Source organism: Eleftheria terrae, from assembly GCF_030419005.1.
GTDB classification, from domain to species: domain Bacteria; phylum Pseudomonadota; class Gammaproteobacteria; order Burkholderiales; family Burkholderiaceae_C; genus Caldimonas; species Caldimonas terrae.
This window is the reverse complement of record NZ_CP106951.1, coordinates 3,461,075-3,514,716: the sequence shown is the minus strand read 5'-3', so window position 1 is coordinate 3,514,716 and position 53,642 is coordinate 3,461,075. Positions and strand designations below refer to the sequence as shown.

General features: G+C 69.3%; 57 protein-coding genes (2 of these 57 running past the window's edge). 22 read left to right on the top strand and 35 right to left on the bottom strand.

The features are described 5' to 3' along the window. The 6 genes from N7L95_RS15565 to N7L95_RS15540 all read right to left on the bottom strand — a co-directional run. On the bottom strand, window positions 1-459 hold the beginning of the coding sequence (locus tag N7L95_RS15565; RefSeq protein ID WP_301256161.1) for a 3-deoxy-7-phosphoheptulonate synthase. It extends 660 nt beyond the left edge of the window; only the first 459 of its 1,119 coding nucleotides appear in the window; it begins with the start codon at window positions 457-459; its stop codon lies off the left edge, out of view. Window positions 460-710: 251 nt separating this feature from the next. Next, window positions 711-1,217 (bottom strand): hypothetical protein, encoded by a 507-nt coding sequence (locus N7L95_RS15560; RefSeq protein WP_301256160.1) that lies wholly within the window; start codon window positions 1,215-1,217, stop codon window positions 711-713. 153 nt (window positions 1,218-1,370) lie between these two features. Then, window positions 1,371-2,834 (bottom strand): metalloprotease TldD, encoded by a 1,464-nt coding sequence (tldD, locus tag N7L95_RS15555; RefSeq protein WP_301256159.1) that lies wholly within the window; start codon window positions 2,832-2,834, stop codon window positions 1,371-1,373. A 119-nt stretch (window positions 2,835-2,953) separates the two neighbouring features. After that, window positions 2,954-3,736 carry a helical backbone metal receptor gene (locus N7L95_RS15550; RefSeq protein ID WP_301256158.1) on the bottom strand — a complete coding sequence of 261 codons (783 nt, stop codon included), beginning with the start codon at window positions 3,734-3,736 and terminating at the stop codon, window positions 2,954-2,956. Between the two features lie 30 nt (window positions 3,737-3,766). Next, complete coding sequence (locus N7L95_RS15545) at window positions 3,767-4,978, bottom strand: zinc ribbon domain-containing protein (protein ID WP_301256157.1); 1,212 nt, start codon at window positions 4,976-4,978, stop codon at window positions 3,767-3,769. Between the two features lie 56 nt (window positions 4,979-5,034). After that, window positions 5,035-6,318, bottom strand: coding sequence for a zinc ribbon domain-containing protein (locus N7L95_RS15540; RefSeq protein ID WP_301256156.1), 1,284 nt, complete (start codon window positions 6,316-6,318; stop codon window positions 5,035-5,037). Between the two features lie 358 nt (window positions 6,319-6,676). Between N7L95_RS15540 and rbp the strand changes: the two genes are divergently transcribed. Beyond that, a complete protein-coding gene (gene rbp / locus N7L95_RS15535; RefSeq protein WP_301256155.1) occupies window positions 6,677-7,102 on the top strand; it encodes an RNA-binding regulator in 426 nt (141 codons plus the stop codon). A 158-nt stretch (window positions 7,103-7,260) separates the two neighbouring features. On the opposite strand, the gene fumC is transcribed toward rbp, so the two are convergent. The 6 genes from fumC to N7L95_RS15505 all read right to left on the bottom strand — a co-directional run bounded on the left by fumC (window position 7,261) and on the right by N7L95_RS15505 (window position 12,652). Further along, window positions 7,261-8,661 carry a class II fumarate hydratase gene (gene fumC, locus N7L95_RS15530; RefSeq protein ID WP_301256154.1) on the bottom strand — a complete coding sequence of 467 codons (1,401 nt, stop codon included), beginning with the start codon at window positions 8,659-8,661 and terminating at the stop codon, window positions 7,261-7,263. Between the two features lie 135 nt (window positions 8,662-8,796). Then, window positions 8,797-9,378, bottom strand: coding sequence for a DinB family protein (locus N7L95_RS15525; protein ID WP_301256153.1), 582 nt, complete (start codon window positions 9,376-9,378; stop codon window positions 8,797-8,799). A gap of 238 nt (window positions 9,379-9,616) precedes the next feature. Continuing rightward, window positions 9,617-10,393 carry an SDR family oxidoreductase gene (locus tag N7L95_RS15520; protein WP_301256152.1) on the bottom strand — a complete coding sequence of 259 codons (777 nt, stop codon included), beginning with the start codon at window positions 10,391-10,393 and terminating at the stop codon, window positions 9,617-9,619. 22 nt (window positions 10,394-10,415) lie between these two features. Next, complete coding sequence (gene lptC / locus N7L95_RS15515; protein ID WP_301256151.1) at window positions 10,416-11,084, bottom strand: LPS export ABC transporter periplasmic protein LptC; 669 nt, start codon at window positions 11,082-11,084, stop codon at window positions 10,416-10,418. Beyond that, window positions 11,081-11,659 (bottom strand): KdsC family phosphatase, encoded by a 579-nt coding sequence (locus tag N7L95_RS15510; RefSeq protein WP_301256150.1) that lies wholly within the window; start codon window positions 11,657-11,659, stop codon window positions 11,081-11,083. The genes lptC and N7L95_RS15510 overlap by 4 nt, the downstream gene beginning before the upstream one ends. 3 nt (window positions 11,660-11,662) lie before the next feature. Further along, a complete protein-coding gene (locus N7L95_RS15505) occupies window positions 11,663-12,652 on the bottom strand; it encodes a KpsF/GutQ family sugar-phosphate isomerase (protein ID WP_435870103.1) in 990 nt (329 codons plus the stop codon). Between the two features lie 119 nt (window positions 12,653-12,771). Here N7L95_RS15505 and N7L95_RS15500 point away from each other — a divergent pair, with 119 nt between their 5' ends. Beyond that, window positions 12,772-14,769, top strand: a complete 1,998-nt coding sequence (locus N7L95_RS15500) for a monovalent cation:proton antiporter family protein (protein ID WP_301256148.1) — start codon at window positions 12,772-12,774, stop codon at window positions 14,767-14,769. A 113-nt stretch (window positions 14,770-14,882) separates the two neighbouring features. Then, window positions 14,883-15,422 carry an adenine phosphoribosyltransferase gene (locus N7L95_RS15495; RefSeq protein WP_301256147.1) on the top strand — a complete coding sequence of 180 codons (540 nt, stop codon included), beginning with the start codon at window positions 14,883-14,885 and terminating at the stop codon, window positions 15,420-15,422. A 92-nt stretch (window positions 15,423-15,514) separates the two neighbouring features. On the opposite strand, the gene N7L95_RS15490 is transcribed toward N7L95_RS15495, so the two are convergent. The 6 genes from N7L95_RS15490 to rpmH form a co-directional block, all read right to left on the bottom strand. After that, complete coding sequence (locus tag N7L95_RS15490; protein WP_301256146.1) at window positions 15,515-15,982, bottom strand: cyclic nucleotide-binding domain-containing protein; 468 nt, start codon at window positions 15,980-15,982, stop codon at window positions 15,515-15,517. Between the two features lie 161 nt (window positions 15,983-16,143). Continuing rightward, the gene (gene mnmE, locus N7L95_RS15485; RefSeq protein WP_301256145.1) at window positions 16,144-17,532 is read right to left on the bottom strand and encodes a tRNA uridine-5-carboxymethylaminomethyl(34) synthesis GTPase MnmE; all 1,389 of its coding nucleotides are present in this window, start codon (window positions 17,530-17,532) and stop codon (window positions 16,144-16,146) included. A 105-nt stretch (window positions 17,533-17,637) separates the two neighbouring features. Next, entirely contained in the window at window positions 17,638-19,314 is a 1,677-nt protein-coding gene (yidC, locus tag N7L95_RS15480; protein ID WP_301256144.1) for a membrane protein insertase YidC, read from the bottom strand. Then, window positions 19,311-19,610, bottom strand: coding sequence for a membrane protein insertion efficiency factor YidD (yidD, locus tag N7L95_RS15475; protein ID WP_301256143.1), 300 nt, complete (start codon window positions 19,608-19,610; stop codon window positions 19,311-19,313). Before yidD ends, yidC begins: the two co-directional genes overlap by 4 nt. Window positions 19,611-19,646: 36 nt before the next feature. Further along, window positions 19,647-20,153: a ribonuclease P protein component gene (locus tag N7L95_RS15470; RefSeq protein WP_301256142.1), complete on the bottom strand. Its 507-nt coding sequence runs from the start codon at window positions 20,151-20,153 to the stop codon at window positions 19,647-19,649. A 60-nt stretch (window positions 20,154-20,213) separates the two neighbouring features. After that, on the bottom strand, window positions 20,214-20,348 hold the full coding sequence (gene rpmH, locus N7L95_RS15465) for a 50S ribosomal protein L34 (RefSeq protein ID WP_047197195.1): 135 nt from the start codon (window positions 20,346-20,348) through the stop codon (window positions 20,214-20,216). 425 nt (window positions 20,349-20,773) lie between these two features. Here rpmH and dnaA point away from each other — a divergent pair, with 425 nt between their 5' ends. The 3 genes from dnaA to gyrB all read left to right on the top strand — a co-directional run bounded on the left by dnaA (window position 20,774) and on the right by gyrB (window position 26,792). Continuing rightward, window positions 20,774-22,219, top strand: a complete 1,446-nt coding sequence (dnaA, locus tag N7L95_RS15460; protein ID WP_301256141.1) for a chromosomal replication initiator protein DnaA — start codon at window positions 20,774-20,776, stop codon at window positions 22,217-22,219. An 810-nt stretch (window positions 22,220-23,029) separates the two neighbouring features. Next, window positions 23,030-24,136, top strand: coding sequence for a DNA polymerase III subunit beta (gene dnaN / locus N7L95_RS15455; RefSeq protein ID WP_301256140.1), 1,107 nt, complete (start codon window positions 23,030-23,032; stop codon window positions 24,134-24,136). Window positions 24,137-24,263: 127 nt separating this feature from the next. Then, on the top strand, window positions 24,264-26,792 hold the full coding sequence (gene gyrB, locus N7L95_RS15450; RefSeq protein WP_301256139.1) for a DNA topoisomerase (ATP-hydrolyzing) subunit B: 2,529 nt from the start codon (window positions 24,264-24,266) through the stop codon (window positions 26,790-26,792). Window positions 26,793-27,417: 625 nt separating this feature from the next. On the opposite strand, the gene N7L95_RS15445 is transcribed toward gyrB, so the two are convergent. Continuing rightward, window positions 27,418-27,996, bottom strand: a complete 579-nt coding sequence (locus tag N7L95_RS15445; RefSeq protein WP_301256138.1) for a thioredoxin domain-containing protein — start codon at window positions 27,994-27,996, stop codon at window positions 27,418-27,420. 146 nt (window positions 27,997-28,142) lie between these two features. Here N7L95_RS15445 and N7L95_RS15440 point away from each other — a divergent pair, with 146 nt between their 5' ends. Next, complete coding sequence (locus N7L95_RS15440; RefSeq protein ID WP_301256137.1) at window positions 28,143-29,543, top strand: GGDEF domain-containing protein; 1,401 nt, start codon at window positions 28,143-28,145, stop codon at window positions 29,541-29,543. A gap of 133 nt (window positions 29,544-29,676) precedes the next feature. Next, window positions 29,677-30,258 (top strand): glutathione S-transferase family protein, encoded by a 582-nt coding sequence (locus N7L95_RS15435; RefSeq protein ID WP_301256136.1) that lies wholly within the window; start codon window positions 29,677-29,679, stop codon window positions 30,256-30,258. Between the two features lie 66 nt (window positions 30,259-30,324). On the opposite strand, the gene N7L95_RS15430 is transcribed toward N7L95_RS15435, so the two are convergent. Beyond that, window positions 30,325-30,678, bottom strand: coding sequence for a nucleotide pyrophosphohydrolase (locus tag N7L95_RS15430; protein ID WP_301256135.1), 354 nt, complete (start codon window positions 30,676-30,678; stop codon window positions 30,325-30,327). A gap of 43 nt (window positions 30,679-30,721) precedes the next feature. Between N7L95_RS15430 and N7L95_RS15425 the strand changes: the two genes are divergently transcribed. The 4 genes from N7L95_RS15425 to N7L95_RS15410 all read left to right on the top strand — a co-directional run bounded on the left by N7L95_RS15425 (window position 30,722) and on the right by N7L95_RS15410 (window position 33,895). Next, entirely contained in the window at window positions 30,722-31,384 is a 663-nt protein-coding gene (locus N7L95_RS15425; RefSeq protein WP_301256134.1) for an alpha/beta hydrolase, read from the top strand. 14 nt (window positions 31,385-31,398) lie between these two features. Then, a complete protein-coding gene (locus N7L95_RS15420) occupies window positions 31,399-31,707 on the top strand; it encodes a hypothetical protein (protein WP_301256133.1) in 309 nt (102 codons plus the stop codon). Window positions 31,708-31,956: 249 nt separating this feature from the next. Further along, window positions 31,957-33,009 carry an acyl-CoA desaturase gene (locus tag N7L95_RS15415; RefSeq protein ID WP_301256132.1) on the top strand — a complete coding sequence of 351 codons (1,053 nt, stop codon included), beginning with the start codon at window positions 31,957-31,959 and terminating at the stop codon, window positions 33,007-33,009. After that, window positions 32,948-33,895: a YihY/virulence factor BrkB family protein gene (locus N7L95_RS15410; protein ID WP_301256131.1), complete on the top strand. Its 948-nt coding sequence runs from the start codon at window positions 32,948-32,950 to the stop codon at window positions 33,893-33,895. The genes N7L95_RS15415 and N7L95_RS15410 overlap by 62 nt, the downstream gene beginning before the upstream one ends. A 36-nt stretch (window positions 33,896-33,931) precedes the next feature. On the opposite strand, the gene N7L95_RS15405 is transcribed toward N7L95_RS15410, so the two are convergent. Beyond that, complete coding sequence (locus N7L95_RS15405; RefSeq protein WP_301256130.1) at window positions 33,932-35,449, bottom strand: ATP-binding response regulator; 1,518 nt, start codon at window positions 35,447-35,449, stop codon at window positions 33,932-33,934. Between the two features lie 8 nt (window positions 35,450-35,457). After that, window positions 35,458-36,981: an ATPase domain-containing protein gene (locus tag N7L95_RS15400; protein WP_301256129.1), complete on the bottom strand. Its 1,524-nt coding sequence runs from the start codon at window positions 36,979-36,981 to the stop codon at window positions 35,458-35,460. 259 nt (window positions 36,982-37,240) lie between these two features. Here N7L95_RS15400 and N7L95_RS15395 point away from each other — a divergent pair, with 259 nt between their 5' ends. From N7L95_RS15395 to N7L95_RS15375, 5 genes are all read left to right on the top strand, one after another. Continuing rightward, window positions 37,241-37,459: a hypothetical protein gene (locus tag N7L95_RS15395; RefSeq protein ID WP_301256128.1), complete on the top strand. Its 219-nt coding sequence runs from the start codon at window positions 37,241-37,243 to the stop codon at window positions 37,457-37,459. 55 nt (window positions 37,460-37,514) lie between these two features. Beyond that, a complete protein-coding gene (locus N7L95_RS15390) occupies window positions 37,515-37,679 on the top strand; it encodes a DUF3606 domain-containing protein (RefSeq protein WP_301256127.1) in 165 nt (54 codons plus the stop codon). 234 nt (window positions 37,680-37,913) lie between these two features. Beyond that, window positions 37,914-38,699 (top strand): EI24 domain-containing protein, encoded by a 786-nt coding sequence (locus N7L95_RS15385; RefSeq protein ID WP_301256126.1) that lies wholly within the window; start codon window positions 37,914-37,916, stop codon window positions 38,697-38,699. A 207-nt stretch (window positions 38,700-38,906) separates the two neighbouring features. Next, window positions 38,907-40,061: an MGDG synthase family glycosyltransferase gene (locus tag N7L95_RS15380; protein ID WP_301256125.1), complete on the top strand. Its 1,155-nt coding sequence runs from the start codon at window positions 38,907-38,909 to the stop codon at window positions 40,059-40,061. A 1-nt stretch (window position 40,062) separates the two neighbouring features. Next, window positions 40,063-40,671: a fused DSP-PTPase phosphatase/NAD kinase-like protein gene (locus N7L95_RS15375; RefSeq protein ID WP_301256124.1), complete on the top strand. Its 609-nt coding sequence runs from the start codon at window positions 40,063-40,065 to the stop codon at window positions 40,669-40,671. Between the two features lie 164 nt (window positions 40,672-40,835). On the opposite strand, the gene N7L95_RS15370 is transcribed toward N7L95_RS15375, so the two are convergent. The 9 genes from N7L95_RS15370 to N7L95_RS15330 all read right to left on the bottom strand — a co-directional run bounded on the left by N7L95_RS15370 (window position 40,836) and on the right by N7L95_RS15330 (window position 47,896). Continuing rightward, the gene (locus tag N7L95_RS15370) at window positions 40,836-41,489 is read right to left on the bottom strand and encodes a response regulator transcription factor (protein WP_301256123.1); all 654 of its coding nucleotides are present in this window, start codon (window positions 41,487-41,489) and stop codon (window positions 40,836-40,838) included. After that, window positions 41,486-42,721: a sensor histidine kinase gene (locus N7L95_RS15365; RefSeq protein WP_301256122.1), complete on the bottom strand. Its 1,236-nt coding sequence runs from the start codon at window positions 42,719-42,721 to the stop codon at window positions 41,486-41,488. Before N7L95_RS15365 ends, N7L95_RS15370 begins: the two co-directional genes overlap by 4 nt. A gap of 236 nt (window positions 42,722-42,957) precedes the next feature. Further along, window positions 42,958-43,491 carry an HD domain-containing protein gene (locus N7L95_RS15360; RefSeq protein ID WP_301256121.1) on the bottom strand — a complete coding sequence of 178 codons (534 nt, stop codon included), beginning with the start codon at window positions 43,489-43,491 and terminating at the stop codon, window positions 42,958-42,960. 145 nt (window positions 43,492-43,636) lie between these two features. Next, on the bottom strand, window positions 43,637-44,023 hold the full coding sequence (locus N7L95_RS15355) for a hypothetical protein (RefSeq protein WP_301256120.1): 387 nt from the start codon (window positions 44,021-44,023) through the stop codon (window positions 43,637-43,639). Further along, window positions 44,020-44,505: a hypothetical protein gene (locus N7L95_RS15350; protein ID WP_301256119.1), complete on the bottom strand. Its 486-nt coding sequence runs from the start codon at window positions 44,503-44,505 to the stop codon at window positions 44,020-44,022. Before N7L95_RS15350 ends, N7L95_RS15355 begins: the two co-directional genes overlap by 4 nt. Then, a complete protein-coding gene (locus N7L95_RS15345) occupies window positions 44,502-45,113 on the bottom strand; it encodes a hypothetical protein (protein WP_301256118.1) in 612 nt (203 codons plus the stop codon). The genes N7L95_RS15350 and N7L95_RS15345 overlap by 4 nt, the downstream gene beginning before the upstream one ends. Before the next feature lie 297 nt (window positions 45,114-45,410). Next, on the bottom strand, window positions 45,411-46,181 hold the full coding sequence (locus N7L95_RS15340; protein ID WP_301256117.1) for a UdgX family uracil-DNA binding protein: 771 nt from the start codon (window positions 46,179-46,181) through the stop codon (window positions 45,411-45,413). A 55-nt stretch (window positions 46,182-46,236) separates the two neighbouring features. Next, window positions 46,237-47,142 (bottom strand): glycosyltransferase family 2 protein, encoded by a 906-nt coding sequence (locus N7L95_RS15335; protein WP_301256116.1) that lies wholly within the window; start codon window positions 47,140-47,142, stop codon window positions 46,237-46,239. Beyond that, window positions 47,132-47,896 (bottom strand): PIG-L deacetylase family protein, encoded by a 765-nt coding sequence (locus tag N7L95_RS15330; RefSeq protein ID WP_301256115.1) that lies wholly within the window; start codon window positions 47,894-47,896, stop codon window positions 47,132-47,134. Before N7L95_RS15330 ends, N7L95_RS15335 begins: the two co-directional genes overlap by 11 nt. Window positions 47,897-48,040: 144 nt before the next feature. On the opposite strand from N7L95_RS15330, the gene N7L95_RS15325 reads away from it, so the two are divergent. Continuing rightward, a complete protein-coding gene (locus N7L95_RS15325) occupies window positions 48,041-48,553 on the top strand; it encodes a metallophosphoesterase family protein (RefSeq protein ID WP_301256114.1) in 513 nt (170 codons plus the stop codon). Between the two features lie 3 nt (window positions 48,554-48,556). Here the strand turns inward: N7L95_RS15325 and N7L95_RS15320 are convergent, their stop codons facing one another. Both N7L95_RS15320 and queE read right to left on the bottom strand, forming a co-directional pair. Next, entirely contained in the window at window positions 48,557-48,919 is a 363-nt protein-coding gene (locus N7L95_RS15320) for a 6-pyruvoyl trahydropterin synthase family protein (protein ID WP_301256113.1), read from the bottom strand. 5 nt (window positions 48,920-48,924) lie between these two features. Next, on the bottom strand, window positions 48,925-49,557 hold the full coding sequence (gene queE / locus N7L95_RS15315) for a 7-carboxy-7-deazaguanine synthase (protein ID WP_301256112.1): 633 nt from the start codon (window positions 49,555-49,557) through the stop codon (window positions 48,925-48,927). A gap of 292 nt (window positions 49,558-49,849) precedes the next feature. On the opposite strand from queE, the gene N7L95_RS15310 reads away from it, so the two are divergent. Then, window positions 49,850-50,131, top strand: a complete 282-nt coding sequence (locus N7L95_RS15310; RefSeq protein WP_301256111.1) for a DUF427 domain-containing protein — start codon at window positions 49,850-49,852, stop codon at window positions 50,129-50,131. Between the two features lie 10 nt (window positions 50,132-50,141). Here the strand turns inward: N7L95_RS15310 and N7L95_RS15305 are convergent, their stop codons facing one another. Further along, a complete protein-coding gene (locus tag N7L95_RS15305) occupies window positions 50,142-50,765 on the bottom strand; it encodes a 5-oxoprolinase subunit B family protein (RefSeq protein ID WP_301256110.1) in 624 nt (207 codons plus the stop codon). 266 nt (window positions 50,766-51,031) lie between these two features. Between N7L95_RS15305 and N7L95_RS15300 the strand changes: the two genes are divergently transcribed. Further along, on the top strand, window positions 51,032-52,051 hold the full coding sequence (locus N7L95_RS15300) for an SDR family oxidoreductase (protein WP_301256109.1): 1,020 nt from the start codon (window positions 51,032-51,034) through the stop codon (window positions 52,049-52,051). 78 nt (window positions 52,052-52,129) lie between these two features. On the opposite strand, the gene N7L95_RS15295 is transcribed toward N7L95_RS15300, so the two are convergent. Continuing rightward, window positions 52,130-52,618, bottom strand: coding sequence for a hemerythrin domain-containing protein (locus tag N7L95_RS15295; protein WP_301256108.1), 489 nt, complete (start codon window positions 52,616-52,618; stop codon window positions 52,130-52,132). A 71-nt stretch (window positions 52,619-52,689) separates the two neighbouring features. Here N7L95_RS15295 and N7L95_RS15290 point away from each other — a divergent pair, with 71 nt between their 5' ends. Then, complete coding sequence (locus N7L95_RS15290; RefSeq protein WP_301256107.1) at window positions 52,690-53,529, top strand: hypothetical protein; 840 nt, start codon at window positions 52,690-52,692, stop codon at window positions 53,527-53,529. Between the two features lie 80 nt (window positions 53,530-53,609). Beyond that, window positions 53,610-53,642, top strand: the beginning of a protein-coding gene (locus N7L95_RS15285) for a MaoC family dehydratase (protein WP_301256106.1). Its footprint extends 450 nt past the window's final position; 33 of the gene's 483 nt are visible here — the first part of the coding sequence; it begins with the start codon at window positions 53,610-53,612; its stop codon lies beyond the right edge, outside the window.

The following is a 53,642-nucleotide window of genomic DNA, read 5'->3' as shown; positions in this document are numbered from 1 at the left end:
GCGGTTGATGTCGATCAGCAACTGCCGGGCGATACGCAGACCCTCGTCGATGCGGTAGCTCTCGTCCAGGTACGGATCGTTGATCAGGCCCTTCCAGCCGACCGTGGTGCGGGGCTTCTCGAAGTAGACCCGCATCACGATTTCGAGGGTGTGGGCGTACTTCTCGCGCATCGGCAACAGGCGCCGGGCATATTCGACCGCGGCGACAGGATCATGGATGGAGCAGGGACCGATGATCACGAGCAGCCGGTCGTCCTGGTGCGCCATGATCTTGCGGATGCGCTGGCGCGTTTCACCCACCAGGGTTTCGACTTGGGTACCACGGATGGGGAAAAACCGGATCAGATGTTCCGGGGGCGGCAGCGGCGTCACGTCCTTGATCCTTTCGTCATCGGTCTGCGAGGTCTTGTCGACTGGCGCATACCAACCCTCGACGGCGCTGGTGGACTGGGCGTTCATGGGTCGTGTTCTCCTGGTTTGAGCGGGCTGCGAGGGCGGACGGGCGAAAAAAAACCGCCGGGGGGCCCCGGCGGTTTTCTGGATTCGGTTTGCTCGTCTTCAGTTACGCGCTTGCCTCTCCTCCGCCGGTGCGGTGCGAGAACCAAAAGTAAAAGAAGGCGTAAGCGCGAGACATGGGCGGTAATGTAGCACGCGATGTCGAAAGGCCGTCAAGCCCTTCCGTCGGGGGACTGCCGGATCTTTGCGGCAGCTCAGATCAGGATGTCCGGCTCTATCGGCGGCAATCCGGGCGATGCCGCCCCGCCAGGCGACGCCGGCCGCAGACCCCGCGTGATGGCTGCCCACCAACCGGGCTTGCGGCTCGGTGGATCCAAGGCCGGGTCGGGCTGGCGCAATACTTCGAGCTCGCCCAGCATCCGGGTCGCTACGTCGATGAAATCGCGACGGAACTCGAGGTCGTCGCTGTTGCGCTCGGTCGCCTCGATCCAGACGTCCAGCAGCCACTGCACCTCGGTGAAGGTCACCGCATAGTGCCGCAGCGTTTCGGGAATGACCTGCTGCCCACCGAGCAGCACCGAGCGCTCGGCCTCCAGCCGCTGCCGCATGTCCTGCTGCAGCTTGGCCCGCACCGGTCCGGTGGCCGTGCGCACCTGGCGCACGAACTTCATCAGGTCGGAGTTGATACGCTCCGCGCGCTCGATCACGGCCGGGTCGGGCGGGATGCGAGGCGGAAGAGGCGGCGGGGTATCGTCAGACATCGGCAATCCACGTGCCGCGATGACGCGTGGTCGCGCCAGCGTAGCCGGTCGCGCACCCGCTCGCAAGCAGGTGCGCGAGCGAGCGGCGGCCGACGTGAGAAAGCTCTCACTCCCGGCCCGGCACCGTTGGCGCCAGGCCCAAGCTCTCGCGGGTCAGGCGGTGCCGCCGACGGTGAGGCCGTCGATGCGCAGGGTCGGCTGGCCCACCCCGACCGGCACGCTCTGCCCTTCCTTGCCGCAGGTGCCCACACCCGTGTCCAACTGCAGGTCGTTGCCGATCATGCTGACCCGTGTGAGCGCATCGGGACCGTTGCCGATGATGGTGGCCCCCTTCACCGGATACTGGATGCGGCCGTTCTCGACCCAGTAGGCCTCGCTGGCCGAGAAGACGAACTTGCCACTGGTGATGTCGACCTGGCCGCCGCCGAAGTTGGTGGCGTACAGGCCCTTCTTGATGCTTGCGACGATCTCATCGCGCGTCTTGTCCCCGGCAAGCATGTAGGTGTTCGTCATGCGGGGCATCGGGATGTGGGCGTAGCTCTCGCGCCGGCCGTTACCGGTGGGCTTCACCTTCATCAGACGGGCGTTCATCGCGTCCTGGATGTAGCCGCGCAGGATGCCGTCCTCGATCAACACATTGCGCTGCGAGGCATTGCCTTCGTCGTCCACGTTCAAGGAGCCACGGCGGTCCGGCAGCGTGCCGTCATCCAGCACGGTCACGCCTTTGGCTGCCACCCGCTGGCCCATGCGGCCGGAAAAAGCGCTCGAACCCTTGCGGTTGAAGTCGCCTTCGAGACCATGGCCGACCGCCTCGTGCAGCAGCACGCCGGGCCAGCCGGGGCCGAGCACCACCGTCATCTCGCCAGCCGGGGCCGGCCGGCTCTCGAGGTTCGTCAAGGCCGCATTGACCGCATCGTCCACATAGGACTCGATCACCGAATCATGGAAATAGCCAAGGCCGAAGCGCCCCCCGCCACCGCCGGAGCCGACCTCGCGACGGCCGTTCTGTTCGGCGATCACGGTGACCGACAAGCGCACCAGCGGGCGAACATCGGCGGCCAGGGTGCCGTCGGCGCGCGCCACCATCACCACATCGTATTCGCCCATCAAGCCGGCCATGACCTGCACGATGCGCGGATCGCGGGCCCGGGCCAGTTTCTCCACGCGCTCGAGCAGGGCCACCTTCTGCGTGCTGTCCAAGGTGGCAATCGGATCCATCGGACCATACAGCGTGCGGCTGCCAGCGACCTGCGCCGGGCCCCCCACCTTGACCCGCCGGCTCTGCCCGCTCGCGGCAATGGTACGCACCGTGCGGGCGGCATCCAGCAGCGCGTCGAGCGAAATGTCGTCGGAGTAGGCAAAGGCGGTCTTCTCGCCCGCCACGGCCCGCACACCAACGCCCTGGTCGATGCCGAAGCTGCCCGATTTGACGATGCCCTCTTCCAGGCTCCAGCCCTCGCTGCGGGTGTACTGGAAGTAGAGGTCGGCATCGTCGATGCGGTGCTCGCCGATCACGCGCAGGGCCTGCGCGAGTTTGGCCTCGTCGAGGCCAAAGGGGTCCAGCAGCAGCGACTTCGCAATCGCCAGTCGTTCGAGGGTGGGTTCGCGCGAGATCATCGAATCATTGTAGGGCGCTGATCCTGGCGCGTGCACGCCGCGCCGACACCCCGCTCTGCGCAGGGGAGACAGCCGGTCGCTGCGGCAGGGCCCAGGCAGCATCCGGCCGGTATGCCCCCTCAGCCGGCTGGCTCGCGTGCCAAACGCTGGAGGTAGCGCACGCCTTCGATGGCGCGGCTGCCATACCAGCTGAGCATTTCGCCATCGACCAGTCGCACCGCGGCTCGCCGGCCTTCGGCGGCGAGCCGGGCCTTCACCTCTTCGACATGGGCGGGCCCGAAGCGATAGGGTTCGCTGCTCAACAACACCTCGTCCACGCTGCCCAGCCAGTCGTCCCGCCAATCAAAGGCCGGATAGCGGGCAGCGCCGCTCGGCCCGCCGTCCAGCGCGGGCAGCGTCTGCCAGCCGAGCAAGGCCAGCATGCGCGACACATAGGTGTCGCGCGCGACGGTCATCCAAGGCTCCCGCCAGATGCAATACAAGACATTCCGGGGCGGCAGGGGGACCACCGTGTCCAGCGCCTGCTGCAACGCAGCGCACAGGGCTTCGGCCCGAGAGCGCACCTCGGGCAGCTCACCGAAGATGTCGGCCATCTGCCGGTACAGCGCAAAATTGTCCTGCGGGCCGCAGGGATGCGTGACGATCACGTTGGGCACGAAGGCGCGCAGGGCGTCCACCGTCGGGCGCTCGTTCTCGTCGACATTGACCACCACATGGCTGGGCGCCAGGCGGCGCAACTTGGCGAGGTTGACGTCCTTGGTCCCGCCCACCTTGGGTACCGCGGCGAGGCCGTCACGAGGATGGATGCAGAAACCGGTGCGAGCCACCAGCCAGGGGATCAGGCCGAGGTCGGCCAGCAACTCGGTGACCGAGGGCACCAGGGACGCAATGCGCAGGCTCATCGGCTCAGCCGGCCACGGCCGGAGGGTCGCTCATTCGCGCGGCGGCTGCGGTGCGCCACAGACGCCGCAGAAGCGGTCTTCACGCTGCACCGGGTGGCCACACACCGCGCAGGCGGGCGGCTGCAGGTCATCGAGCAGCAGATCGACGTCCACGCCCCGGGCAGCGCCCCGTTCCGTGGCCAGCGGCGAACGCGCCATGGTGATGGTGGTGTCCAGCCCGCTGGGTTGAGGCGGCGGCGCCAGGATGCCGCGCCCCACCACCGGACGGGCCGGGGAGGAAACCGGGGGCGGCGGCGGCTCCTGCGCATCGGTCTTGCGGAAGGCAGCCGGCTGCTCGTAGGCCAAGGCCGCATCCACGTGCGACAGGTAGACCGCACAAGCGCCCCGCAAATAGACCAGGCTGGGCAGCACCAGGCTGACCGCAAACACCACCCCGCCGCCGATCAGGGCCGCCACGGCATAGGGGCTGCTCACCGGCACGCCGGCACTGGCCAGGCTGCGCAGGCCCAGGCCGAACAGCCCGGCCATCATCTGGTTGAGGGCCGCATCCTCGCCCAGCACCATGCCGGCCAGCCGGGCCACCGCATGGCCGCCGGTCTTGACGACAAAACCGACCATGCCGCCCACCAACCAGGTCAGGACACCGACGACCAGCATCATCACCACCACGCCGAGCAAGCGCTCCCGCGCAATGATCAGCAGCCGGCTGGCGCACTGAAGGGTGCTGGCACCGTCCCAGACGGCCGGCGCCGCGAGCGGCATGATGATGGTGGGCAGCGCCAGCAGCGCGATGCCACAGATCACCACGGCCACGGGCATCACCAGGGTGAACGCCAAGGGCCCGAACAGCGGCGTCTTGCAGACCACCAGCACCACCGAGATGGCCAGCGCACCGAGGCCGTAGCCGAGGGCCGCCAGCACCAGGACGCCCAGCAACCGGTGAGCGGTGCTCATCGCCGCTTTCAGCGCTTCCCCCGCGGAGCGGCGAGGGCGCCCCTTGGCGTCATCCATGATGACGATGCCGGCCGCATTGCCGCCGTAGAAGGCGGCCGCCAGGGCCAGCAAGCCGTACAGCAGGCTGGGCAATGTCTGTCCACGGGCGTCGGCCTGCTGGGTCATCGCCAGCAGCAACCCCGAGATCGAGAACGTCGCCAGCAACAGCCCGAGGGCCGGACCGTTCCGGACAGCGTCCAGGCAATTCAACAAGGCGTCTGCGGAACGGATCTTCTGGCTGATGGACATGGCTTCAGGTCAAGGCCGCCCCCGGCGCTTCAAGGCAAGGCCGGGGGCGGTAACACTCAACGGAACTGGCTCCGCTCCTGGTGGCGCCGCTCCTGCTCAAGAAACTCGACACAGCGGGGATGACGGGCATTGCCCGGCTTCTGGCATTCGCTCTTGAGGCAGCTGAACAGCGCGATGAAGACCCGTCCCCCACAGACTTCCTGCGGCACGGCCGGCTCGGCCGGCGGCGGGGGCGCGGCCGCAGCGCGAGCGGCGGCCTGCTTGGCTTGCTCGGCCTTGAGCGCAGCCTGGCGAGCCGCCTCGGTGCGCGCCTTGGCCTCGGCCTCGGCTTTGGCTTTGGCGCGCGCTTCGGCACGGGCCTTCGCCTTGGCTTCGGCTTCCGCCTTCTTCGCGTCGTCCGCCGGCTTGGCCGTCGCTTCGACCGGTGGCGCTGGCGGCGTGGCCGCAGGGGCCCCGGACAGGCCGGCCAAGGGATTGCCGGAAGCAAGGGGTGCCGATGCTTCCGCCACTGGCGGCAAGGCCTCGCTGGCCGCGACCTCCGGCACCACCACCGCTTCCGAAGCCGCCGCCTGGGCCTGCGGCTCGGCCTGTGGCGGCGCGGGCTCGGCCACCGCAGGCGGGGCGGACGCCACGGGCGGTGGCGCGGCGACCGTTGCCTCGGGCGGCGCCACCGGTTCCGGTGCCTTGGGGCTCTTCACCAACAGCCAGATCGCCGCGCCCACCAGCAACACCGCCAACGTCAGGTACAGCGCCGCCGCCGGCATCTTGCTCCGGGCGGCGGGTGCTGCCTTGGCCGACGCCTCCGGGGCCGGTGCCGGGGCCGGTTCGGTCGGCTGGAAAGCGGGCGGGGGCGCGTCGCCCGTCGAGGCAACAGCGGCCACCGGTGTCGGCGAGGCAGCCGCCGGTTCACTGATAGAGGGCGGTACCGACGCCGTCACGGGCGCCGGTTCGGCAGCCGGGCGGGGTGCCTGGGCCAGGGGAGCCGCCTCGGGCAGGCCGGCGAAGGGGTCGTCCGGCAGCGGGTCGACTGCAGGCGCGGCCGGCATGCCCGGCGCGGGCGCGGTCGGGGCGCCAAGACCGAGCAGCTCATCGATCGACGGCGCCGGCGGTGCCGCGGCCGCCGCCTCCAAGGCGCTGCCGCAAACCCGGCATTGCCGTGCAGCGGCGTCATTCGGCGTTCCGCAGGCCGGACACGGCTTCAGTGCAGCGGCGGCCGGCGCTTCCGGTGCAGCCGCCGGCGCGGCGCCCGCAACGACACCGGCCAGCGACGCGCCACATCCACGGCAGAAGCGGGCCTTGTCGCGGTTGTCGGTACCGCACTTCGGGCAAGTCAAACTCATCTGGTCCTCCTGAAGCACCCGCGCGGCCGAGCAAACATTGCATGCGCCGGGAGGGCGCGTGTCGTCTTGATTCTTGGGGCCGCATTGGTGCGGCAAGACGGGCGGGGCGATGATAACGAGGGGCCCCTCATTCACCAACTACCGCGGCAGCCAGTGGTTTGGGGCAAAAAGGGAGATTTTGCCGCGAGAAAACAGACGACAGCTGCAGCGTACACAACACTTTTTCACACATCATGCGCCCCAACCCCTCTTCCTCCCACATAATGGGTTCCTGTTCTGGATGCGGCGCCTGGATCTGAGTGGTTCATGATGGGTAGAAGCTCCAAGTGACTGACTGTGTATTGAAAGGAGCTCTCTCATGGGCAACAAGCTTTATGTAGGCAACCTCGCCTATTCCATCCGTGACGAAGATCTGAACGAGGCCTTCTCCCAATTCGGGGCCGTCAGCTCTGCCAAGGTCATGATGGACCGTGACACCGGCCGCTCCAAAGGTTTCGGTTTCGTCGAAATGGGCTCCGATGCCGAAGCTCAATCCGCTATCAACGGCATGAACGGCCAAGCACTGGCAGGTCGCGCCATTGTCGTCAATGAAGCCCGTCCCCGTGAAGAGCGTCCGGGCGGCTTCGGCGGCCCGCGTGGCGGCGGCGGCGGTGGTGGCGGCTTCGGCGGCGGCCGTCGTGAAGGCGGCTTCGGCGGTGGCGGCGGCGGTGGTGGCCGCGGCGGCTTCGGCGGCGGTGGCGGCGGCGGCCGTGGTGGCTTCGGCGGTGGCCGTGGCGGCTACTAAGCCCTGACCCCCCTTCTCAACCCTGGCTTGCCAGGGTTCTGAATGAAGAAAAGCGACGTGGTGCAAGCCGCGTCGCTTTTTTCATGGGCGGTTGTCGGCGACCGGGGTCCGCTGGCGCACGCCGTGGTGCGGCGCACGCCAGCTGCCGGGACGACGGTTCAGCCCGGTCGCGTCATCTCCAGCGGATTGATCCACCGATCGTAGTCTTCGGCAGCGATCTGCCCGGTAGCGAGTGCAGCCTCGCGCAAGGTCAGGCCCTCGTGGTGCGCCCGCTTGGCAATCTGCGCGGCGAGGTCGTACCCGATATGGCGATTGAGGGCGGTCACTAGCATCAGGTTGCGCTCGAGGTGCTCGTCAATCACCGCCTCATTCGGCCCCAGGCCCTGTGCACAGTAGGCATCGAAGGCATGGCAGGCGTCGGCCAGCAAGTCGATGCTCTCCAGCACGTTGTGCACCATCACTGGCTTGTAGACATTCAGCTGGAAGTTGCCCTGTGAGCCGGCGAAGGCCACCGCGGCATCGTTGCCGAACACCTGGACGCAGACCATCGTCAGTGCCTCGCACTGGGTCGGGTTGACCTTGCCCGGCATGATGGACGAGCCCGGTTCGTTCTCGGGAATGCGCAGTTCACCGATGCCGGCTCGCGGGCCGCTGGCCAGCCAGCGGACGTCGTTTGCCAGCTTCATCAGGCCACCGGCGAGCGTACGCAGGGCCGCCGAGGCCTGCACCAGTGCGTCATGGGCCGACAAGGCAAAGAACTTGTCGACGGCAGACTGGAACGACCGGCCCGTGAGTTCCGACAAGCGTTCCGCCACCCGGTCACCGAACAGGGGGTGCGCGTTCAGGCCCGTGCCGACGGCCGTGCCGCCGATGGCCAGCTCCTGCAGCCCGGGCAAGGCAGCGCGGACGGCAGCCAGACCGAAGTCAAGCTGGGCAACCCAGGCACCGATTTCCTGCCCGAGGGTGATGGGGGTCGCGTCCTGCAGGTGGGTCCGCCCGGTCTTCACCAGGTGGCGGTATTCGTGCGCCTTGGCAGCCAGCGTGTTGCGCAGCGCCGCCACCGCGGGGAACACCCGCTGGTGCAGCTGCTCGACCGTTGCTACATACATCGCGGTCGGGAACGTGTCGTTGGACGACTGGCCGCGGTTCACATGGTCGTTGGGGTGCACCGGCTTCTTGCTGCCAAGCACGCCACCGGCCAGCTCGATGGCGCGGTTGGCGATCACCTCGTTGGCGTTCATGTTCGACTGCGTGCCCGAGCCGGTCTGGAAGACCACCAGCGGAAAGTGATCGTCGAGGCGGCCATCGATGACTTCGTCAGCCGCCCGGATGATGAGCTGGGCCAGGTCTTCCGGGAGTTCACCCAGCTCGGCATTGGCTTGGGCGGCGGCCTTCTTCAGCAGGCCCAGGGCACGGATCATCGGACGTTGCCACTTGAAGCGGGCGACACCAATCGGGAAGTGGTGGATGGACCGCTGGGTTTGTGCACCCCAATAGCGGTCGGCAAGCACCTCGACGGGACCCATCGAGTCGGTTTCGATGCGAGTGGCAAGAGACATCGGCGCTCCTCCGGTGAAGCAGCTGCTTTTTGTGGTTCATCGCGCCCGGCGATGCCGACGCACGTCCAGCGCCACCCGAAGGCGGCAGCCCGACACGATAGCGCCGATCGAGGGCTTGCGGCGTTCAAAGGTGCGTCAGCGCTTCCACAACCCCGCCTCGTCCCACCCCAGGGCTGTCAGGTCATCGGCGCGTAGCGACCGATCGCTGGCGCAGAAAAACTCGTCAAGCTGCGGAGGGGCGACATCCGTCCCGGCCAGCATGGCATGCACCTGGCCACGATGATGGATCTGGTGCTGGAACAGATGGGCCAGCAGCCGGTCCATGCGCTCCGGGCAGATGCCAGCCGACCGCGGCACATCGACCATCAGCCGCAGGCGCGCGTCATCGAGTGCCTCGCACACGGCCAGCAGGCGCTGGTCGACCGCTTCCTGGGCCTGGGCCAGCCCAGGGCATCGGTCAAACGGCTCGGCCGGCTCGAAGAAGGCAGCGGCGGACTCGTTCGGCACACGGCCCTGCAGCGCCCGCTCCATCGCATCCACGTAGTACCAGTCCACCGTCAGGATGTGGTTCAGGGTAGCCTTGATCGACGGGAAGAAACTCGTGCGCCTGGCCGTGAAGGCCACTGCATCGAGCTCCACGCAGGCCTGCAGCAGGCGGTGGTTGGCCCAGCGGTTGTTGCGGGCCCAGGCGCAGAGGAAAAAGCTGAGGTCCGACATCGCGATCGCCTCCCGGCATCTTGCGAAAAGACCATTCTGCACAGAAAGGAGCCCGGCCGGCACGCTGGAAGGCGAGCCCGCCCTGCCCTGCCCTGCCCTGCCCTGCTATGCACCGCCAGGGCCCGGTCCTGATCCAGCCGGGGGATCGCGGCGTTGCCGACCGGCCCGGGTGCAGCGGAACCGCCCGGTATTCAGGCGTCGCCGCGCCGGACCTGTCGGGGCAGCGGCCCGCTGTATGTCACTCGCCCTGACGGCGCTTGCGGCCGCGGCCAGCCACCGCGCGGTCGAACAGCCAGTTGGGCACGATACGCATCAGCTTCGTCAGCAGGCCCATCTGCCACGGGATGACCCGGTAGCTGGCGCCCGATGCGATGACGCGAAAGGCACGGTCGGCGAAGGTCTCCGCGCTCATCAGGAAGGGCATGGAATAGCGGTTCCCGCGCGTCAGCGGCGTGTCGATGTAGCCTGGCGCGACAGTCACGACGCGCACCCCGGACGGCCTGAGTTCGCCCCTCAGGCTCTCGCAGTAGCTGACCACGGCGGCCTTGCTGGCGCAGTAGGCGCCATGGCCCGGCAGGCCACGGATGGCCGCCACGCTGGCGATGCCCACCAAGACGCCCGAGCCGCGTGCGCGCATGGGGTCGATGAAGGGATGGAAGGTGGCTGCCATGCCGAGGTTGTTGGTCTCGAAAGTCTGCCGCATGACTTCGAGGTCGGCATATTGCGAGGTGTCGATGCCGACGCTGATGCCGGCATTGGCAATCACCACATCCGGCACGCCCTGCCGCTCGATGCAGGCACGGCCGGCGGCGACGATGCTGTCGACCTGGCGCACGTCCGCCCCGTAGACGGCCCAGCGCCCCGGGTCGAAGCCCTGTGCCGCGCACCAGGCCTCGATCTCGGCCGCACGCCGGGCCACCAGGGCCAGCCGCCAGCCAGCGGCGTAGTAGCGCGCCGCCAGGGCCTGACCGATGCCGCTGGAGGCACCGGTGATGTAGACGAGGGCTTGGTTCATGAGACCACCTGAAGATAGACCGTCAGCGCTGCGGCGGCAACATGCCACGCACCGCGCCCTTCAATTCGAGCAGCTGCTCCCGATGCGAGTAGCGCAGTGAAGCGCCCCGCACCTCCATCTCGCCCTGGCGCAGCGTGACCGGCAGGTGGGACTCGACGCGCTCTTCCTCGGTGAAGATGTGCAGGAACTCGCCGCTGAACTCGAGGCGCCGGTTGGCCGCCTCGTCCTGGGGCCCGGCCGCCTCCCGCACCACATGGGCGCTGCCCATCAGGCGAATTTCGGTGCCCTCGGCGTTCGACAAGGCACGCCGGGCGGTGGCCAGCGTGACACGGCCCTGCTCGTCGACCGAACGCATGCGGACCTCGTCGATCTCCAACGTGTCGGTGTCGGGATAGTGGCGCAGCTCGCGCCCTTCCAGCAAGGTGCGCGGCCGGCCCGAGGCGGTGAAGTGCTGCACCGAGAAGCGGTTCATCTGGTAGTCCGGCTCGTGCCTGGCGGGCAGTTCGGCCTGCGGACCTTCGGGCACCGGTGTGTGCTTGACCAGCCAGTAGGTGCCGGCCGCCAGCAGCGCCAGCAGCAGCAGTGGCAGGTAGCTCCACAGTTGGTCCAGCCAGCGCAGGCCCGGCTGTGCCCGCACCGTTCCCCGCGGTGCTGCCGGTGCCAGCACCACCCGCCTGCGCGCCTCACTCATGCGCTGCGTCCGTCGTCCAGGGTCTGGAGGTGGCTGTGCAACAGGCTGGCATAGCGGCCCTGGGCACACAGCAGCAAGTCGCAGAACTCACGGGCTGCGCCGTGGCCACCCTCGGCCTGCGTCACGTAGTGCGCCGCAGCCCTTGCCTCGACATGCGCGCCGGCCGGCGCGCAGGCGAACGCGGCACGCACCATGAGCGGCAGGTCCGGCCAGTCGTCGCCGATCACCGCCAACTGCGACCAGTCGAGCTGCAGCTGACCAAGCAGCTGCTCGGTCACGGCCAGCTTGTCATGCACGCCGTAGCAGGCATGTTGCAGGCCGAGATCGGCCACCCGCCGGCGCACCGCCGGCGAGTCGCGGCCGGTCACCACCACCGGCGTAATGCCGGCACGAGCCAGCAGCTTCAGGCCGTGGCCGTCCAGCGTATTGAAGGCCTTGAAGAGCTCGCCGCTCTCGCCGATGTAGATGCGGGCATCGGTCAAGACGCCGTCGACGTCGAACACCGCGGCACGCACGCCCTGCGCCGGCAGCAGCAGCTCGGGCGCAAAGTTCAGATGGGGCTCCAGGGGACGCATGCGTCAGATCACCTTCGCACGCATCAGGTCGTTGAAGTTCAGCGCACCGACCAGCTGCCCGGCCGCATCGACCACCAGCACCGAGGTGATGCGAGCCTCCTCCATCAGGTCGGCCGCCTCGACGGCCAGCGCATCGTCGCGCACCTGCCGCGGGTTGCGGGTCATCACGTCGGCCGCGGTCAGCATGCGCAGGTCGCGGCCGCGCTCGATCTGGCGGCGCAGGTCACCGTCGGTGAAGATGCCCTGCACGCGGCCCTGCTCGTCCACCACCGCGGTGGCGCCAAGGCCCTTGGCCGACATCTCGCGCATCATCTCGGTGAAAGGCGTGGTGTGCAGCACCTGGGGCACCGCCGCCCCGCTGCGCATGACGTCACGCACATGGGTCAACAGCTTGCGGCCCAGCGCACCGCCCGGGTGGGAGCGGGCGAAGTCCTCCTCCTTGAAGCCACGAGCGTCCAGCAGGGCCACCGCCAGCGCGTCGCCCAGCGCCATCTGCACCGTCGTGCTGGCCGTGGGTGCCAGGTTCAGCGGGCAGGCTTCCTTGGCCACCGAGGTGTCGAGCACCACCTCGGCATGCCGGGCCAGGGTGGACTCCGCCCGGCCGGTGAGCGCCAGCAGCGGGATGGACAGCCGCTTGAGCACCGGCAGGATGGCGGTCAGCTCGTCGCTCTCGCCGGAATTGGAGATGGCCAGGACCAGGTCGTGCGCCGTGATCATGCCCAGGTCGCCATGGCTGGCCTCCGCCGGATGCACGAACATCGCCGGCGTGCCGGTGGACGCCAGGGTGGCAGCGATCTTGCGGCCGACATGGCCGCTCTTGCCCATGCCCATGACCACCACGCGGCCCTCGCACTGCAGCACCAGTTCCACCGCCCGGGCGAAGGCGTCGCCCAGCCGGTTCTTCAGGCCAAGCAGTGCGGCCGCCTCGATGTCCAGCGTCTCGCGCGCCAGCGCCACCGCATGGGCAGGATCGAAACCGATCTTCGATTTCAGGTGAGTAATGCGTTCTGACACGGCTGGCACGGGGTCGTTTACGATCCATGGATTCTAGGCTTCGGCCGTGTTCCCCTGCTGCCGGTCTGTCCGGTCCCGTCCTGCCCGCCTGCCTGTCGATGGCTTCCACCCTCGAACTCGTCCTTCTCTACCTCCTGGCCGCCGTCATTGGTGTGGTCGTCTGCCGCAGCTTCAAGCTGCCTCCCATGCTGGGCTACCTGGCGGTCGGCATCATCATCGGGCCCAACGCGCTCGCGCTGGCCCGCGACAGCGCCGGCATGCAGTACCTGGGCGAATTCGGCGTGGTGTTCCTGATGTTCGCCATCGGGCTCGAGTTCAATCTGCCCAAGCTCAAGAGCATGCGCAAGATGGTGTTCGGCCTGGGGCTGAGCGAGGTGGTGCTCACCGTATTGGCCATCGTCGCCGGCAATGCCGCGCTGGCCTGGGTCTTCGCCGGCCTCGGTCAGCGCTGGGCGCTGCCGTGGCAAACGGCGCTGGCGCTGGGCGGTGCGCTGGCCATGTCCTCCACCGCGATCGTCGTCAAGCTGATGGCCGAACGGCTGGAGCTGGAAAGCGAGCACGGCCGCCGGGTCATGGGCGTGTTGTTGTTCCAGGATCTGGCCGTGGTGCCACTGCTGGTGTTGATCCCCGCGCTCGGCTCCTCGGCCGAGCAACTGGCCCAGGCGCTCGTGTGGGCCAGCCTGAAGGCGGCCGCCTTGCTGACCTTGCTGCTGGTGGGCGGCCAACGGGCGATGCGCTGGTGGCTCACCCTGGTGGCGCGGCGCAAGAGCGAGGAGCTGTTCATCCTCAACCTGCTGCTGGTGACACTGGGCCTGGCCTGGCTCACCGAGCACGCCGGCCTGTCGCTGGCGCTGGGCGCCTTCCTGGCCGGCATGTTGATCGCCGAGACCGAATATAAGCACCAGGTGGAAACCGACATCCGGCCCTTCCACGACGTGCTGCTCGGGCTGTTCTTCATCACCATCGGCATGCGGCTGGACTGGCGCCTGGTGCTGGATCAGTGGCCACTCGTGCTGCTGCTGGTGTCCGCGCCGGTGCTGTTCAAGTTCGTGCTGGTGGCGGCGCTGGCGAAGGCCTTCGGCTCGCCCACCGGGGTGGCCCTGCGCACCGGCCTCTACCTGGCGCAGGCCGGCGAGTTCGGCCTGGTGCTGCTGAACCTGGCCACCGACCAGGGCCTGATCGATCCGGCACTGCGCAGCGCGGTGCTGGCCTCGATGGTGCTGTCCATGCTGGCGACGCCGTTCATCGTGCAGTACAGCAACCGCATCGTGATGCGGCTGTCGGCCAACGACTGGTTGATGCAGTCCGTGGCCATGACCAGCATCGCCAAACGGGCGATCAACACCGCCCAGCACGTCATCATCTGCGGCTACGGGCGCAGTGGCCAGAACCTGGCCCGCATGCTGGAGGCCGAGCACATCCCCTACATGGCCCTGGACCTGGACCCCGACCGGGTGCGCCAGGCCGCGGCGGCCGGCCAGAGCGTGGTGTTCGGCGATGCAGCCCGGCTACAGAGCCTGATGGCGGCCGGCCTGGCCCGCGCCAGCCTGGTGGTGGTGAGCTATCACGACACGCCCTCCGCGCTGAAGATCCTGCAGCTCGTGCAGGAGCACGCGCCGAAGGTGCCGGTGGTGGTGCGGACCATCGACGATGCCGACCTGGAGAAACTGCGCGCCGCGGGCGCCGCCGAGGTGGTGCCGGAGGCCATCGAAGGCTCGCTGATGCTCGCCTCGCACGCGCTGGCGCTGGTCGGGGTGCCGATGCGGCGGGTCATCCGCGTGGTTCAGGACCAGCGCGACGCCCGCTACAGCCTGCTGCGCGGCTACTTCCACGGCGCCGACGACGACAGTGCGGATGACGTGGCCCACGAGCGGCTGCAGTCGGTCACCCTGCCGGCTGGTTCTTCGTTGTGCGGGCGCCCGCTGCTGCACGCGGCACTGCATGCGGTGGGCGTGACCGTCTTGTCGGTGCGCCGCGTGCACGGCGGCGTGGTACGGCCGCATGACGAACTGCTGCTGGCGGCCGGCGACACGCTCGTCTTGTGCGGCCGGCCGGAGCCCCTCGCGCTGGCCGAGCAGAAATTGCTCGCCGGCTAGCGGCAGCAGTGGCAGTCATGGCAGATGCCCTCGGCGGCCAGCCGGCAACGCGCGACAATCGTGCATCCGGCGCCCACCCAGCGGCGCCTGCCTTTTCCTGCCCGAGTGCTGCCATGGACGACCGCGCCTACATCAAGAGCCACATCCGCACCGTGCCCGACTGGCCCGAGGCCGGCGTGCAGTTCCGCGACATCACCCCGCTGCTGCAGAACCCGAAAGTGTTCCGCGTGTTGATCGACCAGTTCGTGCACCGGTATTTCGACACGCGGCCCGACGTGATCGCGGGCCTCGACGCCCGCGGCTTCATCATCGGCTCGGTGCTGGCCTATGAGCTGAATGTCGGCTTCGTGCCGATCCGCAAGAAGGGCAAGCTGCCGTTCACCACCGTCGAGGAAACCTACGAGCTGGAATATGGCTCCGCCACCGTGGAGCTGCACACCGACGCGGTGAAACCCGGCGACAAGGTGGTGCTGATCGACGACCTGATCGCCACCGGCGGCACCATGATGGCCGGCAAGCGCTTGCTGGAGCGCCAGGGCGCCACCGTGATCGAAGGCGCGGCCATCGTCGACCTGCCCGAGCTGAAGGGGTCGGACCGGTTGCGGGCGGCGGGGCTGCCGCTGTTCACGCTGGTGTCGTTCGACGGCGCCTGAGCCGGCCGCAGCCACGGCGGCGCCGGCGCACGTCCACGCAAAAAGGCCACCCCGTGGGTGGCCCGGCATGGCGGCAAGTGGATGGCCGCCGCTCAGCTCATCGGCATCTGGCGGGTCAGCGCGGCCTGCATGCGCACGGTCATCACGGCGCCGGCGGCACGCAGCACTTCCAGCGCGATGACCGGCACCCGCACGGCCAGCTCTTCGAAGCGCGGCAGGCGCAGCGCCCAGATCAGGCCCGGCGTCATGGCCTCCACGTTGGCGCTGCGCGGTGCGTCGGCAAACAGGCTGGGCTCACCGAAGATGGCTCCCGGCCGCAGGATGGCCACCTTGCTGGCGCCCGGCGCGCCGCCACTCACATACACCTGCATCGAGCCCTGGGCCAGGAAGTACATGGTCCGGTCACGGTCGCCTTGGCGGATGACCTGGTCGCCAGTGCGCGTTTCGTGGCGGGTGAGGTACTGCGAGACCGTGCGCCACTGCTGCGCGTCGAGGCGGGCGCGGAAGGCGTCCTCGGTGTTGAGGGAGTGGATCGCGGTGACCAACTCGTCGAAATTCATCTGGGATCCCCCTAAGTGCTTGCGTGCCAGGCGGCGAGCCGCAACAGGGCCGGCGCGTCGTTGTATGTAGAAGTCGGGCGATTATCGACCGCACACCCCGGCCGTCACAATGCCGTCCCCGGCCGACCCCCCTCAAGCGGGCGTCCGCAAATACCAGGCGGTCACTTGCCGATACAGAATCGGCTGAAGATCTCGCCCAGCAGGTCGTCCGCACTGAACTGCCCGGTGATCTCGCCGAGCGCGTTGTGGGCCAGGCGCAATTCCTCGGCCAACAGGTCCAGTGCCTGGTCGGCACTGGCGGCGTGGGCAGCGGCCAGCTCCAGGTGGGTGGCGGCCCGCTTCAACGCCTGCACATGCCGCTCACGGGCGATGAACACCCCTTCCGGCTGAGCGTGCCAGCCGGCCAGCTCCAGCAGCAAGGCGCGCAGGTCGTCGAGGCCATTCCCGGTCTTGGCCGACAGGGCCACATGGCGTTCGCCAGGCTGCAGGGGGGCCGCAATGCCGGCATCCAGCTTGTTGTACACATGCACCAGCCGCGCGGCCGCTGGCAGGCGCGCGGCAATCTCGGCCTCGCCGGCGTCGTAGTCGGGCTGGCCCAGGCGGGTCAGGTCGTGCAGGAACAGCACCGCGTCCGCGCCGGCGATCTCGGCCCAGGTGCGGGCGATGCCAATGCGCTCCACCTCGTCGGTGGCGGCGTCGTCCGAACGCAGGCCGGCGGTGTCGATCACGTGCAGCGGCACGCCAGCGATCTGGATGGTCTCGCTCACCTTGTCGCGCGTCGTACCGGGGATGGGCGTCACGATGGCCAGCTCGGCTCCGGCCAGCGCATTGAGCAGGGAACTCTTGCCGACATTCGGCTGCCCGGCCAGCACCACCTTGATGCCTTCACGCAGCAAGGCGCCCTGGCGGGCCCGCTCCAGCACCGCCGCCACCGCCTCGGCCAGGCGGCGCAGCTGGCCGCGCGCATCGGCTTTTTCGAGGAAGTCGATCTCCTCCTCTGGAAAGTCGAGCGTCGCCTCGACCAGCATGCGCAACCGGATCATCTGTTCCCGCAAGTCGTGCACCTGCTGCGAGAACAGCCCGCTGAGCGATCGGCTGGCCGAACGCGCGGCGGCCTCGGTGCTGGCATCGATCAGGTCGGCCACGGCCTCAGCCTGCGCCAGGTCGAGCTTGTCGTTCAGGAAGGCGCGCTCGGTGAACTCGCCGGGTTCGGCCAGCCGCAGGGACGGCAGCCGCTCACGGGCCACTTCGAGGCAGCGGGCCAGCAGCAGCTGCAGCACCACCGGCCCGCCGTGCGCCTGGAGCTCCAGCACGTCTTCGCCGGTGTAGGAGTGGGGCGCCGGGAAATACAGCGCCAGGCCGTGGTCGATCGGCTGGCCCTGGCCGTCCTTGAACGGCAGGTAGCTCGCATGGCGCGGCTTGAGCGGCTGGCCCAGCAGGTCCTTGACCAAGGGTTCGATCTGCCGGCCCGAGATGCGGACGATGCCTACCGCGCCGCGTCCGGGCGCGGTGGCGATGGCGACGATGGGGTCGTGATGGCGGCTCAGCATGGCAATGGCATTGTGAAGCAGGCGTCCGCCATGGAACGCCTGGAAAGGAAAACGCCCCGCGCCTTGCGGCAGCGGGGCGTTGCAGACGGCCTCAGCCGCGCCGGCTTACTTGTTCACGCCCAGGCGCCTGTTGATGAACCACTGCTGGGCGATGGACAGGATGTTGTTCGTCAGCCAGTACAGCACCAGGCCGGCCGGGAAGAAGAAGAACATCACCGAGAACACCAGCGGCATGATCCACATCATGCGGGCTTGCATGGGGTCCGGCGGCGTCGGGTTGAGCCAGGTCTGCAGCAGGGTCGAGGCCGTCATCAGCAGCGGCAGCACGAAGTAGGGGTCGCGCACCGACAGGTCGGTGATCCACAGCACCCAGGGCGCGTTGCGCATCTCGACCGAGGACAGCAGCACGGAGTACAGCGCGATGAAGACCGGGATCTGGATCGCGATGGGCAGGCAGCCGCCCATCGGGTTGACCTTCTCCTCGCGATAGATGCGCAGCATCTCCTGCTGCAGCTGCTGCGGCTTGTCCTTGTAGCGCTCGCGCAGTTCATTGATGCGCGGGGCGACCACCTTCATGCGGGCCATCGACTGATAGGCCTTGGCATTGAGCCAGTAGAAAGCCACCTTCAGCAGCACCACCAGCGCGACGATCGCCCAGCCCCAGTTGCCGATCAGCGTGTGCAGCTGGTCGAGCAGCCAGAACAGCGGCTTGGACAGGATGGTCAGGTGGCCGTAGTCCTTCACCAGCTCGAGGCCGGGTGCCAGTTGCTCCAGGCGCTTTTCCTCCTGCGGGCCGATATACAGCGTGGTATCCACCGCCTGCGAGGCACCGGGCGCGATGGCCGACAGCGGCTGCACCATGGCGATGGTGTACAAGTTGTCGGACAGCTTGGCCGCCCGGAATTCGCGCGGCTGGGCCTTGGTGTTCAGCCAGGCCGACGTGAAATAGTGCTGCACCATGGCCACCCAGCCATCGTCGCCGGCCGGCGGCAGCGTGGCGTCACCCTTGGCGATGTCCTTGAACTCGACCTTCTTGAACTTGGTGGCCTCGCTGTAGGCGGCCGGGCCGGTGAAGGTCGAGTAGAAGCTCGACTCCCCGGGGGGCGGCGTGCCGTCGCGCAGCAGCTGCAGGTAGAGCTGGGGCTCGCGCGCCTGCGCGCCGGAGTTGACCACCTCGTGGCGGACGCCGATCGCATAGCTGCCGCGGGTGAACACATAGGTCTTGCGGTACTGCACACCGTTGACCACCGGCGACTGCAGCGCGAGCGTCAGCTGGTTCTGCCCGTCTGCCAGGGTGCGTTCGCTGGTCAGCGCCTGCATCACCGTGAAATGGTTCGGGAATGCCTCGCCGGCGTTCTGCTTGTTGATCAGCCCGCTCTGCGCCAGATAGGTGCGCCCGGCCGACTGGTCCAGCAGCGTGACCGGCTGCTTGGGATCGTTCTGGTCCTGGAAGCGCAGCAGTTGCACCTTGCTCACGGTGCCACCCTGGGTGTCGATCTCGGCGCGGAACACGTCGGTCGTGATGGTCAGCTTCTCGGCCACCGCCTGAGCTGCCGGCGCCTGCCCGGCCACCGCAGCCCCGGCGGCAGCCGTGCCGGCTGCTGCCGGCGCGGGCAGCGTGCCTGCCCCGGCCGACCCCGCCCCCGGCGGCGCCGATGCAGTCACCGGCGGCGGAGGCGCGAACATCGACGGGCGGCCGTTGTGCTTGTTCCAACCGTCCCATAGCAGGACGAGGGACATCGTGAACACCACCCAGAGGATGGTGCGTCGCATATCGGTCATGGAGACGACTCGCTGTTAGAAGTGGCCGTGGCACCGGCGGCAGCCGCAGGCGCCACAAAACGGGAAAACAGTCGCGGCGCGGTATCAGGCACCGGATCGGGACCGCCCTCGCACCAGGGATGGCAACGGCCGATGCGCCGCGCCGTCAGGTAGGCACCGGCCGCCGCCCCGTGCCGCTCCAGCGCCTCGAGCGCATACGCGGAACAGGTGGGATAAAAGCGGCAGCCTGCCCCCAGCCAGGGGCTGAGCAGCAGGCGGTAGCCTCGCACCAGAAGAAGGAGCAGTCGCTTCATCATCGCCGGGCCTTGCAGATGGGGATGGCAGGCGCCGGCTCAAGCCGGCGCCGCAGCGACCTTGGACGGAGGGCGGCGGGCAGCGCGCGGCCCGGCCTGCCGCAGCAGGCTGTCGAGCTCGGCGCGCGCGGCGTCTCGCAGCGCCTCGGAAGCGGCGCTGGGGAACTGCTTGCGATCGAAAGCCGCACGCAGGCGCACCACCCAGACCCCCGGGGGCATGGATGGCAGATGGCGTTCGAAGGCAGCGAACACCTGGCGCTTCAGCAAGGTGCGGGTGACCGAGCGACGCGCCCAGCGCTTGGGCAGCACGGTGCCGACCTGCGCCGGGCCGGTGAGCGGCAAGACATCCACAGGCTGCGATACATCGGGCACCTCGCCTGTTGACAACTCACCGTGAACGGGCTGCGGATCGAAGCTGCCCGCGGCCGGCACGAAGTGCACCACGAAGTGGGTGCCCCGGGCCACCACCGCCGGCGAACCGGCAGACAGCGCCCGCTCGAAGTCGGCTTTTTGCTTGAGCCGCCGGATGGCGGCTGCTCGGCTCATGGGCTCGCCGCGCGGCAGCACGAGTAGGCGCCCTGCGTGACGTCGCCCGGCCCGACGGCCTTAGACGGCCAGGCGCTTGCGGCCCTTGGCACGGCGAGCGTTGATGACCTTGCGGCCACCGCGCGTCTTCATGCGGACCAGGAAACCGTGGGTACGGGCGCGGCGAACCTTAGAGGGTTGGTAGGTGCGTTTCATGTTCTCGATTCCTCGTGCGCCCGGCCGCACTCGGCAAGGAGTGGTCAGGGCAAGTAAGCAGGCCCGTCAGGGCTTGAAAGCAAGTCCCCCGGACTTCGCATGCCGCCCGGGAAGCTCAAACTGAAGCCCGCTGTTGGCGGGCTCGGGGTTTCCGAACCCGGCCTGAGCATCCGAAAACCGCAAACATCGCTGCGCGCATCGCTACATGCAACACCCGCAACACGCCTGTGGCCGGACAACACGAAACCCCGAATTCGGGAAACCCTCTATTACAGCAAAATCACCCTTTGCGGTCAACGACTTAGGCGGCAAGGCTCAGTGACGTGCAGGGGTTCACACAGTGAACAGCCTTGTGGATAACTTGCGTGCAACTGTCGTCTGGAGGGTAGAATCGCGCCGCTCCAGAAAAGAGTTTTCCACAATACATGAGCTTCGATCTTTGGCAACGCTGCTGTGAGCGACTCGCGGCGGAGATGCCAGAACAGCAATTCAACACCTGGATCCGCCCCCTGCCCGCCGGCGTCGTCTCGCAGGCAGAGGCGGGGCAGGTGGTGTCCGTGCGCGTCCCCAACCGGTTCAAGTTGGACTGGATCCGCAACCAGTACGCCCCCCGCATCGAGACGGTGCTTGCCGACCTGGCGGGCGAGCCGGTGAAGCTGGAGCTGTCACTGGCACCGCGCGAGGGCATGCCCATCCCGGCGCCCCGTCCGGCCCCCGCCCCCACGGAGATGTACATGATGCCGGGCCGGCCTGCGCCGGGCCATGCCGCCGTGGCGCCGCGGCCGGCGGCGCCCGCCATCGCGCATCCGGTGGCGGCGCCCCAGGTGCCGCCCATCGTGTCGGCGGCTGCCCGCAGCCGCCTGAACACGAGCCTGACCTTCGACACCCTGGTGCCGGGTCGGGCCAACCAGATGGCGCGCACCGCGGCCCTGCATGTGGCCGGGGCGCCCGGCCGCACCTACAACCCGCTGTTCATCTACGGTGGTGTGGGCCTGGGCAAGACCCACCTGATGAACGCGGTGGGCAATGCACTGCTGGCCGACAACCCGAACGCCCGCATCCTTTATCTGCATGCCGAGCAGTTCATCACCGACGTCGTCAAGAACTACCAGCGCAAGACCTTCGATGAGCTGAAGGCCAAGTACCACCAGCTCGACCTGCTGCTGATCGACGACGTGCAGTTCTTCGCCGGCAAGGAGCGGACGCAGGAGGAGTTCTTCAACGCCTTCGAAGCACTGCTGGCCAAGCGGGCGCACATCATCATGACCAGCGACACCTATCCCAAGGGCCTCGCTGACATCGACGAACGCCTGACTTCCCGCTTCGACTCGGGCCTCACCGTGGCCATCGAGCCGCCGGAGCTGGAGATGCGCGTCGCGATCCTGATGAAGAAGGCGGAGGCGGAAGCGGCGGTGATGCCGGAAGACGTCGCCTTCTTCGTCGCCAAGAACGTGCGCGCCAATGTCCGCGAGCTGGAAGGCGCCCTGCGCAAGATCCTGGCTTATTCGCGCTTCTCGCACAAGGAAATCAACATCCAGCTGGCCCGCGAGGCGCTGAAAGACCTGCTGTCGATCCAGAACCGGCAGATCTCGGTGGAGAACATCCAGAAAACGGTGGCCGACTTCTACAAGATCAAGGTCGCCGACATGTACTCCAAGAAGCGGCCGGCCAGCATCGCGCGGCCCCGCCAGATCGCGATGTACCTGGCCAAGGAGCTGACGCAGAAGAGCCTGCCCGAGATCGGCGAGCTGTTCGGCGGCCGCGACCACACCACCGTGCTGCATGCCGTGCGCAAGATCGGCGGCGAGCGCACCAAGAACACCGAACTCAACCAGCAGCTGCACGTGCTTGAGCAAACGCTCAAGGGCTGAGGCCGGCGCGCTCCGGGTGCAACCGCTCGAGCACCCAGGGGCGCCTTCGGTCGAGTGAAAAAGCTGGGGACAAGTGTCGAACAACCGGGGACATGTCCACTGAGAACGCGCCGGGGCAGAAGTTGTTGTCGGTCTGTCCTTGTGCAAACCGGGGCCGGCTGCACAAGGTTGTTATCGTGCTAAAGCGTTGAGCGGACAAGACAAAATAGCGTTGTCCACAAAAAGCGGGCGCCTCTACTAAGACTACCAATCTAAAAAGTTCATACCATTGTGTTGAAAGCATCTCAGGCATCCGGGACGGACTTGGCCTCGCAGCGCCGATGCGCCGCCCGGGCCGCGCACCGCCCGGCCAGCCGGGACACGAGGGAGAACAGGAGACTTGCCGCATCGCCGGCTTGCCCACGCGGGGGGCTTACAGGCTCGCCACGCACCGCAAGGCTGCAGGGGTACCCTACCCCCTTGGAATGTGGTCGGACGCGGCGGCTGAGCTTCTGCCGCGAGCACCCGGAAGGAAGGCGACAGCCTGTCGGCCCGGTGGCCGCCAGAGGGCCGCTGCCCGCCTGGCCGCATCGCATGGCACCGAAGCAGCGCAGGGGTCAAGTGACAAGGTTGGGGACAACTGTCGAACAAGTGAAGAGAAGTCCACAGGCGGGACAGACGCCGCAAAGTTGTTGTCTTTGTACGCACCGGCTGCCCCGGGTGCGCTGCACACGGTTGTCATCAGGCTAGAGCCTTGATCCGGCAAGACAAAATAGCGTTGTCCACAAAAACCCGGCCACCCTACTACGGCTACCAATCTAAGAGGTTCATATGATTGTCTTGAAGGCACCTCAGGAAAAAGTGCTTGGCGCGCTGCAAGCCGTCTCCGGCATCGTGGAGCGGCGGCACACCTTGCCGATCCTGGCCAACGTGCTGATCCGCAAGACCGGTCCCCAGGTGGAGTTCACGACCAGTGACCTCGAGATCCAGGTGCGCACCACGGCCGAGTTCGAAGGCGACGCTGCCAGCTTCAACACCTCCGTCGGCGCCCGCAAGCTGATCGACATCCTGAAGTCGCTGCCGGCCGACCAGACGGTGTCGCTCTCCGCGGCGCAGAACAAGCTGACGCTGCAAGGCGGCAAGAGCCGCTTCACGCTGCAGACGCTGCCGGCCGAGGATTTCCCGCTGGTGCAGGAGGCCGCCGACTTCGGTCCCGCCTTCGGCGTGCCGCAGAAGACCCTGAAGAGCCTGATCGGCCAAGTGCACTTCGCGATGGCAGTGCATGACATCCGCTACTACCTCAACGGCATCTTGTTCGTGGCCGAAGGCCAGCAGCTGACCCTGGTGGCCACCGACGGGCACCGCCTGGCGCTGGCCAGCGCCACGCTGGAAGTGGAGATGCCACGCCAGGAAGTGATCCTGCCGCGCAAGACCGTGCTGGAGCTGCAGCGGTTGCTGAAGGACGAGGACACGCCGATCGAGATGCGCTTTGCCGGCAACCAGGCGAAGTTCAGCTTCAGCGGCATGGAGTTCGTCACCAAGCTGGTGGAGGGCAAGTTCCCCGACTACAACCGGGTGATCCCGAAGAACCACCGCAACAGCGTCATCCTGGGCCGTGCCCCGCTGCTGGCCAGCCTGCAACGCGCTGCCATCCTGACCAGCGAGAAGTTCAAGGGCGTGCGCCTGAACATCGAGCCGGGCCTGCTGCGCATCGCCTCCAGCAATGCCGAGCAGGAAGAGGCCAAGGAGGAGCTGGAGATCGACTACGGCGGCGACACCATCGAGATCGGCTTCAACGTCACCTACCTGGTGGATGCGCTGGCCAACATGAGCCAGGACATGGTGCAGGTGGAGCTGCAGGACGCCAACAGCTCGGCCCTGCTCACCATTCCGGAGCAGGCCGGCTTCAAGTACGTCGTGATGCCGATGCGGATCTGAGTGCCCGGGGGTGGCCGGGCACCGTGAGCAGCCACCCACTTGAGCGGGCCGCCGGCCCGCTTCAGCGTTTTTGCAAGGAGCCAACGTGCCGAAGCGCCTGGCTCCGCCCGATAGAATCGAGTCCCTCATGAGCGATCAAGCCAACGACCACCCCCTGCAAACGGCAGCCCCTGCCCCGGCCGACACCGGTTACGGCGAAGGCAGCATCCAGATCCTCGAGGGCCTGGAGGCCGTGCGCAAACGGCCGGGCATGTACATCGGTGACACCTCCGACGGTACCGGCCTGCACCATCTGGTCTTCGAGGTGGTCGACAACTCGATCGACGAAGCACTGGCAGGCCATTGCGACGACATCGTCGTCACCATCCATACCGACAACTCGATCAGCGTCATCGACAACGGCCGTGGCATCCCCACCGGCGTGAAGATGGACGACAAGCACGAGCCCAAGCGCAGCGCGGCCGAGATCGCACTGACCGAGCTGCACGCGGGCGGCAAGTTCAACCAGAACAGCTACAAGGTGTCGGGTGGCCTGCACGGCGTGGGCGTGAGCTGCGTGAACGCGCTGAGCAAGTGGCTGCGCCTGACGGTGCGCCGCGAAGGCAAGGTGCACTTCATCGAGTTCCGCAAGGGCGTGCCGCAAGACCGAGTGCTGGAGCAGCGCGACGGCTTCGAGGTCAGCCCGATGAAGATCATCGGCGAGACCGAGAAGCGCGGCACGGAGGTGCACTTCCTGCCCGACGACGAGATCTTCACCAACGTCGACTTCCACTACGACGTGCTGGCCAAGCGCCTGCGCGAGCTGAGCTTCCTGAACAACGGCGTGAAGATCCGCCTGGTCGACGAGCGCAACGCGAAGGAAGACAACTTCGCTTTTGCCGGAGGCGTGAAAGGGTTTGTCGACTTCATCAACCAGGGCAAGAAGATCCTGCACCCGAACGTCTTCCATGCCCAGGGCGACAAGGTGAGCGAGCAGAACACCAATGTCGGCGTCGAAGTGGCGATGCAGTGGAACGACGGCTACAGCGAGAACGTGCTGTGCTTCACCAACAACATCCCCCAGCGTGACGGCGGCACCCACCTGACCGGCTTGCGGGCGGCGATGACGCGGGTCATCAACAAGTACATCGAGGACAACGAACTGGCCAAGAAGGCCAAGGTCGAAGTCAGCGGCGACGACATGCGCGAAGGCCTGGCTTGCGTGGTGAGCGTGAAGGTGCCCGAGCCCAAGTTCAGCAGCCAGACCAAGGACAAGCTGGTGTCCAGCGAGGTGCGCGCCCCGGTGGAAGACATCGTGAGCCGCCTGCTGAACGACTGGCTGCTGGAGAACCCGACCGACGCAAAGATCATCTGCGGCAAGATCGTCGAGGCCGCCCGTGCCCGCGAGGCCGCCCGCAAGGCCCGCGAGATGACCCGCCGCAAGGGGGTGCTCGACGGCCTGGGCCTGCCCGGCAAGCTGGCTGACTGCCAGGAGAAGGATCCGGCGCTCTGCGAGATCTACATCGTCGAGGGCGACTCGGCCGGCGGCTCCGCCAAGCAAGGGCGCGACCGCAAGTTCCAGGCGATCCTGCCGCTGCGCGGCAAGATCCTGAACGTCGAGAAGGCGCGCTACGAGAAGCTGCTGAGCAGCAACGAGATCCTGACGCTGATCACCGCTCTGGGCACCGGCATCGGCAAGACCGGCGCGGGCAATGGCAGTGACGACTTCAACCCGGACAAGCTGCGCTACCACCGCATCATCATCATGACCGATGCGGACGTCGACGGCGCCCACATCCGCACGCTGCTGCTGACCTTCTTCTACCGCCAGATGCCGGAACTGGTGGAGCGTGGCCACATCTACATCGCGCAGCCGCCGCTCTACAAGGTGAAGCAGGGCAAGCACGAGCAGTACCTGAAGGACGCCCACGAGCTGGACGGCTTCATGCTGCGCGTGGCGCTGACCGATGCCGAGCTGCACACCGGGGTCAACGGCACCGTGCTGAAGGGCGAGGCGTTCGAATCGCTGGCGCGCAAGTACGTGCTGGCCGAGAACGTCATCGCCCGCCTGGGCAACTGGATGGATGCCGAAGCCCTGCGCGTGCTGGCCAGCGGCACCGAGATCAACCTCGACACGCCGGAGCAGGCCGAGGCCTCCGCGGTGGCGCTCAAGGGCGCGCTGCACGGCGCCGAGGTGGCGGCCGAGCTGGACGCGCGGCTCGACAAGTGGGTGCTGCGCATCAGCCGCAAGCACCACGGCAACATCAAGAGCAGCGTGATCAACGCCGACTTCGTGCATGGGGCCGACTACGAGGTGCTGAGCACGGCCGGCAAGACCTTCAAGGGCCTGCTGGGCGAGGACGCGGTCATCAAGAAGGGCGAAGGCGAGAAGCAGAAGGAACAGAAGGTCCGCGACTTCCGTGAAGCGATGCAGTGGCTGATGGGCCAGGCCGAGAACAGCGTGGGCCGCCAGCGCTACAAGGGCCTGGGCGAGATGAACCCGGAGCAGCTGTGGGAAACCACGATGGATCCGAACGTGCGCCGCCTGCTGCGCGTGCAGATCGAGGATGCCATCGAGGCAGACCGGGTCTTCACGATGCTGATGGGCGACGAGGTGGAGCCGCGCCGGGTGTTCATCGAGAGCAATGCGTTGAGGGCGGCGAACATCGACGTGTGAGGCCGCCGCCGGGTGCGACACCGGCGTTCGCATGGGACGGTTCGGCGTCCTGGCCGCACGTGGCGGCCAGGGCGGCCTGGTCGCTCAAGGGCCGCTTGTGGTGCACGAATACACCCGCCCGGTGTCGCTGTTGCGGCTGGTATCGAGCTTGGGGGCGACAAGGCAGCCACCCGCTTCCGGGGCACAGCCGACCGTTGTCGCGCGGCGTCCTGCCGGGCAGCGCGTCCTGCGCGTCCCCGGATGTTCCTGTGCCGGTGGCCGGGCGGCTGACACGCAGGCCGGGGTGGCCCGGGGTCGAGTCCGGGTACGGACGCGGACGTGCTGCGTTTGACGGGTGAAGGAAGGCCGCGGTCGTCGAGCCGCGCGCATGCTTGCCAGGCACCGAATTGCCAGGCACTGAAGCCCTGCTTCAAGGGCCGACCTGCCCCGCTGGCCGCTTCAGGCCTCTGGCCGTTCGCCGTTCGCCGTTCGCCGGGCAGCCGGGCAGCCGGGCAGCCGGGCAGCCGGGCAGCCGGGCAGCCGGGCGACTTCGCTGCCCTCAGTGCCCGGGTGCCAGGCGCCGCGGAAAGCCGGGCGAGACCGGCTCCAACGGCAAGGGCCTGCGCCGGCCGTGCCGGCCCCGGCGTCACACCCCCACCAGCTGCTGCAACTGTGCGGTCGGCAGCGCGCCCGAGTGGGAGCCGTACTGGCCGGTCGTGGCGTGGCGGAAGTACAGCATGGGCACGCTCTCGGCGCCCAGTTTCTTGAACAGCTCGGTGTTGGCTTCCACCTTGGCGCGGGTCGCCTCGTCGGGCGCGGGTGCGGACAGTGCGGCCCGTTGGGCCACCTGGGCCTCGTGCCGCTCCATCGCCTCGACGGGTTGCGGTGCAGACAGGATGGCTGCTGCCAGCGGCATCGACTGTGCGCCCAGCAATTGCACCGGGATCCATACCATCTTGAGCCGCCCGAGCAAGGGCTTGGATTCCGCCCACAAGGTGGCGCAATGAGGGCATTGCGGGTCGAAGAAGACATAGACCGTGTTGGCCGCCATCGCTTGCCCCACCTGCACGCCGGTAGCGCCGGCGGCCAGCTTGTAGGCCTCTTCAGCCGTGGGTGGGGGCGTGGCGGCCGCGGTCGGCGGCGCATCGCGCTCGGAACAGGCGGTCAGCACAGCGCCGCCCAGCAGGGCGGCAGCGAGGAAGGTTCTGCGTTGGAGTGAGCTCACGATGTGGGTACCGCGAAGGGCTGGCTGGATGGCCGGGCTAGCGCCGGCCGATGAAGGCGCTCACCTTACCTCCAAATGCCGGCGGCGTGGCAGTCCGACGGCCAGGCGCCGCTGCCGGGCCGCCATTCGATGCACGAGCCGCCGTCGTGCCGCTGCGCTGGCCCGTGCACGGCGAGTCGCTGCCGACCCGGCGGCCACCCGTGCCGACCGACGCATCCCGCTCTGTCATCCCTGCCAGCTTCACCCCCCTGGCCGATCCTTCACAATTTGACACCTCGCATTCCCCACCTTACACCACGGTGCGCCTCCCGGACCATCCAACGATTGCCGCCAGGGCCGGGCTGCCAGCACCGCCCGGCATCCCCGTGCTGCCACAGCCAGCGGCTGATGTCGAACGTCGCGCCCGCATCCGCCTGGCCCAGCTGCACCTCTACGTCGACAACCACCTCACCGACAAGTACCTGGCGCCACCGCTTGCGGTGATGGCCGCGGTGCTGCTCACGCGCTGGCTGCCCACCTGGCAGGCGCTGGTCTTCGGCGCCGTGGAGCTGGCGGTGATTGCCGGCTACATCACCTGCTACCACCGCTTTCGCGCCGCCAATGCGACGCCGGCCGAGGAGCGGCGCTGGGCGCGCCGCATCGGCATGGCGCATGGGGCCCACATGCTGGTCTGGTCGTCCGTCGTCGTCTGGGGCTGGGTGCCGACCGATTTCAGCAGCCTGATCTTCACGATGCTGATCCACCTGGGGCTGATCTCGCTGACGGCCGCCATGAGCAATCCGCACCGCGACCTGCTGTTGATGGACATGGCCATCCCCTTCGTGGCCCTGCTGCTGCCGCCGCTGTTCAGCGACGGCGCCTTCAGCCTGGGGCTGGCGCTGCTGGGGCTGTTCTACAGCACCTTGATGCTGTGGGTGGCGCTGAAGATCCACCAGACGACGGCCGAAGCGACCGAGTTGCGACTGCGCAATGAGGAGCTCATCGCCCGGCTCGAGCACCAGGCGGCGCGGGATCCGCTCACTGGCGTGGCGAGCCGCAGCCACCTGCTGGCCACCGGGCATGCCGAGATCCGCCGCGCCAGCCGCCATGGCCATCCGCTGGCCTTGCTGATGCTCGATATCGATCATTTCAAGGCGATCAACGACAGCTGCGGGCACCTCGCCGGCGACCGTGTCATCCAGGCCATCGCCCAGGCCTGCGTGCCGGCCCTGCGCAGTGGCGACTGCCTGGGCCGCCTGGGCGGCGAGGAGTTTGCGGTGGTCCTGCCCGACACCGACCTGGCCGCCGCCATGGCGGTGGCCGAGCGGCTGCGGGAAACGGTGGCGGCCCTGCAGCTTCACCACGAGGAGCGGCGCCTGGCACTGACGGTGAGCATCGGCGTGGCCCTGCTTGAATCACCCGGGGAGGCGCTGTCCCACCTGCTGCACCGGGCAGACACCGCGATGTACCGCGCCAAGGCGGAGGGCCGCAACTGCGTCAAGGCGGCGCCACCCTCCGGCATGGCGCGTCCGGCGTGCCCGGTGGGCGCGCACGCAGTGATGCCCTGAAAGCAGCGGCACGGCGGCGCCCACCGGCCGCCAGCCCGGTGCAGCGGCGGGAGGCGCGTGACATCATGTGGTGCAGGCAGTGAACCGGCATCTGCCGGTTCGCGCCCCACCCTTCGCCACCCGGGAGCCGCCAGTGAAGCTTTACTACAACCCCCAGAGCCGGGCCACCATTGCCAAATGGATGCTCGATGAGTGCCAGGCCGACTACGAGCTGGTGCACATCGACTTCCAGAAACGCGAGCACAAGACGCCGGAGTTCCTGAAGATCAACCCTGCCGGCAAGCTGCCGGCCCTGGTGGATGGTGACGTGCGGGTCTTCGAATGCCCGGCCATCTGCCTCTACCTTGCCGAGAAATACCCAGAGGCCCGCCTGGCGCCCGCGGTCGGCACGCCCGAGCGAGGCCGCTACCTGTCCCTGATGGTGTTCGCCACCGCGCAGCTGGAACCGTCCATGGGAGACGCCCTGCTGAAGCAGGACACCCTGCCGCAGCGCGGCTGGAACAACTTCGAGGCAACACAGGACGCGGTGGAACAGGAGCTCGGCGACGGGCCTTACCTGTTCGGCGACTGGTTCACCGCCGCGGACGTGGTGATCGGCTCGATGTTCATCTGGCGGCGCCTGTGGGGCGGTGGCAGCCTGCCCGAGCGTCCTCGGCTGAAGGCTTATGTCGACCGGCTGCTGCAGCGGCCCGAGGGGCTCAAGCCGAGACAGTGAGATCGCGGCAAGGCCGCTGCGGCGCCTGCCCTGCGGCCGGCAGACGCTGATGGCCGGCCGAGCTGCTCAGTACTCGTCGGAGCGGCGGGCACTGCCCTTCACTTGCTCTGCGGGGTAGCGCACTTCATTGCGATCCATCTTGGCATTGGCAGCCTCTACCAGGTCGAAGCCCAGGCCGTCGGCCAGCCGCAGCAGGTAGATGAACACGTCGGCCGCCTCGTCGCGGATGCGCAGCAGGCGTTCGGGGCCGGGCGCCCGGCTCTCGGCCTCGGTCAGCCACTGGAATTCGGCCACCAGTTCGCCGGTCTCGCCGGCCACCGCCATGGCCAGGTTCTTGGGCGAGTGAAAGGGCTGCCATTCGCGGATCGCGGCGAACTCGCGCAGGCGCTGCGTCAATGCAGCCAGGGTGTCTGGGGTCATGCGGGTACTCTATCCTCTGGCGCATCTTCCTTCAGGAGCCCCCATGTCGCGCGACGCCATCGAGATCGAAACCGCCCCCCACCCCCGTGCTGCCATCATCGTGCTGCATGGCCTGGGCGCCGACGGCAGCGATTTCGTCCCCATCGCCCAGGAGCTCGACCTCGCCGCGGTCGGCCCGGTGCGTTTCGTGTTTCCCCACGCGCCGGTGCGACCGGTCACCATCAACGGCGGCTACCAGATGCCGGCCTGGTACGACATCCTGGGCACCGACCTGGTCCGCCGCGAGGACGAAAGCGGCCTGCGTGAATCGCACACCACGGTGCAGTCGCTGATCGCGCGCGAGCAGGCGCGCGGCATTCCAGCCTCGCGCATCGTGCTGGCGGGCTTCTCGCAAGGCTGTGCGGTGGCGTTGATGGCCGGGCTGCGGCATCCCGAACGCCTCGCCGGGCTGGTGGGCCTGTCGGGCTACCTGCCGCTGGCTGAAAAAACGGCGGCCGAGCGCCATGTCGCCAATGCCGAGCTGCCGATCTTCCTAGCCCATGGGCGACACGACCCGGTGGTGCCGCATGCGCGCGGCACCGCCACTCGGGATGCCCTGGCTGCCCTGGGCTATCGGGTCGAATGGCAGGACTACGACATGGAGCATTCGGTCTGCATGGAAGAGATTGCCGACCTCAACCGCTGGCTGCTGCGCATGCTGGCCTGAGAGGAGTGCCGACGATGCACCTGGTGCAGTTGCTGCTGCCGCTGTGCGACGAACAAGGCCACCGTTTCGAGACGGCGCTTTTTGCCCAGGTGAGGCAGGAGCTGGTGGAGCGCTTCGGTGGCCTCACCGCGTACACCCGCGCGCCCGCCCGCGGCGTGTGGGCGCCAGACGACGGCCAGCCCGTGCACGATGATCTGGTGGTCTATGAAGTGATGGCCGAAACGCTCGACCGTGCCTGGTGGAAGGCCTACCGCAAGGACCTCGAGCGCCGCTTCCGCCAGGACAGCCTGGTGGTGCGCGCCCATGCCGTGACACTGCTGTAGCGCTTGCGGCCCCACCGCGTCCCCCGCGTGGCACGCCTGGCGGCCACGCACGGGGCGTTTCCAATCCCGCCCCGCCGCCCCTGCATCCCCCAGCCCGGTGGCTTGACGCCCCGCTACCCGCTCGATTAATCTATTAACCAATAAGTTAATTAACTACATATCAGCGGTGACAGCGGGCGGTGCGACCGACCAACCGACCGATCGTCTGCCTTCCTGCCTGCCTCGCCGGCGCCTTCGGAGAAATTCCTGATGTCCTCCCCGCTTCCCGCTTCCGGGCTGCACAGCCATCGCGTGCAAGCCTCCACGGTGGCTGACCTGTGCCGCGGCGAAGTGCGCTGGGCGCCGGTCAAGTCGCTCTGGTTCATGGGCATGGCGGGCGCCGCCTTGCTGGGCGGGTGGGCCTGGTTCAGCTGGGGGGCCCTGGCCTTGTTCGTCGTGGCGACCGGGCTGGTACTGCTGCTCGGCCATTCGCTCGGCAGCCATCGCAAGCTCATCCATGACAGCTTCGAGTGCCCTCGCTGGCTGGAACGGCTGCTGGTGTGGATGGGCGTGCAGGTGGGACTGGCCGGCCCGCTGGGCCTGTTGCGCCAGCACGAGCTGCGCGACTATGCCCAGCGCCTGCCCGACTGCCATCCCTATCTGCGCCATGGCCGCCCCCTGCTGCTGGACGCGTGGTGGCAGCTCAACTGCGAGCTGCAACTGCAGCACCCACCCCAGATTCACATCGAGCCGCGCCTTGCCGACGACCCGTTCTACCGCTGGCTGGAGCGCACCTGGATGCTCCAGCAGCTGCCGCTGGCACTGTTGTTCCTGGCCTGGGGCGGCTGGGGCTTCGTGTGCTGGGGCGTGTGCGCGCGCATCACGGCGGGCGTCGGCGGCCACTGGCTGATCGGCTACTTCGCCCACAACCATGGCGGGATGCACTACCGGGTGGACGGCGCGGCCGTGCAGGGTCGCAACATCCGCCTGACCTCGCTGCTGACGATGGGCGAGTGCTGGCACAACAACCATCACGCCTATCCCGGATCGGCCCGCCTTGGCCTGTTCCCCGGCGAATGGGATCCCGGCTGGTGGACCCTGCGGCTGCTGCAGCGCGTGGGGCTCGTGGGGCGCATGCGGCTGCCCGAGCACCTGCCAGCGCGGCCCGAGCTGCAGGCTGTCGATGCATTGGGCATGGGGCTTGCCGAAACCCTCGCAAGTCGCCGGCAGGCCCGCCGGCCCGCTCCCAGCCAGCCTCGCCATGCACCTCAACGACACCTGGAACCTCGCCAAGCAGGCCGTCTCGGCCTGGATCGACGATAACGCGGCCAGCATGGGCGCCGCCCTGGCCTACTACACCGTGTTCTCGATGGCGCCGCTGCTGCTCATCGTCATCTCGGTGGCCGGCCTCGTGTTCGGCCAGGAGGCCGCGCGTGGCGAGCTGATGGGCGAGCTGCGCGGGCTGGTGGGCGAGGACGGCGCGCATGCCATCCAGGGCCTGCTGGAAAGCGTCAACAAGCCGGTCACCAGCACCCTGGCCACCCTGGGCAGCCTGGGTGCCCTGCTGGTGGGTGCCACCACCGTGTTCGCCGAGCTGCAGAACGCGCTGGATCGCATCTGGCGCGCGCCTGCAGCCAACCAGCCCAGCGGGCTGTGGGGCTTCCTGCGGGCACGGGTGCTGTCGTTCGGCCTGATCCTGGGCTTCGGCTTCCTGCTGCTGGTCTCGCTGCTGTTCAGTGCAGCGCTGGCCGCGCTCGGCAAATGGTGGGGCCCTCTCATGGGAGCCTGGGAGCTGCTGGCGACGGCGCTCAACTTCGCCTTCAGCTTTGCCTTCATCACGGCTGCATTCGCGATGATCTACAAGTTCATGCCCCGGGTGCACATCCGCTGGCGCGACGTGCTGGTCGGCTCGGTGGTGACGTCGCTGCTGTTCACCATCGGCAAGACGCTGATCGGCCTCTACATCGGCAAGAGCGGCGTGGCTTCCGGCTTCGGGGCCGCCGCTTCCCTGGTGGTGCTGCTGGTGTGGGTGTACTACTCGGCCCAGATCTTCCTGCTGGGCGCGGAATTCACCTCGGTCTATGCGCACACGCTGGGGTCGCTGAAGGGCCAGCAACGCGCCAAGGCGCCGGAATGGCAGGCGCCAGTGCCCGCCCCGGCCGTGCGCGGCGGGCCGCCCGCGCCAACGGGAGGCGGTGCGCAGGGCTGAGCTGCGTTCGCGCCGCCGTGCACGGCCGGGCCTTCGTCAGACAGGCCGCGGGCAGAGCTGCTCGACCAGGGTCAACAGGGTGTCGAGGTCGGCCGGTTTGGTCAGGTGGTGGTGAAAGCCGGCTTCGGCCGAACGGCTGATGTCGGTGGGCTGGCCCCAGCCGGTGAGGGCCACCAGCACCGGGGCTTCCCGACTGCCGAGGTGCTTGCGCAGCTGGCGGGCCAGCTGGTGGCCGCTCATGTCCGGCAAGCCGATGTCGAGCAGCGCGAGCTGCGGGGTCCAGTCCGAGATCACTTCCAGGGCCTGCGCTGCGGTGTAGGCGCTGCGCGCGTCGTGGCCGCAGCTGGCGAGCAGCTGCACCATCGAGTCGGCACTGTCGCGGTTGTCGTCGACCACCAGCACCCGGCAGGTGGCAGGGCCGGCAAGCCGCTGCGGCCTGCCGGCCGCCGGCATGACGGTGGCCGGTTCGGCCGTGGGCAGCTGCATGACGAACAAGGCCCCGCGGTGCTCGCCCTCGCTGCTGGCCTGCACACTGCCGCCGTGCATCTCCACCAGCGCCTTGACGATGGACAGGCCGAGCCCCAGGCCGCCCTGTGAGCGGCCGACCGCACCATCGACCTGCGAGAACACTTCGAACAGCCGGCGCGCCTCGCCCGGCGGAAAGCCGATGCCGTTGTCGCGCACATGGATCTCGGCGTGCGAGCCGCATGCGAGCAACGTCAGCGAGATGCGGCCTTCACGCGGGGTGTACTTGGCCGCGTTGGTCAGGAGGTTGGAGACGCACTGGGCAATGCGGGTGCGGTCCGCCTCGATCCAGACCGGCGCCTCGCCCAGCTCCACCTGCAGCACATGCTGCATGGCGTCGATCTGCGGCAGGCTGGTCTCGATGGCGGTGTTGACCGCCTCGCGCAGGTCGAAGCGTTCCTTCTGCAGCGCGATCTTGCCCCGGGTGATGCGGGCCACGTCGAGCAGGTCGTCGACCAGCCGCGACAGCTGGCCGACCTGCCGCTGCATCACGCCGGTGGCCCATTGCTGCTGGGACTCCGACATGCGCCCGCTGCGCAGCAGGTGCAGGGCATTGGACAAGGGCGCCAGCGGGTTACGCAGCTCGTGGGCCAGCGTGGCCAGGAACATGTCCTTCTGCACGTCGGCCTGCCGGTTCTCGTACTGCCGATCGCGGGTGCGCAAGGCCGTGCGGACGGCGCTCACCAGCGTGGCGACCTGGGTCGGGCGCTGCAGCACGGTAACGTTGCCGAGCTGCTGCAAGGCCGTGTGCGCCAGCTCGGAGAGCGGCCCCCGCTTGCTCAGCAGCAGCACGGGCAGGTCGGACCAGGCGGGCTGGCGCTCGACGTGCCGTTGCAGCAGGCGCAGCGCGGAGCGGTCGTTGAAGGCTTCCTCGGCCACCACCAGGGCGCCGATGCCTTCCTTCATCTGCATCGCCACATCGGCCGCGCTGGCACAGCGCAGGACTTCGATGCGCGACCGCTGCAGGGCGGCTTCGATCAGCGGCGCGTCCTTGCCGCTGGGGGCCAGTACGAAAACGCGTCGCTCCATCGCCGCTGTCAATCCTTGCGTTCCTGCACCAGGGGCGATTCGGGGCCGGTGTAGACCGGCACGCCGGTGAGCACGCCATGGAAGTTCGTGAGCGGCTCGCTCAGGCGCATGCCTTCGGCATCGAGGTGGAACTCCCGGATCGTGCGCTCATGCACGCCGCTGCGCTTCTTCAGCACCGAGACCGCCTGCCGCACCCGCCCCTGCGCCTCGAAGTAACGCAGCATCAGCACGGTGTCGGCCAGGTAGCTCGCGTCGACCGGACTGGTCATGGTGCCGATCAGGCCCTGCTGCACGCTCACCAGCAGGCTGGTGGTGCCGCATTGCCCGAGGTAGGTCAGCAGCTCATGCAGCTGCGTGTTCAGGAAGTTCTCGTCCGGCATGGCGTTCAGGTAGCCGTTGAGGCTGTCGATCACGACCACGCTGGCATGCTCTTCCCGGGCAATGCGGCCCACCAGGTGCACGAACTCGCCCGGCGACATCTCCGCCGGGTCGACCTGCTGCACGCTGAGGCGGCCTGAGTCCAGCAGCGGTTGCAAGTCGGTGCCGAGGCCGCGCATGCGCTTGAGCAGGGTGGAAATGCTCTCGTCGAACAGGAACAGCGCGGCCCGCTCGCCGCGGCTGGCCGCCTCAGCGGCGAAGGCAGTGGCGATGGTCGACTTGCCGGTGCCGGGGGCCCCCGTGACCAGCGTGCTGGTGCCCCGCTCCAGGCCACCGCCGAGCAACTGGTCGAGCCCCGGGACGCCGCAGCGCACGGTGCCCTCGGCCACCAGCGTGCGGTGTTCGGACGCGACCAGGCGGGGGAAGACCACCAGCCCGCCGCGGCGGATGGTGAAGTCGTGATAGCCGCCCACGAAAGGCGTGCCGCGGTATTTCACCACCCGCAGCCGGCGGCGCTCACGGCCGTAGGATGGATGCCACTGGTCGAGGTTGATGATGCCGTGAGCGATGCTCTGCAGCTGCGGGTCTTCGGCAGTGGCGGTGCGATCGTCCAGAACCAGCACGGTGCACTGGCGGCCCGCGAAGAACTGCTTGAGGCCCAGCATCTGGCGCCGGTAGCGCAGCGGGCTGCCGGCCAGCAGGCGCAACTCCGACAGCGAATCGAACACCACCCGCGCCGGCTTGCGCCGCTCCACCTCGGCCAGGATGGACTTGGTGGTCTCGCCCAGCTCGACTTCATCGGGCTGGAAGACGGTGTACTGCTCGCTGGGCAGCAAGGCCTGCTCGTCAGGCACCACTTGCAGGATCTGGACGCCTGCCAGGTCCCAGCCGTGGGAGCCCGCGATGGCGCGGACTTCTTCCTCGGTTTCCGACAGCGTGATGTACAGCACCGCTTCGCCCATCCGGGCGCCTGCCTGCAGGAACTGCAGCCCCAGGGTGGTCTTGCCGGAGCCGGGGATGCCTTCGATCATGTAGAGCCGGTTCGGCGTGATGCCGCCGCCCAGGATCCGGTCCAGCTCGGCGACGCCGGTCGAGATGAAGGGCGCGCTCGAGGGGCTGCTCCCGGACTCGCGGGGCGAGAGTCGTTCTTGCATCGTTCTTGCTCGTCTAACAGGGGCCGGCCGCGGGCCGCGGGCCACCTTCGTTCATCACATCGCCGGCAGGCCGCTGCCGGCACGCCACTGCAGGCCGCGCGGGCACCGAGCAGTGCCGACGGCAGCCTGCCGTCCGGACAGCATACCTCCAGCCGCGCCTAGCAAATAGCGATCCCGGAAGCTCCGGGTCTCCCCCCAACGGGTGTCGGCATTTCGCCTACTGCTTTTGCGCGGACGCTGTGGCGAAATATGTTCCACCATGCACTATTTGCTTAAGCGCGAAAATTTTCTCGAAGCGCTGCAGGAACTGGAAGACGAGATCTCCGAAAGCAGCATTGCAGCCGGCGAGGTGCTGAGCCACTGCTGGCAATGCGTCTCTTGTGGCAGCCAGTACACCAGCTTCGAGTTGAGCGAGCCGCCCCTGCCGTGTGGCTGCGGCGAGGTGCGCCTGCTCCCGCGCGTTCCCACGCTGCACTGAGATGAGGCCGACGCCCGCTGCTGCGCCTGCCCGGGCAGACCCGCCCGCCGAGCCGGTGATCGACATCACGAACGAGGGTGAGGTGCGTCGCTGGGCCGAAAAGCTGTCGGTCAGTGTCGAAGCGCTGCACGAAGCCATCCGCCAGGTGGGAAACCCCCCACAACAGATCGGCGAATACCTCCTGCGCCTGCGCACCGACGACCACCGGCCGCTGCCCTGAGCTGCGGGCGCGCCGTGCTGCCGCCGCGGCTCGGCGGCCGTTTTGCCCTCCTCCGCCCTTCCCCTGCGCCCCCCATTCGGTGGGAGGCCGCCGGCTGCCCGGCGTGGGACACTTCCGCTCTCGAAACGGTCGGCAGGGCCGAGCCTCCCTGACCGAACACCAGCAGCCGGCGCCAGGGGGCGCAACGGCTCGCGGCCGCGGCCTTGCGCAGCGCCGCCGGAGAGGGGCACGCAATTGGACAAGCTCACCACCGGCTTCCGCCGGTTCTTTTCTGCATTTCCGCAAGCCATGGCCTGCATCCTCGCCGGCCTGCGCGACGGACTGCACCCGCGGCTGATCCTGCAGTCGCTGGGCATCTGGGCGGCGGTGCTGCTGTTCTGGAGCCTGGTGTTCTGGTTCGCGCGCGCGCAGGTGGGCGAGGCCTCGCTGTGGGTCGTCCAGCTGGCGGCGGGTGGCGGCATGGCGTGGCTGGGCGGTGGCGCGGCGACAGGGCCCGCCTGGCTGGCTGGCTCGGCGGTGACTGGCTTCCTGGCCGGCACGGTGGCGCTGCTCGCCTTCGTGCTGCTCAACCTGTTCACCGCACGCATGCTGGTGGATGCCTTCCTCATGGGCACCATCCAGGGCATCGTGCGCAAGCGCTATCCCACCGTCGAATCCTGGCCCGGTGGGTCGTGGAAGGCCGGACTGCGCAACAGCGTGGGGCCGGTGGTCACGGTGCTGCTGCTGGCACTGCCGCTGATGCTGGTGCCGGTGCTCAACGTCATCGCGCTGTTCTTCCTCTTCAACTACCTGAATGTGCGCGGCCTGCTGCCGGACGCGCTGGAAGACATTGCCAGCGATGAAGAAATGCGGGCCCTCATCGAGGGCTCGCGCGTCGAGATGGCCGTGCTCGGCGTGCTGATGGTGCCGGTGGTGATGATTCCGCCACTGACCTTGTTCGGTCCCTCGGTGCTCGGCGCGAGCGTCACCCACTTCGGTCTGCAGCGGCTCAAGGCCCGGCGGCGTGGTGCGCTGGCTTGAGCCGGCAGGCTGGCGCTGTCGCAAGCGGCCCCGCTTCCGAGGGAGGCTTGCAAGCCCTGTTCAGGTAGACACTATCGCTCCCGATCGAAACGCTGCGACAGTCCCGTCCTGCCGACGCCCCGGCATGCTGGAACGCTGCGGCATTCCCCCGCTCCTGCCGCCATGGCCAGGGGCATCCAGTGAAAGAAGAAACGAGAGTTCCGGGCCATGCCTTCCCCCCACCTGTTGCTGCTGAGCGTGTCGGCCGGCGCCGGCCATGTGCGCGCTGCGCAAGCCATCGAAGCAGCGGCCGCCGGCGGCCCATCGCCGATACAAGTCACCCACCTCGACGTGCTGGAGTACGTCCCGTCGAGCTTCCGCAAGCTCTACGCCGAGTCCTACCTGGAACTGGTGGAGCGCCTGCCGCTGCTGTGGGCCTATCTCTACCAGCGCACCGACCGCCGCAGCGAACGATCGGTGTTCGACAAGCTGCGCCGCGGCGTCGAGCGGCTCAACACCCGCAAGCTGTGGGACGAGATCGCCCGGCGGGCCCCGGATGGCATCGTCTGCACCCATTTCCTGCCCGCCGAGCTGCTGGCGCGGCGCATCAAGCGCGGCATTGCGACGCCGCCGGTGTGGGTGCAGGTGACCGACTTCGACGTGCATGGGCTGTGGATGCATGCCGGCCTGCAGGGCTACTTCGTCGCCAATGACGAGGTGGCCTGGCGCCTGGCCGACCGCGGCATGGCGCGCGAGCGCATCAGCGTCACCGGCATCCCGGTGATGCCGCGCTTTGCCGAGCCGCTCGAGCGTGCCACCTGTGCCGCCGAGCTGGGCCTGGACCCGAAGTGCTTCACCGTGGTGATGATGGCTGGCGGCGGCGGGGTCGGCAGCCTCGACACGCTGGCCGAGCGTGCCCTGGCCCTGCCGCACCAGCTGCAGGTGGTTGCCCTGGCAGGCCGCAACGAGGAACTGTTGGAGCGCCTGCGCCAGCTGGCAGCGCGCCATCCGGGGCGGCTGTTCCCGCTGGGCTACACGCGCACGGTGGAGCGGGTGATGAGCTGTGCCGACCTGGTGGTGACCAAGCCGGGCGGCCTGTCCACCTCCGAATGCCTGGCCAAGGGTCTGCCGATGCTGCTGGTCTCGCCCATCCCGGGGCAGGAGGAGCGCAACGCCGACTACCTGCTGGAGTCGGGTGCAGCGCAGATCGCGCTCGACACTGCCAGCTTCGAATACAAGCTGGATCGCCTGCTGCGCGATCCGGCGCAACTGCAGCGCATGGGCCAGCAGGCCCGGCGCATTGCGCGGCCGCAGGCCGCGCAGGAAGTGCTGGGCCAGGTGGTCCAGTCCCTGGATCTGTCCGCCCGCCGCGTCGCCGCCTGAGATGAAGCCGTCCACTCCCCATTCCCGAAGCCGCCGCCACTGCCTGGCCTGGATCGCCCTGGCGCCACTGCCACCGGCGCTGGCCGCCGGTCCTGCGGCCAGCCCGCGGCCGACGACCTGGGCGGTGCCGCTGCAGCTGCCCGGCGTGCGCAACCTGCACCGCATCCATGACGGCCTCTACCGCAGCGAACAACCCGGCGCCCGCGGCATGGTCGCGCTGGAGCAGCTGGGCGTGCGCACCGTCATCAACCTGCGCGCCTTCCACAGCGACGACGACGAGGCTGCCGACACCCGCCTGCGCAAGGCCCGCCAGCGCATCAACACCTGGGACATCACCGACGAGCAGGTCGTGGCGGTATTGCGGGTCCTGCGCCAGCGCGACCATGGGCCTTTCCTGATCCACTGCCAGCATGGCGCCGACCGCACCGGGCTGATGAGCGCGATGTACCGCATCGTCGAGCAGGGCTGGAGCAAGGCCGAGGCGGTGCGGGAGATGATCGAGGGCGGCTATGGCTATCACAGCCTGTGGCGCAACATTCCCCGCTACATCCATGCCGCGGACATCGGGGCGATCCGCCGCAGCCTCGATCAACCCCAGTCGCTCGCCTGAGCCGCCCCGGCAGGTGGGCCGGTGACGCAGTTCGCCGGCGCAGGCTGCCGCCCTGGCGGTGAGCTCGCCCACCGCCAGCCGCGACCCGCCGAGGCTGCGCTGCGCCGGCAGCCCCGACGTCACAACGGGCGCCCACTCCCGTGCTGCCCGCGAGGGGGCGTGGCTCAGATCCAGCCCAGCTCGATCGCCCTCAGCACGGCCTGGGTGCGGTCGCGCACGCCGAGCTTGGAGAAGACCGCGGAGCAGTGGTTCTTCACCACCCCTTCGCTGTTGCCCAGCAGGCCGGCGATCTGGGTGTTGGTGCGGCCGGTGGCCACCAGGCGCAGGATCTGCAGCTCCTTGCCCGACAGTGGGTCGGGCCGGTCGGAGGGCACGAAGCCGCGCGGGGCCTGCTCCGCCAGGTGTTTCTCGACGCGCAGCGTCAGGCCGGGCCGCAGCACGCGCCCGCCGGCATGCACTTCACGCACCGCCTGCAGCAGCTTGTCGAGCCCGATGTCCTTCAGCAGGAAGCCGCGGGCACCGGCATGCACCGCCTCGTCGAAGGCTGGCTGGTCGTCGAAGGTGGTCAGCAGCAGCACCGGCGGCGGCTTGGGCAAGCCGGCCAGCTCGCGGATCAGCGCGATGCCGTCGAGCCGCGGCATGCGCACATCCGACAGCACCAGGTCGGGCTGGGTGCGGGCGATGGCCTGCAGCGCCTCCAGGCCGTCGGCCGGGTCGGCCACCACCTCGACATCCTCGGCCAGTGAGAGCAGGCCCTTGAGGCCCTCGCGCACCAGGGTCTGGTCTTCCACCAGCACCACGCGGATCTTGCGGTTCATCGTGTCTCCAGGGGACAGGCCCAGGCGATTTCAAAGCCGCCGCGGGTGCGTACCACCTGCAGCCGGCCGCCAAGCTCGGCGATTCGCTCCTGCATTCCGGCCAGGCCATTGCCGGGACGGAATTCCGGCGCGCCGCGTCCGTCGTCGCGGGTCACCACGCTCAGCTCATCGCCGCGGCAGCGCACCGACACCCGCACCTGCCCCGCGCCGGCGTGCCGCACGGCATTGGTGACCGCCTCCTGCACACAGCGCAGGGCGGCATGCGCCAGCCGCGGCGGCAGGTCGCGGGCGGCGGGGTCGATCTCCATCGTGATGCGAGGATGCTCGATGCGGCTGGCCAGCTCGTGCAGCGCATCGCTGAGGTCGATGCGGCGATGCTCGCGGATCAGGGAGACCGTGTCGCGCACATCGGCAAGCAGCCGCTGCGCGGCATGATGCGCTTGCTCCAGCGGCGCGGCGGCCCGCGCTGCGTCGTGGCGGCGGACGAGTTCGCGGGCCAGCTCCAGCTGCAGCGTCAGGGCCGAGAGATGGTGGCCCATCACGTCGTGCAGGTCGCGGGTCATCTGCAGGCGCTCGGCGAAGCGCAGCTGTTCGGCCTGCAGCTTTTCCTGGCTGGCCAGCTCGGCGAGCGCGGCTTGCAGGCGCTGGCGCTTGTCGGCCTCGTCGGCGGCCATGCGGCCGAAGCCGTAGGCCAGGCCATGCAGCGCGAGCAGGCCCAGCCCCTGGCCCAGTGCATAGACCAGGGCCGGCAACCGGGTGGCGGCTGCGTCTGCCTGCTGCAGCGCGCCCGGCATCAGCGAGGCCAGCCCCCAGGCCACGGCCACCTGCGCCAGCGCAAAACGCAGCGCGGCGGTGGACAACAGCTGCCAGGCAGCCACGGCGGTCATCACGAACGGCAGCCCCGGTGCGGCCAGCAAGGCCAGCCCGTTCAGCGCCAGCAGCGGCCCCATCCCCTGGCCGGCCCGGCGCCGCACCGGCCGCTGCGTGAGGGACCAGTAGCAGGCGGCGAACAGCGCCAGCAGCAGAAGGTGCAACACGGCATATCCCGGCGTCCCGACGCCCTGCTGCCCCAGCAGGCGGCTCAGGCAGGCGAGCAGCGGCTCGTCGACCACGGCCATCCCGCGGCCGCTGGCCTGCAGCAGCGTGCCGGCCGCCTCGATCAGGCAGACGGCCAGGCCGGACAGGCGCAGCACCGCCATGGGCGGCGGGGCGCGGTGAAGAAGGGCTTTCATGCGGGAGCAGGCGGGAGCGACACGCGCGCAAGCATGCCGCAAAACCACGGCCCCCCGCATGTGCCGGAAGTCATGCCGCCAGGGCCTGCCCGTACAGCGGCCGGTGGCCCGCCGGGCCAGGCGCCGACGACCCGCGTTGAAGGCGCATTGCCTCGACCGCTGGCAGCCGCCGGGACGGTTGCGGCGCCGGGCAGCCCGGTGAGCGCCGTCACCGGCTTCGTGAGCCCAGGGCCGGCTCAGGGCATGACGGGGTAGCGGCCGATGCGGTCGCGCAGGCGGGCGTTGAGCCAGCCCGAGGCGGGACCCAGTTCATCGGCGATGAGCAAGGCCTCGTCCCGATAGCTGAGCCGCTTGTCGCTGGACCAGGTGCTGGGCGGGCCCGACATGTTGGCGCAGCGGTCGGCCAGCTTCACCGCCCAGACCTCGCGCGGTTGCTGGCGGATCCGCTGCAGGCTGTCGGGCATGCGCCGGGGCTTGGGCAGGGCCTTGTCCTTGGTCAGGGCCAGCACGGCGTTGGCGATCGACGCACCGAAATGCTCCTGCAGCTCGGCATGGGTGACCGGGGTGTCCTCCAGGGTGTCGTGCAGCACCGCGGTGCACAGCGCCAGGTGGCGGTCGAGGCCCGGCTCCGCGGCCAGCGCCTCCTGCAGCTCGGACACCACCAACGCAAGGTGCAGCAGGTAAGGCAGCTCGGTGCCGGGGACGGTCTGGCCCTGGTGGGCGATGGCGGCGAAGCGCCAGGCGTGGGTCAGGTCGCTGGAAGTGCTCATGGCAAGGTCATAAGAAGCAGAAGCGGCGGCTCCGGTGGGCCGCCAGGGGGCGTGGCGCGGCGGCACGGGCGGCGCCGATCGCCGGGCGGTGGGAGGGGTGGGTACCGGGCCGCGCAACGTGGCGCCACCCACCGCGGCGGCGGGCTCATCGCGAATACTGCCTCAACAGGGCGCGCAGTTCTTCCCGGCGCGGTGGGTCGGCCGCGGGGGACGCTGCGTCGCCTGCAGAGGCCGGCAGGCGCGCGAGCAGCGGCGTGGGCGGGGCTGCGGCGGCGCCCGGCGTCTCTTGCAGGGCGATGCCCTCCACGTTGACGTAGAACTTGAAGCGGGTGGACGCTCCGCTGCCCCGGTGGTCGAGATAGAGGTGAGTGCCGGCGGGCAGGTGGCTGCGGGCCGAGCCGCTGCTCACCACCAGGGGGGCCGCCAGCACATGCACTGGTGGTGCGCTGGCGTACCGATGCCAGGCCATGCCGGCCGCGCCGAGCACCAGGCCGAGCGACAAGGCGGGAAGGTAGCGGAGGGCCCGGTTCATTGGCAGGGGCCCTGTTCGGCGCCGGTTGCCGGCAGGCAGCGTTGCAACAAGCGAAGGTCGGCGGGCGCCAGCGTACCGGATTGCAGGACCGCCACCAGGTCGTCCCTGGACAAGGCGGCTTCCTGCACCAGCAAGGCGAGGCTGGCCGCATCGATCGGGAAGGCGGACTCCGGCGCCAGCCAGAACTTCTCGGTGCTCGGCCGCAGCGGCAGCTCACCACCCTCGACATCGAGATACACGACATAGCGAATGAAGCCCTCCGGGAAGGCCCGGTCGTGGTGAAGCTCGGTGCCTCGCGGCAGCATCGGATGCAGCGCCGCGGGCTCGACGCCGCTCAACAGCAGCGGGACCGCCAGCCGGTGGACGATGGCATGCGGCCGCCCGAGCACCAGCGGCGCCAGCAGGATGCCCACGGCGCCAACCGCCATGCCCACCGCCAGGGCCAGCCCCTGGCACAGCGTCTTGCGCAAGAGCCGTTTCATGGCTTGCACCCGGCTGCGCCTGGCCCGCTATCCAGCCGCGCCCGCCGGGGGATCGGCCATGCCGGGCCGGCTTCCGGGAGGGCCCGGCCGGCCTGCGCCAGGCTCATGCGAAGCACGCCTCGAACAGGGAACGGCACGCTGGCTTCGTCGGCATGCCGCGCCCGCAGTCGATGGCCACCTCGTCGCGCGACGGCGGATGGTGCTGGGGCCACCGGCGCCGTGCGTGCGGCGTCGATGCGAGGGGCAGGCCGCGGCGCCTGCCCGTCTTGCTCAATGGTCTCCTTCGTCTGCGCGTCCGCCCGCTCGGCGCAGACGATGTCGCGGTCGACACCCGTGGAGAAGGCGGCGCCGTTGTAGAGCGGGGTGCCTTTGGGCTGCAGGTCGCCGGGTCCCTCGGGAGGGGCGCCGGCGAGCAGCAGCGGGGTGTCAAGCGGATGGACCTGGAGCATGATGCGCCTCGCGGAATGTTGAATGAGCCCCAGGAGCGCACTGCGTTGGCGATGCCGGCGATCGGCAGGCACCGCCGGCACCGACGGGTCGGCGGCGGCCGGTGGATCGGCCTCGCGTCGCAGCGCACGCTCCACCCCCAGCGAGGCGCCCGGCAGCACGACCTCCTGCGGATCAGCCGGTGCGCCTGGCTGGAAGCGCGAGCAGCGCGCGGACGCGGGCCCGGGCCACCGCCATGGCTGGCGTGCGGGCCCTTGCCTTCATCGAAGCCCCCTCGCACGCTGGCTGCGCTCCATGCCCCGTGCTGCCGCCTGCCCGCTGCCCCGGGGGCTCGGGACGCTTGGAGGCCATCCCCGCGCCCAGGGCTGCGGATTCCCGCCAAGGACCGATATCAGACTCGAAGCTGCCCGATCGGGCAAGCCGCCGTTTCGGGGGGAGACAGAGCCCGAGGCGCCGGATCAGCGCTGCGCCGGCGCCGCGACGTGCGCCCCGGCCAGCCGCAGGTCGTCCAACCACTGCGCGAAGGCGGCCTCGCGCTCCGGCGAGCGCAAGCGCAGTAGCGCGGATGGATGCAGCGTCACCAGCACCGGGCGGCCGTCCGGGCGTTGCAGCCAGTGGCCGCGCTCGGCCATCACTGGCACCGATCGGTGTAGCAAGGAGCGGGCAGCGGTGGCTCCCAGGGCAATCAGCGCCGATGGCTGCACCCGTTCGATCTCGCTTTCGAGCCAGTGCAGGCAGGCGGCCGCTTCCCGCTGGGCCGGCGTCTTGTGCAGGCGGCGGGTGCCGCGCCATTCGTACTTGAAGTGCTTCACCGCATTGGTGACGTACAGCGCATCGCGCGGCCAGCCCAGCGACTGCAGCGCGCGGTCGAGCAGCTTGCCGGCCGGTCCCACGAAGGGCCGGCCGATCCGGTCTTCCTGGTCGCCCGGCTGTTCGCCCACCAGCATCAGGCGGGCCGGTGCCGGTCCTTCTCCCCACACCGTCTGGGTGCCGAGGGCGCCGAGCGGGCATTCCCGGCAAGCGGCGGCCTGTTCGGCCACGGCGCGCAGTGCCGGCGCCGCCTTGCCGTAGAGGCGCACCTGCGGCGGCTGTGGCGAGGGCGTGTCGGCGCGGTCCGGGGCCTGAGGCTGACCGGCGTCCGGCAGGCCGGCGGCGGGGGCGTCGACCGGCGCCGGCGGACGGCGTGCCGCGGGACGTCTGGCGGTCGGGGCGGAAGAGGTGCGGGGCATGGGGGACTCCAGGGCTGCCTTTGCTCTCGGGGGCGGTGGAGGGCCGGCGCCGCGCTCAGGTCCGCCAGGCGACGGACTTGGGCGGTCGCCGCATCGGTGGCCCGCCCAGCACGCGACGGCGCTGCGCCTCGACCTCGGCGGGCAGGACCCGGCGCTCGCGCAGGATCCACGGCAAGCCGCGCACCGCATCGCGCAGCACGGTGAACAACAGGCCGGCGGCAGCCGCCTCGCGTGCCACGCGGCGTGTCTCATGCAGCAGGCTGGACCACGGCAGGCGAAGCCAGGCGATCCACAGCGCGTTGCGGGCCAGCAGCCGCCGGCGGCCGGGTGTATCGCGCTGGGGCGAGGGGTGGTGGTGGCACACCACGTCGGCGGCATAGCTCATCTGCCATCCCCGGCTGGCCAGGTCCAGGCCCAGCAGGCGTTCTTCGCCGCCGAGGAAGAGGCGCGGCTGGTAACCGCCGACCGCACGGAAGGCGTCGCTGCGCATGGCCACCGTGCCGGCCATGAAGCCGATCAGCCCGGGTCCCGGCAGGCCCGATGCATCCAGCGGGCTGTCGGCCATCAGCCGGCAGGTCGGGTCTTCGCGCTGCTGCGGGCCGACCAGCACCCGCGCCGCGATGGCAGCCACCCGCGGGTGCCGGTCCAGCAGGTCGGCGGCCCGTCGCAGCGCGCCGGGGGCCCACCAGACGTCGTCGTCGCAGAACGCCACATACGGCGTGCGGACCTGCTCCACGCCGGCATTGCGACCGGCAGCGCCGAGGTTGCTGCGGCAGCGCACCAGCGTCACGCTGGGGAAGTGGCGCGCCACCTGGGTGGCGGTGTCGTCGCCGGAGGCGTTGTCCACCACGATGATGGGCACCTGCTCGGGCAGCGTACTGAGCTGGGCCAGCGTGTGCAGAAGTGTGGCGGCCCGGTTGTGCGTCAGCACCACCAGGCTGATGCGGGGATCAGACGGCACGTGGGGCCTCCTTGGCGGCGCCGGCCCGGGCGCTGCGGTGGGCGGGACGCGGCTGGCGCCGCGGCCGGCTCGCCTCGGGCAGCGCGAGCTGCCAGTAGTGCTCGCTGGCCAGCACATCGCTGTAGCCGTGCTTGCCGAAGGCCCGCAGCTGGCTGGCATAGGCCATCACGGCACGCTGCTTGTCGGTGAGCGGTCCGCTGTGCGGCGGAAAGGCCGGCGTGGCACAGATGCCGGCCTGCGCGAGCGCCAGCAGCCGTTGCTGCAGCAGGCCGGGAATGCGGCGGTAGAGCGCATCCTCGTAAGCCAGCCACAAGCGCTCGGGGCGTGCGTGCACCGCCTGCAGGCAGGCCTCGTGGACCAGGGTGTGGTCGGAGTGGAACAGGCCCATGGGCACCAGCACGGCTTCGGACGCGAGCGCCTCGAGGCAGGCGATCAGGGCGGCGGCGATGTCCTCGGCGGTGGGCGTGGCCCGGTACTGGCTGTCGATGAAGCTGAGCCAGACCGGCCGCGCACCCAGCAGGGCCAGCGCCTCGCGGTCTTCCTTGCGCCGGGTGTCGATGGCGTCGCGGCTGCTGCGGAAGCCGCAGCGCTGGTCCCACTCGGTGCGCATGTCCTCATCGGCCGGCGCGCCGGCGAACACGGTCAGCACCGTGCTGCCGGGGTGGGCGGCCAGCAACTGGCCACAGGCGAACACGCCGTCGTCCAGGTGGGGGGAGACGACCAGCAGGCGGTCCAGCGGCGGCAAGGCAGGCATAGGTCGGCAGGCAGGCGCCCCTCGTGCAGGAAAGCTCCTGCCTGTCTCAGCATGCGGCATACCTGCGCCGTGGCGGCGGGGTCGTGCAGATCAGAAGTGCTTGCTTCAGTGGCTGGGCCGCCAGCCGGCGGGCAGAATCGGCGCATGCCGTCGTCCGCCTTCCCCTCCGTGCTCGAAGTGGGTGTGATCTCCGACACCCACGGCCTGCTGCGGCCGCAGGCACTGGCGGTATTGCAGGGGTGCGACCACCTGCTGCATGCCGGTGACATCGGCAAGCCGGACATCCTCGACCGCCTGCGCGAGCTGGCGCCCCTGACCGCCGTGCGCGGCAACAACGACCACGGCAGCTGGGCCGCGGCCTTGCCCGAGACCGTGACGGTGTCGCTCGGCGGCGTGGTGATCTACCTGCTGCATGACCTGGCACAGCTGCCTCCGGGCGCGCTGGCGGCAGCGGCCGCGCAGGTGGTGGTGTCGGGCCATTCGCACCGGCCCGGGGTGGTGATGAAGGACGGCCTGTGTTTCCTCAACCCGGGCAGCGCCGGGCCGCGGCGCTTCCGCCTGCCGGTGACGCTGGCGCGGCTTGGCATCGCCGCCGGGCGGGCGACGCCCCGTGTGCTGGAGCTGGACCTCGGCGCCGCGGCCACCTCGGCCCGCTAGGGCTCAGAGCGTGAGCGTGCAGGCGTCGCCGGAGGCCTCGCGGCCCACCTTCACCCAGGCCAGCGCCGGCACCTGCTCGCGCAGGCGGATGGCGATGTAGGTGCACAGGCCTTCCAGCGTGCCGCGCTGCAGGCCGGGCACCTCGTCGAGGAAGCGGTGGTCCAGCTCGTCGCGCACCACCGCGATCGCGGCGCGCAGGTGGGCCAGGTCCATCACCATGCCGCTGTCGGGCTGGGGCTCGCCGCGCACGGCCACCTCCGCCAGGTAGGTGTGGCCGTGGATGCGGCGGCTCGATTCGGTCTCGATCACGCGCTCCAGCGTGTGGGCCGCTTCGAAGAAGAAGCGCTGGGTCAGTTCGTAGTTCATCGGTTTCAACGGATGTTCAGCACCTTGTGCGTCTGCACGCTCAGGCGCCAGCGCGGGTCCTGCAGGCAGTGGGCGATGGCCCAGCGGGTGTTGTCGGCCACGGCCGGCCCGTCCATCGCCTGCAGGAAGTGGTGGCGGAAATCGAGCGCGGCCAGCGCGTCCAGGTCGAGCCCGGGCTGCGGCACCACCACCTTCAGCTCCTGGCCGCGGGTCTGCTTGAGCGGTGCGCCGGCCTTGGGACTCACGCAGATCCAGTCCAGCCCCTCGGGCGCTGCGATGCTGCCGTTGGTCTCGACCGCGATCTCGAAGCCCGCTGCATGCAGCGCGTCGATCAGCGGTGCGTCCACCTGCAGCAGCGGCTCGCCGCCGGTCAACACCACCAGCCGCTGGCCGCCCTGCCCGCCCCACTGGCCGGCCACCGTGGCCGCCAGCTGTGCCGCGTCGGCGTACTTGCCGCCCAGGGTGCCGTCGGTGCCGACGAAGTCGGTGTCGCAGAAGCGGCAGACGGCATCCGCCCGGTCCGCTTCGCGGCCGCTCCACAGGTTGCAGCCGGCAAAGCGACAGAACACGGCCGGCCGGCCGGCATTGGCGCCCTCGCCCTGCAGGGTGTAGAAGATTTCCTTGACTTGATAAGACACGCCACGCTCCCGCTCGCACGCGAAAGGCCCCGTGCCTTCCGGCTGGGCATCGGCCACCGTGCGAACCCTCTATTGTCGCGCCAGCGCCACGCGAGCGCTGGCGACCCCCCGCGCCGCCCGGCGAGTTGCGGAAATCCTCCGGCAATTCGGGCCTGCGTCGGTCGCCGACGCTGCTGCTTTCGCCTTTCCTCGCCGCGACGGCCGCCCGGCGTCGCCCGATGGCGCCCGCCCGACTGTGGAATGCGGGGCGGCCTAACATAGGCGCCCCTAGCCACTGCCAAGAAGGACTCCCATGAAGGCGATCTGGAACAACGTCGTCATCGCCGAGAGCAATGACACCGTGCTGGTCGAAGGCAACCACTACTTCCCCGAAGGCGCGGTGAAGCGCGAATACCTGATGCCCAGCAACACCCGCACGAGCTGCTCCTGGAAGGGCTCGGCCCACTACTACAACCTGCTGGTCGACGGCAACGCCAATCCGGATGCGGTCTGGTACTACCCCGAACCCAAGGAAGCGGCGGCCGAGATCAAGGGCCGCATGGCCTTCTGGAAAGGGGTGCAGGTGGTGGAGTGAACGCCGCCGCTCAGGCTGCGAGGCGGCTGGCCGACACGGCCTGCGCCGCCTGCGCCAGCTGTTCGATGCCGCCGGTCACCTGGGTCAGCTCGCGTGCCACCGAGGCGAAGTCGCGGCCTGCCTCGCCGGAGCGGGCCGCCAGCACCTGGGCGCTGTAGGCCACCGCACGGGCTTGCTGGGCCACCGAGGTGATCTGCCCGGCCAGCGCCTGCCACTGCCGCTGCAGCTGGCGCGCACAGCGCCGGGCCTCCGCCTCGTAGATCTGCGTGATCTGGTTGAGCAGCACCAGCAGCGAGCCGGCCGAGGGAATCAGTGCCTGCAGCTTGGCCGCGCCCTCGGCCTGGGCGTCATGCCGCAGCGCGTGCAGCGTCTCGCGGGCCAGCTCGATGAACTCGCGGACCCGGGCGTCGCCCGCGGCCGCGCCGAAATAGGCTGCCTGCACTTCGGCGAAGTGCGCCCCCGGCAGGCACCCCTTGCCCTGCACCAAGGTGGTGTGGCTGTCGGCGAACAGGACGAGCGTCTCTTGGGCGCAGGCCAGGGCCTGCGCCTGCCCCAGCGAGGCGAGCAGCGCCTGCAACACCAGGTGCTGGGACAGCATGCGCTGGCGCGCGGCCAGCTGGACCAAGGCCGCCATCGTGTCGCCGGGGACAGCCCCGGCGCAGAAAACGCCGGCCAACAGGCCGGCCTCCGGGGCAGGTGGAGCAGGGGTGGCGGAAAGACAGGCCATGACGGGACTCGCTGCGGCGTTGAAGACGGGACGCGAGGGCGCTAAAAGCACGATCCATTCCCGAAGTGGGGCTTGCGCACCTGTCAATCCCCGCTGGGCCGGCACATCCGTTGCCAGCACCCTGCGATGCGAGGCGCCGCCGCGGCGCCCTTCACTTCACGGGAGAATGATTCATGGCACTTCGGCTCAAACCCCTGAACCAGCAGACCATCGTGGTGACCGGCGCGTCCAGCGGCATCGGCCTGGCCACTGCGCAGATGGCGGCACAGCGCGGTGCCCGCGTGCTGCTGGTGGCCCGCGACGAGGCTGGCCTGGAGCAGGCCACCCGCGACATCGTCGCCCAGGGTGGCGAAGCGATGTACGTGGTGGCGGACGTCGGGCGCCGCGAAGACCTGCAGCTGGTGGCCGACACGGCCATCGAGCAGTTCGGCGGCTTCGACACCTGGGTCAACAACGCCGGCGTTTCCATCTGGGGCAAGCTGGAAGATGTGCGCGACCGCGACCACCAGCGGCTGTTCGAGACCAACTTCTGGGGCGTGGTCTATGGCTCGACCATTGCCGCGGCCCACCTGCGCGGCAAGGGCGGTGCCATCATCAACCTGGGCAGCATGGCGTCCGACCGGGCCCTGCCGTTGCAGGGCATGTACAGCGCCAGCAAGCATGCGGTGAAGGGCTTCACCGACAGCCTGCGCATGGAGCTGGAGGAGGAAGGCACGCCGATCTCGGTGACGCTCATCAAGCCGGCCGGCATCGGCACGCCTTTCACCGCTCACGCCAAGAATTACACCGACCGCGAGCCCAAGCTGCCGCCGCCCGTCTACCGGCCCGAGGACGTGGCCGAAGCCATCCTGCATGCGGCCGAGCATCCGCGGCGCGACCTGTTCGTCGGCAGCGCCAGCAAGATGATGAGCAGCATCAGCAACCACACGCCGCGCCTGCTGGACTGGATCGGACGCCGGGTGCTGGTGAAGGCCCAGCTGCGCGAGGAGCAGGTGCGGCAACAGCAGCAGGGCACCCTCTACGAGCCGGGCGGCGGCGGCCGGGTGCATGGTGACCATCCCGGCCAGACGGTGCGCCCCAGCCTCTACACCCGCGCCGTGCTGCACCCCAAGAGCACCGGCGCCGTGGCCCTGGCAGCCGTCGCGGCGCTGGCCTGGCTGGCGGCCGGGCAGGGCCGGCTGCGCCGGGTTTGAACAGGGCTTGAGGGGGCCGGCGCGCAGGCGCCGGCCCGCTCCTTCACCGCCCGGGCGCCGCGCCGGCCGGCCCTTGCCTTACTTGAGTGGCGCGGCCTTGTCGGTCTGGGTCGAGACCGCTTCGCGCGGCTCGCCTTCGCGGCGCAGCTTCAGCTGCAGCGCCGCCATCTCCTCGCCCAGGCGGGCCAGGCTGTCGCCGTCCAGCAGCTGGCGCACCTTCGGAAACAGGTTCTCTTCCTCTTCCTTGTGGTGGTGCTCGGTCTGCTCCTTCAGCACCTTGAACTTGGCTTCGAAGGTCGGGTCGTCTTGCGGCAGTTCGAGCAGGTCGGACAACAGGCGCTTGAGCGACAGGTGCTCTTCGAGCGACTCCAGCAGGATGTCTTCGGTGCGCCGGGCCTTCACCGCCGGGTAGAAGACCTGTTCCTCCGACGCGAGGTGCACCGTCAGCTGGTCGCCCACGTCCTCGAAGATGCGGCGCTGCTCGGCCGCTTCCCGGGCTTCGCCCCAGGACTTCATGCGTGCTTCCAGCTCGCGGTGCTGCTTGATGAGAAGATCGATGGCATTCATGGTTGTGAGTCGTTTCGTGGGTGGAACACAATCCCCACCTAGAGCAGGCCGCGTGCCTGCCCACCCCCCACATGGCCCCTGCTGTCCTCACCCGCCTGCACCACCGCCGCCTGCGCGAGATCTACCGCTCGGCCGGCTGGCCCTGCCTGGATGCGATCGAGGTCGACCTGCTGGCCGCCGGCCTGCTGGAGCGCGTCCCCTCGCACGAAGGCCGCGAATGGTTGCGCCTGACCCAGGCCGGGCTGGAGGTGCTGGCCCAGGCGCTGCAACGCAACCGTTCGGCCTTCGATGCCCATGAGGCCCTGGTGGAGCGGGTGGCCCAGCAGCTCCTGAGGGACGGCCGGCTGGCCTGGCGCGGACTGGCCCTGCGGGCCCGGGTCGAGGACGGCGGGACGGTGGAGCTGGCGCCGCCGCCGCCGTCGCTCGCTGCGCCAGCCGCGGCCCTGCTGCCGGAGCTGGAGCCGCCCCCCTGCGAGGCCACCCCGGGCCGCTGGTGCATCGCGCGGCCCGACGTCTACTCGGTCCGGCACACCAGCGTCGAGGCCTACCTGCACCCGGTGGTGCACGAAGTGAAGGTGCAGCGCAGCGACCTGCTGGCCGACTTGCGCCGGCCGGCCAAGCGGGCGGCCTACCTGGCGCTGTGCTTCGAGTGCTACTACGTAATCGCCGCGGGCATCGCCGAGGCCGACGAGATCCCGCCCGAGTGCGGTGTCATCGTGGCGCACGGCCCGCGCTTCGAAGGCCGGCTCGAGCTGTTGCGCGCGGCGCCCAAGCGCTCACCCTTCATCGACGGGCGCCTGCCCTTCGGCATCTGGATGGCGCTGGCCCGCGCCACCCCGGAAGTACCGCAATGGCAGGACGGCGCGCAGCAGCGGCTCGGCGCCGCGCCGGACAACCCGCCTGCCGGCTGAACCTTGCGCCCGGCGCGCCGCCGGCCGCCCGCGGCCGCTATACCATCGGGCCCTCTTTCGCCCGACCTCAACGCAAGGCCATGACCGCTGCCCCGACCAACTACTGGGAAGAC

What these genes read in the sequence shown, in the direction of transcription:
- N7L95_RS15560 (WP_301256160.1), bottom strand. Translation starts at nt 1,217, where the DNA reads ATGTCTGACGATACCCCGCCGCCTCTTCCGCCTCGCATCCCGCCCGAC.
- tldD (WP_301256159.1), bottom strand. Translation starts at nt 2,834, where the DNA reads ATGATCTCGCGCGAACCCACCCTCGAACGACTGGCGATTGCGAAGTCG.
- N7L95_RS15550 (WP_301256158.1), bottom strand. Translation starts at nt 3,736, where the DNA reads ATGAGCCTGCGCATTGCGTCCCTGGTGCCCTCGGTCACCGAGTTGCTG.
- N7L95_RS15545 (WP_301256157.1), bottom strand. Translation starts at nt 4,978, where the DNA reads ATGTCCATCAGCCAGAAGATCCGTTCCGCAGACGCCTTGTTGAATTGC.
- N7L95_RS15540 (WP_301256156.1), bottom strand. Translation starts at nt 6,318, where the DNA reads ATGAGTTTGACTTGCCCGAAGTGCGGTACCGACAACCGCGACAAGGCC.
- rbp (WP_301256155.1), top strand. Translation starts at nt 6,677, where the DNA reads ATGGGCAACAAGCTTTATGTAGGCAACCTCGCCTATTCCATCCGTGAC.
- fumC (WP_301256154.1), bottom strand. Translation starts at nt 8,661, where the DNA reads ATGTCTCTTGCCACTCGCATCGAAACCGACTCGATGGGTCCCGTCGAG.
- N7L95_RS15525 (WP_301256153.1), bottom strand. Translation starts at nt 9,378, where the DNA reads ATGTCGGACCTCAGCTTTTTCCTCTGCGCCTGGGCCCGCAACAACCGC.
- N7L95_RS15520 (WP_301256152.1), bottom strand. Translation starts at nt 10,393, where the DNA reads ATGAACCAAGCCCTCGTCTACATCACCGGTGCCTCCAGCGGCATCGGT.
- lptC (WP_301256151.1), bottom strand. Translation starts at nt 11,084, where the DNA reads ATGAGTGAGGCGCGCAGGCGGGTGGTGCTGGCACCGGCAGCACCGCGG.
- N7L95_RS15510 (WP_301256150.1), bottom strand. Translation starts at nt 11,659, where the DNA reads ATGCGTCCCCTGGAGCCCCATCTGAACTTTGCGCCCGAGCTGCTGCTG.
- N7L95_RS15500 (WP_301256148.1), top strand. Translation starts at nt 12,772, where the DNA reads ATGGCTTCCACCCTCGAACTCGTCCTTCTCTACCTCCTGGCCGCCGTC.
- N7L95_RS15495 (WP_301256147.1), top strand. Translation starts at nt 14,883, where the DNA reads ATGGACGACCGCGCCTACATCAAGAGCCACATCCGCACCGTGCCCGAC.
- N7L95_RS15490 (WP_301256146.1), bottom strand. Translation starts at nt 15,982, where the DNA reads ATGAATTTCGACGAGTTGGTCACCGCGATCCACTCCCTCAACACCGAG.
- mnmE (WP_301256145.1), bottom strand. Translation starts at nt 17,532, where the DNA reads ATGCTGAGCCGCCATCACGACCCCATCGTCGCCATCGCCACCGCGCCC.
- yidC (WP_301256144.1), bottom strand. Translation starts at nt 19,314, where the DNA reads ATGACCGATATGCGACGCACCATCCTCTGGGTGGTGTTCACGATGTCC.
- yidD (WP_301256143.1), bottom strand. Translation starts at nt 19,610, where the DNA reads ATGATGAAGCGACTGCTCCTTCTTCTGGTGCGAGGCTACCGCCTGCTG.
- N7L95_RS15470 (WP_301256142.1), bottom strand. Translation starts at nt 20,153, where the DNA reads ATGAGCCGAGCAGCCGCCATCCGGCGGCTCAAGCAAAAAGCCGACTTC.
- rpmH (WP_047197195.1), bottom strand. Translation starts at nt 20,348, where the DNA reads ATGAAACGCACCTACCAACCCTCTAAGGTTCGCCGCGCCCGTACCCAC.
- dnaA (WP_301256141.1), top strand. Translation starts at nt 20,774, where the DNA reads ATGAGCTTCGATCTTTGGCAACGCTGCTGTGAGCGACTCGCGGCGGAG.
- dnaN (WP_301256140.1), top strand. Translation starts at nt 23,030, where the DNA reads ATGATTGTCTTGAAGGCACCTCAGGAAAAAGTGCTTGGCGCGCTGCAA.
- gyrB (WP_301256139.1), top strand. Translation starts at nt 24,264, where the DNA reads ATGAGCGATCAAGCCAACGACCACCCCCTGCAAACGGCAGCCCCTGCC.
- N7L95_RS15430 (WP_301256135.1), bottom strand. Translation starts at nt 30,678, where the DNA reads ATGACCCCAGACACCCTGGCTGCATTGACGCAGCGCCTGCGCGAGTTC.
- N7L95_RS15425 (WP_301256134.1), top strand. Translation starts at nt 30,722, where the DNA reads ATGTCGCGCGACGCCATCGAGATCGAAACCGCCCCCCACCCCCGTGCT.
- N7L95_RS15420 (WP_301256133.1), top strand. Translation starts at nt 31,399, where the DNA reads ATGCACCTGGTGCAGTTGCTGCTGCCGCTGTGCGACGAACAAGGCCAC.
- N7L95_RS15415 (WP_301256132.1), top strand. Translation starts at nt 31,957, where the DNA reads ATGTCCTCCCCGCTTCCCGCTTCCGGGCTGCACAGCCATCGCGTGCAA.
- N7L95_RS15410 (WP_301256131.1), top strand. Translation starts at nt 32,948, where the DNA reads ATGCACCTCAACGACACCTGGAACCTCGCCAAGCAGGCCGTCTCGGCC.
- N7L95_RS15405 (WP_301256130.1), bottom strand. Translation starts at nt 35,449, where the DNA reads ATGGAGCGACGCGTTTTCGTACTGGCCCCCAGCGGCAAGGACGCGCCG.
- N7L95_RS15400 (WP_301256129.1), bottom strand. Translation starts at nt 36,981, where the DNA reads ATGCAAGAACGACTCTCGCCCCGCGAGTCCGGGAGCAGCCCCTCGAGC.
- N7L95_RS15395 (WP_301256128.1), top strand. Translation starts at nt 37,241, where the DNA reads ATGCACTATTTGCTTAAGCGCGAAAATTTTCTCGAAGCGCTGCAGGAA.
- N7L95_RS15380 (WP_301256125.1), top strand. Translation starts at nt 38,907, where the DNA reads ATGCCTTCCCCCCACCTGTTGCTGCTGAGCGTGTCGGCCGGCGCCGGC.
- N7L95_RS15375 (WP_301256124.1), top strand. Translation starts at nt 40,063, where the DNA reads ATGAAGCCGTCCACTCCCCATTCCCGAAGCCGCCGCCACTGCCTGGCC.
- N7L95_RS15370 (WP_301256123.1), bottom strand. Translation starts at nt 41,489, where the DNA reads ATGAACCGCAAGATCCGCGTGGTGCTGGTGGAAGACCAGACCCTGGTG.
- N7L95_RS15365 (WP_301256122.1), bottom strand. Translation starts at nt 42,721, where the DNA reads ATGAAAGCCCTTCTTCACCGCGCCCCGCCGCCCATGGCGGTGCTGCGC.
- N7L95_RS15360 (WP_301256121.1), bottom strand. Translation starts at nt 43,491, where the DNA reads ATGAGCACTTCCAGCGACCTGACCCACGCCTGGCGCTTCGCCGCCATC.
- N7L95_RS15355 (WP_301256120.1), bottom strand. Translation starts at nt 44,023, where the DNA reads ATGAACCGGGCCCTCCGCTACCTTCCCGCCTTGTCGCTCGGCCTGGTG.
- N7L95_RS15350 (WP_301256119.1), bottom strand. Translation starts at nt 44,505, where the DNA reads ATGAAACGGCTCTTGCGCAAGACGCTGTGCCAGGGGCTGGCCCTGGCG.
- N7L95_RS15340 (WP_301256117.1), bottom strand. Translation starts at nt 46,181, where the DNA reads ATGCCCCGCACCTCTTCCGCCCCGACCGCCAGACGTCCCGCGGCACGC.
- N7L95_RS15330 (WP_301256115.1), bottom strand. Translation starts at nt 47,896, where the DNA reads ATGCCTGCCTTGCCGCCGCTGGACCGCCTGCTGGTCGTCTCCCCCCAC.
- N7L95_RS15325 (WP_301256114.1), top strand. Translation starts at nt 48,041, where the DNA reads ATGCCGTCGTCCGCCTTCCCCTCCGTGCTCGAAGTGGGTGTGATCTCC.
- N7L95_RS15320 (WP_301256113.1), bottom strand. Translation starts at nt 48,919, where the DNA reads ATGAACTACGAACTGACCCAGCGCTTCTTCTTCGAAGCGGCCCACACG.
- N7L95_RS15310 (WP_301256111.1), top strand. Translation starts at nt 49,850, where the DNA reads ATGAAGGCGATCTGGAACAACGTCGTCATCGCCGAGAGCAATGACACC.
- N7L95_RS15305 (WP_301256110.1), bottom strand. Translation starts at nt 50,765, where the DNA reads ATGGCGGCCTTGGTCCAGCTGGCCGCGCGCCAGCGCATGCTGTCCCAG.
- N7L95_RS15300 (WP_301256109.1), top strand. Translation starts at nt 51,032, where the DNA reads ATGGCACTTCGGCTCAAACCCCTGAACCAGCAGACCATCGTGGTGACC.
- N7L95_RS15295 (WP_301256108.1), bottom strand. Translation starts at nt 52,618, where the DNA reads ATGAATGCCATCGATCTTCTCATCAAGCAGCACCGCGAGCTGGAAGCA.
- N7L95_RS15290 (WP_301256107.1), top strand. Translation starts at nt 52,690, where the DNA reads ATGGCCCCTGCTGTCCTCACCCGCCTGCACCACCGCCGCCTGCGCGAG.